Source organism: Agarivorans sp. QJM3NY_33 (genome assembly GCF_050870865.2).
Taxonomy (GTDB): domain Bacteria; phylum Pseudomonadota; class Gammaproteobacteria; order Enterobacterales; family Celerinatantimonadaceae; genus Agarivorans.
In genome coordinates, this window is sequence record NZ_CP194039.2 from 3,835,725 (window position 1) to 3,893,395 (window position 57,671).

At 44.5% G+C, this 57,671-nt stretch carries 47 protein-coding genes and 1 pseudogene (2 of these 48 cut by a window edge); 24 read left to right on the forward strand and 24 right to left on the reverse strand.

The window, feature by feature from the left end; all coding sequences use genetic code 11:
• The 4 genes from ACRRSY_RS17320 to ACRRSY_RS17335 all read right to left on the reverse strand — a co-directional run.
• On the reverse strand, positions 1-52 hold the beginning of the coding sequence (locus tag ACRRSY_RS17320; RefSeq protein ID WP_432452011.1) for a CBU_0592 family membrane protein. It extends 206 nt beyond the left edge of the window; only the first 52 of its 258 coding nucleotides appear in the window; its start codon is at positions 50-52; its stop codon lies beyond the left edge, outside the window.
• Between the two features lie 441 nt (positions 53-493).
• The gene (locus ACRRSY_RS17325) at positions 494-1,108 is read right to left on the reverse strand and encodes a hypothetical protein (RefSeq protein WP_432459968.1); all 615 of its coding nucleotides are present in this window, start codon (positions 1,106-1,108) and stop codon (positions 494-496) included.
• Between the two features lie 851 nt (positions 1,109-1,959).
• Complete coding sequence (locus tag ACRRSY_RS17330; RefSeq protein WP_432459969.1) at positions 1,960-2,616, reverse strand: hypothetical protein; 657 nt, start codon at positions 2,614-2,616, stop codon at positions 1,960-1,962.
• A gap of 213 nt (positions 2,617-2,829) precedes the next feature.
• Positions 2,830-4,059, reverse strand: coding sequence for an ISL3 family transposase (locus ACRRSY_RS17335; RefSeq protein ID WP_432463710.1), 1,230 nt, complete (start codon positions 4,057-4,059; stop codon positions 2,830-2,832).
• A gap of 1,115 nt (positions 4,060-5,174) precedes the next feature.
• On the opposite strand from ACRRSY_RS17335, the pseudogene ACRRSY_RS17340 reads away from it, so the two are divergent.
• A pseudogene (locus ACRRSY_RS17340) lies at positions 5,175-5,314 on the forward strand (transposase); the annotation flags it as partial.
• A gap of 733 nt (positions 5,315-6,047) precedes the next feature.
• Here ACRRSY_RS17340 and ACRRSY_RS17345 read toward each other — a convergent pair.
• A complete protein-coding gene (locus ACRRSY_RS17345; RefSeq protein WP_432452003.1) occupies positions 6,048-6,299 on the reverse strand; it encodes a DUF2960 domain-containing protein in 252 nt (83 codons plus the stop codon).
• A 401-nt stretch (positions 6,300-6,700) separates the two neighbouring features.
• Here ACRRSY_RS17345 and ACRRSY_RS17350 point away from each other — a divergent pair, with 401 nt between their 5' ends.
• From ACRRSY_RS17350 to ACRRSY_RS17365, 4 genes are all read left to right on the forward strand, one after another.
• Entirely contained in the window at positions 6,701-8,389 is a 1,689-nt protein-coding gene (locus ACRRSY_RS17350; RefSeq protein ID WP_432452002.1) for an AMP-binding protein, read from the forward strand.
• 135 nt (positions 8,390-8,524) lie between these two features.
• Complete coding sequence (gene icd, locus ACRRSY_RS17355; protein WP_432459970.1) at positions 8,525-9,778, forward strand: NADP-dependent isocitrate dehydrogenase; 1,254 nt, start codon at positions 8,525-8,527, stop codon at positions 9,776-9,778.
• Positions 9,779-10,112: 334 nt separating this feature from the next.
• Entirely contained in the window at positions 10,113-11,603 is a 1,491-nt protein-coding gene (locus ACRRSY_RS17360; RefSeq protein WP_432459971.1) for an EAL domain-containing protein, read from the forward strand.
• A 199-nt stretch (positions 11,604-11,802) separates the two neighbouring features.
• Positions 11,803-13,317, forward strand: a complete 1,515-nt coding sequence (locus ACRRSY_RS17365; RefSeq protein WP_432459972.1) for an EAL domain-containing protein — start codon at positions 11,803-11,805, stop codon at positions 13,315-13,317.
• Between the two features lie 365 nt (positions 13,318-13,682).
• On the opposite strand, the gene ACRRSY_RS17370 is transcribed toward ACRRSY_RS17365, so the two are convergent.
• On the reverse strand, positions 13,683-14,243 hold the full coding sequence (locus ACRRSY_RS17370) for a hypothetical protein (RefSeq protein ID WP_432451998.1): 561 nt from the start codon (positions 14,241-14,243) through the stop codon (positions 13,683-13,685).
• 146 nt (positions 14,244-14,389) lie between these two features.
• Complete coding sequence (locus ACRRSY_RS17375; RefSeq protein ID WP_432451997.1) at positions 14,390-15,337, reverse strand: LysR family transcriptional regulator; 948 nt, start codon at positions 15,335-15,337, stop codon at positions 14,390-14,392.
• Between the two features lie 411 nt (positions 15,338-15,748).
• Between ACRRSY_RS17375 and ACRRSY_RS17380 the strand changes: the two genes are divergently transcribed.
• Positions 15,749-17,521, forward strand: a complete 1,773-nt coding sequence (locus ACRRSY_RS17380) for a putative bifunctional diguanylate cyclase/phosphodiesterase (protein ID WP_432451996.1) — start codon at positions 15,749-15,751, stop codon at positions 17,519-17,521.
• An 83-nt stretch (positions 17,522-17,604) separates the two neighbouring features.
• Positions 17,605-18,462, forward strand: a complete 858-nt coding sequence (locus ACRRSY_RS17385; protein ID WP_432451995.1) for an alpha/beta hydrolase — start codon at positions 17,605-17,607, stop codon at positions 18,460-18,462.
• On the opposite strand, the gene ACRRSY_RS17390 is transcribed toward ACRRSY_RS17385, so the two are convergent.
• From ACRRSY_RS17390 to ACRRSY_RS17400, 3 genes are all read right to left on the reverse strand, one after another.
• Positions 18,455-20,761 (reverse strand): FdhF/YdeP family oxidoreductase, encoded by a 2,307-nt coding sequence (locus ACRRSY_RS17390; RefSeq protein ID WP_432463712.1) that lies wholly within the window; start codon positions 20,759-20,761, stop codon positions 18,455-18,457. The two genes, ACRRSY_RS17385 and ACRRSY_RS17390, sit on opposite strands and share 8 nt — an antisense overlap.
• Before the next feature lie 10 nt (positions 20,762-20,771).
• A complete protein-coding gene (locus tag ACRRSY_RS17395; RefSeq protein WP_432451993.1) occupies positions 20,772-21,704 on the reverse strand; it encodes a formate dehydrogenase accessory sulfurtransferase FdhD in 933 nt (310 codons plus the stop codon).
• Between the two features lie 297 nt (positions 21,705-22,001).
• Complete coding sequence (locus ACRRSY_RS17400; RefSeq protein ID WP_432463713.1) at positions 22,002-22,886, reverse strand: endonuclease/exonuclease/phosphatase family protein; 885 nt, start codon at positions 22,884-22,886, stop codon at positions 22,002-22,004.
• A 271-nt stretch (positions 22,887-23,157) separates the two neighbouring features.
• Here ACRRSY_RS17400 and ACRRSY_RS17405 point away from each other — a divergent pair, with 271 nt between their 5' ends.
• Positions 23,158-23,436 (forward strand): DUF3634 family protein, encoded by a 279-nt coding sequence (locus ACRRSY_RS17405; RefSeq protein ID WP_432459978.1) that lies wholly within the window; start codon positions 23,158-23,160, stop codon positions 23,434-23,436.
• A gap of 13 nt (positions 23,437-23,449) precedes the next feature.
• On the opposite strand, the gene ACRRSY_RS17410 is transcribed toward ACRRSY_RS17405, so the two are convergent.
• The gene (locus tag ACRRSY_RS17410) at positions 23,450-24,202 is read right to left on the reverse strand and encodes a substrate-binding periplasmic protein (protein ID WP_432451990.1); all 753 of its coding nucleotides are present in this window, start codon (positions 24,200-24,202) and stop codon (positions 23,450-23,452) included.
• A 435-nt stretch (positions 24,203-24,637) separates the two neighbouring features.
• Here ACRRSY_RS17410 and ACRRSY_RS17415 point away from each other — a divergent pair, with 435 nt between their 5' ends.
• Entirely contained in the window at positions 24,638-24,991 is a 354-nt protein-coding gene (locus tag ACRRSY_RS17415) for a DUF2750 domain-containing protein (RefSeq protein ID WP_432451989.1), read from the forward strand.
• A 233-nt stretch (positions 24,992-25,224) separates the two neighbouring features.
• Here ACRRSY_RS17415 and ACRRSY_RS17420 read toward each other — a convergent pair whose 3' ends face one another.
• Entirely contained in the window at positions 25,225-25,398 is a 174-nt protein-coding gene (locus ACRRSY_RS17420; protein ID WP_432451988.1) for a PA3496 family putative envelope integrity protein, read from the reverse strand.
• A 319-nt stretch (positions 25,399-25,717) separates the two neighbouring features.
• Between ACRRSY_RS17420 and ACRRSY_RS17425 the strand changes: the two genes are divergently transcribed.
• Entirely contained in the window at positions 25,718-26,881 is a 1,164-nt protein-coding gene (locus tag ACRRSY_RS17425) for an MFS transporter (RefSeq protein ID WP_432459979.1), read from the forward strand.
• A 38-nt stretch (positions 26,882-26,919) separates the two neighbouring features.
• Here ACRRSY_RS17425 and puuE read toward each other — a convergent pair whose 3' ends face one another.
• Both puuE and ACRRSY_RS17435 read right to left on the reverse strand, forming a co-directional pair.
• Entirely contained in the window at positions 26,920-27,852 is a 933-nt protein-coding gene (puuE, locus tag ACRRSY_RS17430) for an allantoinase PuuE (protein WP_432463714.1), read from the reverse strand.
• Positions 27,853-27,968: 116 nt separating this feature from the next.
• Complete coding sequence (locus ACRRSY_RS17435) at positions 27,969-28,640, reverse strand: GntR family transcriptional regulator (protein ID WP_432451985.1); 672 nt, start codon at positions 28,638-28,640, stop codon at positions 27,969-27,971.
• A gap of 241 nt (positions 28,641-28,881) precedes the next feature.
• On the opposite strand from ACRRSY_RS17435, the gene ACRRSY_RS17440 reads away from it, so the two are divergent.
• Entirely contained in the window at positions 28,882-30,339 is a 1,458-nt protein-coding gene (locus ACRRSY_RS17440) for an NCS1 family nucleobase:cation symporter-1 (RefSeq protein ID WP_432459981.1), read from the forward strand.
• A 218-nt stretch (positions 30,340-30,557) separates the two neighbouring features.
• Positions 30,558-30,866 carry a DUF1330 domain-containing protein gene (locus ACRRSY_RS17445; RefSeq protein ID WP_432459982.1) on the forward strand — a complete coding sequence of 103 codons (309 nt, stop codon included), beginning with the start codon at positions 30,558-30,560 and terminating at the stop codon, positions 30,864-30,866.
• Between the two features lies 1 nt (position 30,867).
• On the opposite strand, the gene ACRRSY_RS17450 is transcribed toward ACRRSY_RS17445, so the two are convergent.
• The 4 genes from ACRRSY_RS17450 to ACRRSY_RS17465 all read right to left on the reverse strand — a co-directional run bounded on the left by ACRRSY_RS17450 (position 30,868) and on the right by ACRRSY_RS17465 (position 36,225).
• Positions 30,868-32,400 (reverse strand): methyl-accepting chemotaxis protein, encoded by a 1,533-nt coding sequence (locus ACRRSY_RS17450; protein ID WP_432459983.1) that lies wholly within the window; start codon positions 32,398-32,400, stop codon positions 30,868-30,870.
• Positions 32,401-32,656: 256 nt separating this feature from the next.
• Entirely contained in the window at positions 32,657-34,225 is a 1,569-nt protein-coding gene (locus tag ACRRSY_RS17455) for a methyl-accepting chemotaxis protein (RefSeq protein ID WP_432463715.1), read from the reverse strand.
• A 24-nt stretch (positions 34,226-34,249) separates the two neighbouring features.
• Positions 34,250-34,810, reverse strand: a complete 561-nt coding sequence (locus ACRRSY_RS17460; RefSeq protein ID WP_432463716.1) for a PDC sensor domain-containing protein — start codon at positions 34,808-34,810, stop codon at positions 34,250-34,252.
• Positions 34,811-35,298: 488 nt separating this feature from the next.
• Positions 35,299-36,225, reverse strand: coding sequence for a LysR family transcriptional regulator (locus ACRRSY_RS17465; RefSeq protein WP_432451981.1), 927 nt, complete (start codon positions 36,223-36,225; stop codon positions 35,299-35,301).
• A 107-nt stretch (positions 36,226-36,332) separates the two neighbouring features.
• Here ACRRSY_RS17465 and ACRRSY_RS17470 point away from each other — a divergent pair, with 107 nt between their 5' ends.
• From ACRRSY_RS17470 to ACRRSY_RS17480, 3 genes are all read left to right on the forward strand, one after another.
• Positions 36,333-36,566, forward strand: coding sequence for a hypothetical protein (locus tag ACRRSY_RS17470; protein WP_432459984.1), 234 nt, complete (start codon positions 36,333-36,335; stop codon positions 36,564-36,566).
• Positions 36,567-36,568: 2 nt separating this feature from the next.
• Positions 36,569-37,498: a sodium-dependent bicarbonate transport family permease gene (locus tag ACRRSY_RS17475; protein WP_432451979.1), complete on the forward strand. Its 930-nt coding sequence runs from the start codon at positions 36,569-36,571 to the stop codon at positions 37,496-37,498.
• A gap of 350 nt (positions 37,499-37,848) precedes the next feature.
• Positions 37,849-39,204 carry a hypothetical protein gene (locus ACRRSY_RS17480; protein ID WP_432459987.1) on the forward strand — a complete coding sequence of 452 codons (1,356 nt, stop codon included), beginning with the start codon at positions 37,849-37,851 and terminating at the stop codon, positions 39,202-39,204.
• Positions 39,205-39,544: 340 nt separating this feature from the next.
• Here ACRRSY_RS17480 and ACRRSY_RS17485 read toward each other — a convergent pair whose 3' ends face one another.
• On the reverse strand, positions 39,545-40,729 hold the full coding sequence (locus tag ACRRSY_RS17485) for an aromatic amino acid transaminase (RefSeq protein WP_432451977.1): 1,185 nt from the start codon (positions 40,727-40,729) through the stop codon (positions 39,545-39,547).
• A 439-nt stretch (positions 40,730-41,168) separates the two neighbouring features.
• On the opposite strand from ACRRSY_RS17485, the gene ACRRSY_RS17490 reads away from it, so the two are divergent.
• Positions 41,169-41,447 (forward strand): peptidylprolyl isomerase, encoded by a 279-nt coding sequence (locus ACRRSY_RS17490; RefSeq protein ID WP_432451976.1) that lies wholly within the window; start codon positions 41,169-41,171, stop codon positions 41,445-41,447.
• 120 nt (positions 41,448-41,567) lie between these two features.
• Here ACRRSY_RS17490 and ACRRSY_RS17495 read toward each other — a convergent pair whose 3' ends face one another.
• Positions 41,568-43,328 (reverse strand): alkaline phosphatase D family protein, encoded by a 1,761-nt coding sequence (locus tag ACRRSY_RS17495; protein ID WP_432451975.1) that lies wholly within the window; start codon positions 43,326-43,328, stop codon positions 41,568-41,570.
• Positions 43,329-43,944: 616 nt separating this feature from the next.
• Here ACRRSY_RS17495 and ACRRSY_RS17500 point away from each other — a divergent pair.
• Both ACRRSY_RS17500 and ACRRSY_RS17505 read left to right on the forward strand, forming a co-directional pair.
• Positions 43,945-44,118, forward strand: coding sequence for an ATPase (locus tag ACRRSY_RS17500; protein ID WP_432451974.1), 174 nt, complete (start codon positions 43,945-43,947; stop codon positions 44,116-44,118).
• Positions 44,119-44,470: 352 nt separating this feature from the next.
• The gene (locus tag ACRRSY_RS17505; protein WP_432463717.1) at positions 44,471-45,805 is read left to right on the forward strand and encodes a ferredoxin reductase family protein; all 1,335 of its coding nucleotides are present in this window, start codon (positions 44,471-44,473) and stop codon (positions 45,803-45,805) included.
• Between the two features lie 192 nt (positions 45,806-45,997).
• Here the strand turns inward: ACRRSY_RS17505 and ACRRSY_RS17510 are convergent, their stop codons facing one another.
• The 3 genes from ACRRSY_RS17510 to ACRRSY_RS17520 all read right to left on the reverse strand — a co-directional run bounded on the left by ACRRSY_RS17510 (position 45,998) and on the right by ACRRSY_RS17520 (position 48,397).
• Positions 45,998-46,675, reverse strand: coding sequence for an autotransporter-associated beta strand repeat-containing protein (locus ACRRSY_RS17510; RefSeq protein WP_432463718.1), 678 nt, complete (start codon positions 46,673-46,675; stop codon positions 45,998-46,000).
• 68 nt (positions 46,676-46,743) lie between these two features.
• A complete protein-coding gene (locus ACRRSY_RS17515; protein ID WP_432463719.1) occupies positions 46,744-48,081 on the reverse strand; it encodes a phosphatase PAP2 family protein in 1,338 nt (445 codons plus the stop codon).
• Positions 48,059-48,397, reverse strand: coding sequence for a hypothetical protein (locus ACRRSY_RS17520; protein ID WP_432463720.1), 339 nt, complete (start codon positions 48,395-48,397; stop codon positions 48,059-48,061). The genes ACRRSY_RS17515 and ACRRSY_RS17520 overlap by 23 nt, the downstream gene beginning before the upstream one ends.
• 139 nt (positions 48,398-48,536) lie before the next feature.
• On the opposite strand from ACRRSY_RS17520, the gene ACRRSY_RS17525 reads away from it, so the two are divergent.
• Positions 48,537-49,766: an aldose 1-epimerase family protein gene (locus ACRRSY_RS17525; RefSeq protein WP_432451971.1), complete on the forward strand. Its 1,230-nt coding sequence runs from the start codon at positions 48,537-48,539 to the stop codon at positions 49,764-49,766.
• A 114-nt stretch (positions 49,767-49,880) separates the two neighbouring features.
• Here the strand turns inward: ACRRSY_RS17525 and ACRRSY_RS17530 are convergent, their stop codons facing one another.
• A complete protein-coding gene (locus tag ACRRSY_RS17530; RefSeq protein ID WP_432459991.1) occupies positions 49,881-52,004 on the reverse strand; it encodes a methyl-accepting chemotaxis protein in 2,124 nt (707 codons plus the stop codon).
• An 899-nt stretch (positions 52,005-52,903) separates the two neighbouring features.
• On the opposite strand from ACRRSY_RS17530, the gene ACRRSY_RS17535 reads away from it, so the two are divergent.
• From ACRRSY_RS17535 to ACRRSY_RS17555, 5 genes are all read left to right on the forward strand, one after another.
• Complete coding sequence (locus tag ACRRSY_RS17535) at positions 52,904-54,151, forward strand: hypothetical protein (protein ID WP_432459992.1); 1,248 nt, start codon at positions 52,904-52,906, stop codon at positions 54,149-54,151.
• 9 nt (positions 54,152-54,160) lie between these two features.
• Positions 54,161-55,114: a methionyl-tRNA formyltransferase gene (locus tag ACRRSY_RS17540; protein WP_432463721.1), complete on the forward strand. Its 954-nt coding sequence runs from the start codon at positions 54,161-54,163 to the stop codon at positions 55,112-55,114.
• Between the two features lie 143 nt (positions 55,115-55,257).
• Positions 55,258-55,746 carry a hypothetical protein gene (locus tag ACRRSY_RS17545; RefSeq protein ID WP_432459994.1) on the forward strand — a complete coding sequence of 163 codons (489 nt, stop codon included), beginning with the start codon at positions 55,258-55,260 and terminating at the stop codon, positions 55,744-55,746.
• A gap of 131 nt (positions 55,747-55,877) precedes the next feature.
• Entirely contained in the window at positions 55,878-56,489 is a 612-nt protein-coding gene (locus ACRRSY_RS17550; protein WP_432463722.1) for a phage tail protein, read from the forward strand.
• Positions 56,490-56,615: 126 nt separating this feature from the next.
• On the forward strand, positions 56,616-57,671 hold the beginning of the coding sequence (locus ACRRSY_RS17555) for an Ig-like domain-containing protein (protein WP_432463723.1). 9,183 nt of this gene lie beyond the right edge of the window; the window shows 1,056 of its 10,239 coding nt (coding positions 1-1,056); the start codon lies at positions 56,616-56,618; its stop codon lies off the right edge, out of view.

Genomic DNA, 57,671 nt, shown 5'->3' on the forward strand with positions numbered 1-57,671 from the left:
CGACTAAAGCGGTCCCCGAAAGGCCGACGATATTGGCAAATAAATGTTGCATAAGATTCTCATTAACAAGCGAACTGGTTCGTCCAAATTGCTGGCCCGCTCCTTGGGGTGGACGCTCTCAACTGCAATGCAGTATTCCCTGAGACAGCTTGTTAGTGGCATATTAAAATGCGAGCGTAATTTACCAGAAATGACAGCTCGATGCAGGTTTATTTTGACAGTTTTTTAGAAAGCGGGCGAATGGTGTCGCTGGAACTATAAAGTGACATAAGGACCAGCGTTACATCTAATGCAAATCCAAAATTTGAACCATAGTTTGACATAAAATAGAACCATAATATGGCATAGTGCATTTCGTATGTTTGCCGCCCCCAAACACACTTTTGGACAGAAGCTTGTTAGAGCATTCACTTGTTCGAAGGCGTTTCGGATTAGAGAAAGTAAGGAAGAATCGGATCAACTACATCTTCCAGTTGAATTTCTTGTTAGGTCTTTATTTAAGTTCAAGTTGATTCATAAACTCACTTATTTGTGAATCGACATTTACAGTTTCAGGATACGTAATTCGATATTTATATAGTGATTCACCAACTTGAAACAGATACAAAGAAGAGCGTAAATCCATAAACTCACCAGCAAACCGTTCAGAATATTTGAACTTTGCAACCATACCTGGAGGCTGTAAGTTGTCTTGTGATATCTCAAATGGACCTTCAGAAGTTAATTCAGCATTACTTTTGTTCTTTAAGATATAGTTTTTTGTACCATTAAACCTGTTCAGAAACAGTTGAAGTCTCATATCCTCTACAACGTCATCTGGTGAGCCAATTGAAATAAAATCTGGTGCTGGATAGCTATAAACAGTTAGTACAATAGGTGTTGTATCTGAGAAGTAATTGTAAGCAACACTGATATCAGTGCCATCTTTATTATATTGAGTCACAGAAACAAGTTTGAAACCAGCCAGAGTTTCAGGGTACTCCGTGGTAGTTACACTATGAACATAGGAACCTTTGGTCTCGAACGTTTGAGGCCTAAAACTTGAGTCTTGGGTACTTGCGCAACTGATTAGCAAAAAACTTATTAAAACTATTATTAATTTATACATACACATCCTTGTTGGTAACACTGAGACCTAACGCCAAGCTAAGCGGCGCCAATGCGGGAGTGTAGCGTTGCGACAAAATGGCGAAGCCATTCGCAAGAGCGAAACGTAGCATTGAGCGTCCGACTTTAGCGCCTTGTGTACGCCCAGCATGGGCATGAACTAATGAGGTGAAAGTCCTCTGTAGGAAGGTCACCGTTTAATAACATTCTGATTATTAAACGCTAACTACTAGCGAATGGCAAGGGCATTGCCGCGAGGGAATGTCTGAAGGAAGCCGGACGCCTTTTTATCTAAAGAGAGGGCGAGCTGATGAACAAGAACATCATATGAGGCGTAGGCTGGAGGCGAGTTGGCACAAGACAACGAAGCCATGTGATCTAACGGCCACCGTAAATGATGCAGCAGTGCAGAGACAGTGCATGTTCTTATCTGGGGAGATCTGCTTAACAGGCGATCGTTAAACTGACTAGCTTGGCCGCTAGTTCAACAGGCCTGGCACTTAATTCTCATCAACTTAAGTGAGCAAATACGATGAACAACGATAGCGCTATTTGGGGTAACTCAAACGGTGATTAAGCAGAAGTCAGCAGACGGCATAGTAGCCCAACGCCCATCGTAATGGTTGGGACACGGTGAAGGCCTGAACCTGAAAATCAATGAGGAGCCTGTGCAGCTCATTGTCTCCGTATCCGACCGGACTGAGGAGTCATGGCGCAAAAAACAGAAGCCATCATTGGAATGCAAAGGAGCTAATCGGCCGTTGTATTTTAACCGTTTTCAGGAAACGCCCTGTGCGGAGCCGCATGCAGGGTGTTGTGGGGGCTGGAGGTTAGACACCTCCGGCTACCCGATTAGATGATGCCACGGATAGCCTCTGCAGTATTTTTGAATATACGCTCTTTTTCAGGGTACTCCAAGACTTCAACTCTGATCGTTCTGGCGTTGTGATAGCACTGCCATAGATGTTGTGAAATTGACCAGAATGCCAATAGAGAACTCTCAATTCTTTCAAGACTAACTTGTTCAAAAAGATGTGAGTATTCATGTTTTTCTGTAAGAATAGCATGAGCAAAAACCTCACTTCGTATTTTCTTACACGCACCCCTAAGAAACTGGTTATGTTCTGAGGAGGTTTTAAAAAGCTTAGCAAGATCTTCCTTAGTTGGCTCTACTTTACCATTCAGAAAACTTTCATTTAGACTAAGGATGTTTGGTTTTCTCTTTAAAAATTCATCTCTGGAAAAATCCGATACATTCATAATGCAATGATTTTTTAAGCCAGAAAATGATTTAGTACCTCTTGAGTCATCCGAAATCCTACCAAGATATAAAAACAACGTATGTTGTACGGAGCCAGTGTGTAACATCCAGAACTCAGGGTTCCTATTAATCAGATTTACATCATTTTCCGAAGCTAGCATTTTCTTAAACTGCATATATGAATATAGCAGTGCAAGTGCTGTTTCCGTCTCCGATATTCCAAAATCTATCCACTGACTTGTATTCATGATTTTCATCTAACGCTAAGTAGGCTGCACGTGCGGCCTATCACAAAAAACATGACCTTCATCACATTCGCTCATCAATTAATGATTTGATATTAACCCATTGTCTACCTTAGTTTTTTACTCGGCATCAATCAATCGCCGATCCATTTCTTTCATTGATTGCTTTGACAAATGACGCAAACAAAACCAGAAACACTGTGCAAATACGGCTCTTCACCGTTCTTGGTGGAAAGTCATATCAAGCCCTCCAAAGTGAAATAAAATAGCTCGTTTAAAGCGTTCTTTATTTCTAAAACCCATCGAACGTATTTTTAGGCGCTGAATGTTTCCATTTATCGCTTCTGCCAAGCCATTTGATACCTTATAACGCATCGCATTGATGATGCCCTTTAAGTGCGCTTTCACGGTTTCTGCTGCTGTCATCATCGGCCTGATTTGACTGACCTTTATGAGTGCCAACCAATCATTCCAAGCTGCTTTGGCGTTATCTGCATGGCCATACCAAATGGCCCTTGCTTGCTCTTTGAATATCCAGCTCAAGCCAGTATTTTGCATCATTTTGGCCAGCGCATTCACTCTTTCTCTCAATGTCCCATGTAGGTGGCTGTTTCGTTTTAACCATCCATACCGTGTTTGATGGCACTCTCTTTTTAAATGCTGGGGCAACGCCATGAGTTCGCTTTTTCTCACTTCATTCACCGCTTTAGTGAGGACCTTTGCGATATGAAAATGGTCTATGGCTATCATTTGCTTAGCCCGCTCACCGAAGTAGTCATATGCTGCGTTTATATATGCTCTGCTCATGTCCATCGATATGGAACGTGTAACCATTGTTGACTCAGGGGGCAATGCCTTAAAGCAAGCTGATAAGCTCAGGCCTGTTCGACCGTCTTCAACCGATATCACCTGACCATCACGATTGGATAATACCGTGACATAGTCATGGCCTTTCTTAAATGCCGTTTCATCGACCAACAGGTCTTGGTAGTTGATGGTGGTTCTGGCTGTCAGACCGCGTTGAACGGCTCGTGCCATAATACGGTCGATGGCTCCCCAGCTAAGCCGATAGGTTTTACTCACCGCGTATAAGGAACTGACTTTAAGCATCTCTATAACGCGAGCCTCAAACAGCTCTGTGTAGCGACTATGACTGGTAGCCCAAGGCACTTGAAGTGTTTGTACTCCATGCTCTGGACAATCAGCCCTAGGAACATTCGCTTCAATGCGCGTTTCAAACTGACAGGTATCTAAATGTCGCCAAGCCCGCCGCCGAGTATCGTGTCGACGAACAGCCTTACCGCAAGAGGGGCAAGCCGTTAATGAACCTCGGTCATAGTCAACGCGTACGGTGATGGTTTGGGTTGACTCATTGAGTTCAACAGATGAAACAGCCCAAGGATGAGTTAATCCAAGAATGGATTGATAAAGCGTCGTGTCTTGCATAGTCGCGAGGTATTAATGAACGTTTACTTATTATCTCGCTCATTAATGTTTGTTGAAAGTGTTTCCACTACATTCGGTGAAGAGCCGCAAATACACAGTTAAAAAGTGCGCAAACCTTGGAAGCTCAACTAATTCAAAATTTTGTAAATAAACTAGACACCCATTCTAAAAACAAAAACCTTTCACACTCTCGATAGCCAAGATTACGCTTTTAAATCCCTTCATCTTCGCCGAGTAGCGCAAATGAACAAGGGTGCAAAGTTGAAGTCTGTTTGAGCGTAGTGTTTACTTCAACGCCCTTGAGAATGAGCAACGCAGGGTTTAAGAAGATGCAGGGCGAGCTTTCTTTTTGCTTAGCTAAGCTTTGCTCGTTGAAGCTTAATGACGTCGCCGTAGGCGAAAGCTTTTACCCCGTTGCTAACACACAATGGGGCGTGCGACGTGAAGTCGTATGAAGCGCTGTTCACCGCTTAATAAATAAACTAGACACCCATTCTAAAAACAAAAATCTTTTACACTCTCGATAGCCAAGATTGTGTTTTTAAATCCCATCATCTTCGCCGAGTAGCGCAAATGAACAAGGGAGCAAAGTTGAAGTCTGTTTGTGAACAAATAAACTCAAATAAACTAGACACCCATTCTAAAAACAAAAACCTTTCACACTCTCGCTAGCCAAAATTACGCTTTTAAGTCCCATCATCTGCGCCGAGTAGCGCAAATGAACAAGGGAGCAAAGAATAAACTAGACACCCATTCTAAAAACAAAAACCTTTCACACTCTCGATAGCCAAGATTACGCTTTTAAATCCCTTCATCTTCGCCGAGTAGCGCAAATGAACAAGGGTGCAAAGTTGAAGTCTGTTTGAGCGTAGTGTTTACTTCAACGCCCTTGAGAATGAGCAACGCAGGGTTTAAGAAGATGCAGGGCGAGCTTTCTTTTTGCTTAGCTAAGCTTTGCTCGTTGAAGCTTAATGACGTCGCCGTAGGCGAAAGCTTTTACCCCGTTGCTAACACAGAACGGGGCAAAAGCACGTTAGTGTTGCGATAACTCGACAAAACTATTGGTTAGTCATCATTCTTCATTCGATGCATGCTTACCCAGCACGACATACATGACCTTGCCGACCTTCACATTCTTAAAGCTTACCTTGCAGCATATATTGCCCAAGGGCTTACAGCGGGCGAGAGATTATGGTTTTTACGGGGTAACGCCAAACACGTATTGCGGCGCATTCAGTTAGCACTATTAACTTTGACGCTAGCAAACTTAAAGATGTTTTTATTCGGTGAGGGTTTTCACAAGCTTCTGATGTACATAAAAATACCCATGTGCAACAAACCTTAAACCAACATACCTTACGTCAAGGTATGGGGCAAATTTGTCACTCTATGGGTAAATTATGTCACAGTATGATTCAATTATGTCACTCTATGGTTCCAGCGACAAATGGTGGTTCGGCCAAATAAACCCTGAGTCAATCAAAGCCAAATCAATAAAAACGGTAAGATCAGCTAGGGCAATATAAAGAATCAGCGAAATAGCTAAAAAACGAATCAGCTGATTCTATTTCACTTAGCGTCGCGCACGGCGAACCCATAACAGAATAGCCAACATCGCCGACCGCACCCCACCAAAGGCTCCCCCACCGGAAGAGGTAGCATCAACGACTGGTTGGGCACACAGAGTTTCATCTTCTAGCTCGCTGTCACTGCTTGCTATAACTTGGTCAAGCCATGGTGGAAATGGGCCAACAGACGGTGCCTGCTAACTTGTAGGTCCCACCCTCATCGATAAATATCGAACAGCCACAGAGAGCCTTGTCTCTCCCCTCAATATAGGGAACAGCATTGTTGTCCGCATATAGATTGCCGACCCTGCTTAATGCCAATAAACCAAACAGCGCTGTGCGCCGTATTTCCACTTAAGGACCTTGCTGGACCCCATCTCTGATTAAACAGCTCCCCTTGCCCAACTAACGACAGCAAGCCTAAGTTTTTTCTTCATCTTTTAAAAAACGAATATGACTAAAGCCCAAACGTTGAAACTCTTTTTCACGATATGCTTTCAGGGTTCCTTTATCGCGAGTTGACATGGCAAGCTGTTTTTCCATTGCCAAAAAAGCATGAAGATCGATCCCTTCCGCGGCCGCCACCGCTTCGTGAATGTCATAATATTTATCGAAAGAAAAATTAATCACCTTGGTGGTGTTTTGATAGGTGTATGTAACCTGACGCGCCATTGTAAACCTCTAAAACTAGCTATGCGGCTCGATCATATCGCAAACGACCACAGGATGTTACGTAAATTACAGCGCCCTTAATCGCAATCACCAGTCATAGGTACAATGAGACAAAACCTCCACTCCAATCTAATTAGTAGCCCAAGATATATAGTTCAAAAAACCAACAAGCTACTGTATTCATAAGATTTCTGCTGAAAATTTGGCTAAAGCTATAAAACCTCCCAATAATCGGACGATTTAGCTCAACCATTTACAAAAATGCGCTAGGGTTTATGCAGCTGATAGGCTAACCTTGCGAGCGTTAACAAGTAGCCCATCGTTAGTGAGATCACTAACCCATTGTTGATGCTGAATTTGATCAAGCTGTCGCAATGCTAAACCGAGGGCGAGGATAGAAAATGAATTCAACAGAACAACCTTGGCTAAAAAGCTACCCAGAAGATGTTCCGGCAAGCATTGACACGGAACGCTTCCAAAATATTTTGGAATTATTTGACCATAGTGCCAAAAAATATGCTGAGCAGACCGCTTTTGTCAACATGGGACACAAACTCAGCTACCAAGAACTCGATCAACAGTCTCTTGCCTTCGCCGCTTACCTGCAATATTTAGGCATGCAGCAGGGGGAGCGGATCGCGCTGATGATGCCTAACTTGCTGCAATATCCTATCGCTTTATTTGGCGCTCTGCGGGCGGGTTTAGTGGTGGTCAATGTAAATCCACTTTATACCCCGCGCGAGCTAAAACATCAGTTACGTGATTCTGGCGCCACAGCAATCGTCGCGGTCACTAACTTTGGCAATAGTCTGCAACAGGTGATTAAGTCGACCCAGCTCAAGCATGTGATCCTCACCAGCATTGGCGATCAATTAGCACCGCATCGGCGAACACTGGTTAACTTTGTCGTGAAGTACGTTAAAAAAATGGTGCCTAAATACAATCTGCCTGGCGCAATTTCGATGCGTAGAGCGCTCACCCAAGGCAAGAGCTTAGTTTACAAAAAACCTCATCTCACTGGCGATGACATCGCCTACTTACAATATACTGGCGGAACCACTGGCGTGGCGAAAGGCGCAATGCTCACCCATCACAATGTCGTCGCGAACGTGCTGCAAGTCTACTATCACTTTGGGCCTCGCACCCTCTATGATAAAGAGCACGCCGTGACGCCGCTGCCGCTATACCATATTTTTGCCAATACTGTGAGCATGATGTTTATTATGCATATTGGCGGAAATAACTTATTGATTACCAATCCCCGCGACCTCGACAGTTTTGTTCGCGACTTGCGTAATTACCCCTTCACCATGATTTTTGGCCTGAATACCCTATTTAATGCCTTGCTCAATCATGCTGGTTTTCGCCAACTGGATTTTTCGAAGGCTCGCTTTACCATCGGTGGCGGGATGGCTACCCAAAAGCATATCGCCGAACAATGGCAAGAACTCACCCAAATGCCGGTAATTGAAGGTTACGGTTTAACCGAATGTTCACCCGTTGTTGCAGCAGGAACCCACCAGCAGCAATCCTTCATTGCATCTATTGGGGTGCCGATGCCCAGCACGCAAATACGCATTGTCGATGAACAAGGACAAGAACTAGAAATGGGCGGTATTGGCGAATTGCAAATCAAGGGGCCGCAGGTGATGAAAGGCTATTGGAACCAACCCGAAGAAACTGCCGAAGTACTTAGTGACGATGGATGGATTAAATCCGGAGATATTGGCCGGATGGACGAAAGAGGGCATTTCTTCATCGAAGATCGTAAGAAAGACATGATTATTGTGTCTGGCTTTAATGTATTTCCGAGCGAAATTGAAGAAGTGGCTACCTTACACCCCTCGATCGTCGAAGCCGCAGCGATTGGCATTGCTGATGATATCACCGGAGAACAGATCAAATTATTTGTGGTCTGTAAGGCGAGAGTCGGTCGCGAAGAGATTAAAAAGCACTGCCGTAAACACCTCACCGGTTACAAGATCCCCAAATTGATCGAGTACCGAACAGAGTTGCCCAAAAGCAATGTTGGTAAAATTTTGCGCCGGCAGCTGCGCCAGACTAAGCAAGCCCAAACAGAGCTGAACTGAGCCAAGGTTTGTCGCTTGCTTATTCAGTCCGTCATAAAAACCGCGACAAGTTCACTTCTCGCGGTGACGACAATTGCCCTTGAGCTTCGCCCCAAGTAGAGTAAACATTTGTTGTTACACTCAAAGGCCACTCGAATGGATTACCAACATATTGTCGTTCCCGCTGGCGGAGAAAAAATAACCCTCGACCCACAGCATGGCTTGCAAGTACCCAATACTCCAATTATTGCCTATATCGAAGGCGACGGAATCGGAGTCGATATCACCCCTGTGATGCTTAAGGTGGTCGATGCCGCAGTGGCCAAGGCCTATGGAAAGCAACGTCAGATCATGTGGATGGAGGTATTCAATGGTGAAAAAGCTGCTGCCATGTACGACGGCGATTGGTTTCCACAAGAAACTCTCGGCGCGATTAGAGAACACCGAGTTGCCATAAAGGGGCCCCTCACAACCCCTATTGGCGGCGGTTTTCGTTCTCTAAACATTTCGCTTCGCCAAGAAATGGACCTATTCGTTAATATTCGCCCAATCCGCTGGTTTAAAGGCGTGCCCTCCCCACTCAAACATCCTGAACTAACCGATATGGTGGTTTTTAGAGAGAACTCCGAAGACATTTATAGCGGCATAGAGTGGAAGGCCGATAGTATTGATGCCGAGCGCATCATCGAATTTTTACAACAACAAATGGGCGTGACTAAGTTACGTTTTAGTGAACACTGCGGCATTGGCATTAAACATATTTCAGAGCAGGGCTCCAAGCGACTGATCCGCCACGCCATCCAATATGCCTTAGACCACCAGCGGCAATCGGTGACCCTGGTGCATAAAGGCAATATTATGAAGTTCACCGAAGGAGCCTTTAAAAACTGGGGATATGAATTAGCCGAACAAGAATTTGCTGCGCAAAGACATCCCAATGGCTATTGGTTAGAAATCCCGCGTGACGATGGACGAGCACCATTGGTACTAAAAGACGTGATTGCCGATAATATGTTTCAACAAGTCACCTTACATCCAGAGCACTATGATGTAATTGCCACCATGAACCAAAATGGCGATCTACTGGCCGATGCGCTAGCCGCCCATGTCGGCGGTATAGGTATCGCCCCTGGCGCTAATTTAAGTAGTGAAGTGGCCTTTTTCGAACCCACCCATGGCACAGTCCCACGTCTAGCGGGGCAAGATAAGGTTAATCCTTGCTCAATTATTCTATGCGCCCAAATGATGCTGAAACACATTGGTTGGACGGAAGCCGCACAACTGATTAGCCAAGGCGTAGAGGGGGCCATTGCGGCCCGCACCGTCACCTACGACTTTGCCCGAATGATTGAGCAAGCCAGCGAAGTCAGTTGTTCTGAATTCGGCGTGGCAGTGATCAAACATATGTAAAATATCAAGGGATAAAGGCATTTACCTTCTGACAGTTTGGGGAGTCGTCCGACTGGAGGTCTTGAATACTGGTACTCTCAACGATGCCTAAAAGTGACCCATCGCACAAAGTATTACTTATTCCAAAACCACCTTTGTTGCCCACGATAGTAAACTGGACTTCGTCCTTTATGACCCAAGATGGTGTTCAAGCGCGAATACTGATACATGAGCAATTGAGCAAGCACTCAAAACTGATAATTAATTAACTTAAGAGTGAATATTTATGTCAACATAGTAAATTTATAATACAAAATTAATAATCTTCACTATGCAATTATCAAGCTATATTCACATGAGAAGCTTTATATGGAGTTCAAACCTAATTGGACTCGCTTTCATCTGTATATTTGCGTATCAAGACATCGAAGACAAAGCGAGCACGCACTCCGCATCGGTCTACCGACAACTCAATTCAATGATGAGTGAGGTAAAAGACTTATATAGCACTTCATTTAAAGATATCCATTTACCCGAAGACTGCCCTCTGTTTACCCAGCAGGCAACCAATACCATACTCAACAGCTCGGTGGTGAGAAGTGTTAGCTGGGTGTATCAGAAAACATTACTCTGCAGTAGCTTACCCAATTATCAAAGCGTGTCACTTTCCCCCAAATACAGTGCGGCCCAACATCAACAGATATTTTTTGTTCCGCAGACCATCTTTAGTGTTAATTCTCAGATTGTAGAAAAAGGGGTGGTACTGATAACGATCCCGGTATCAAACGAGCACTATATTTATTTTGGCATACACCCTCAGCATCTCATGGGGTTGTTAGAAAATGTTGAAGCAAACTTTAATAGTTACTTAAAGCTAGGAGATTACATTTTTAGTCGTTCATCTATCAGCCAAGTCCAAATGTTCAAAAAACTGGCTAAGCCACGTTATAGCAATGACTTGTTTCAGGTCTATTATCAATATTCATTAAAAACTTATCTGCAATACCTCTTCAACAAATTCGGCATACTCATTGCACTATGGCTCATTATCAGCACTGTTGGAGCAAGAGCAGTTTATAACTATATCGACACCTTCAATTGGCTAAGTTTTAGTATTTCACGAGCCATAAAAAATAAGCACTTTACCGCTTATCTACAGCCCGTATTTGATGCCTCAGGCCTGCCAATTGGCGGTGAAGTGCTAGTGCGCTGGCAACATCCAAATAAAGGACTGATTTTGCCGAGTGACTTTGTTGGCGTCGCAGAAAAAACAGGGCAAATCAGTGCCATTAGTGGTCAATTATTTCAACAAGTGAGTATCGCCTTAAACAATATTCCCGAGGTCAATCGTAAGCCCTTACATATCGCCTTCAACATCTGTCCGATCCAATTAACCGAGCCCGTTTTTTTTACCGATTGCCAGCACTTTATCGAAAACTTTGCCAAATATGGCTATGTTTTGATCGTTGAACTCACGGAACGTGAAGAACTCCCCAATGGCGATGAGTATCTTGTCGCGATCGAACGATTGAAATCAATCGGCGTGAAAATGGCCCTCGATGATTTTGGTACTGGCCATTGTTCTCTCAAATATCTACATCAAATCGACACTGATTATTTAAAAATTGACCGGAGTTTTGTGCAAGCGATCCACGATGCCCACAAAATAGAGTTACTAGAAAATATTATCGACCTCGCTCAGCGCCTAAAAGTGCAAACGATTGCCGAAGGTATAGAACAACAGTGTGAGCTCGATTTTCTGCTCAGTCGAGGGGTAAACTATTATCAAGGCCACTACTTTGATGGACCGCTCGCGCTCGCAGCGTTTATCCAAAAATATGGTTAATTGATCAAGGTAAACGGTTTTTTGCTACCTTATGCTACGTAATAATAATTTTGCGAGATCTTACAATTATTTTACAGTGTGACCGATCAGCGATACGAACAGATAAGAACGGCGACATCATCGACAATAAATTAACTTGCATATCATCGTTTATATCAACATAGTATGTAAAAAAGATAAAGCGCCGCACATCGTCACTATGCAATTATCGACCTATATCAGTAGCAGAACCTTTATTTGGATTTCGAACTTTTTTGGACTCGCTTTCATCTGCCTGTTAGCCTACCAAAATGTTGAGAATGAAGGGATGGCCCACTCCGCCGCCATCTACCAACAACTCAATTCAATGACCAAAGATATGAATAACTTTTATGAGTATTCATTTAAAGATATGCAAATGCCCAAGGATTGCCCGCTGTTTAAGGCTCGAGCAGAAAATGCGGTATTAAGTAGCTCCAATATAAGAAGTATCAGTTGGGTAAATCAACGACAAATACAATGCAGCACACTACCCAACTATCAAGATATTAAGCTCTCGAACAATAATCATGCTGCGCAATCAAAACGGATGTTTTTTGTCCCTTCAACTATCTTTGACGTCTATGATCAAGAGCAAGAAAAAGGCGAGGTACTAATTGCCATCCCAGTTTCCGGTAGCAACTTTATCGATTTTGGAATACACCCAAAGCATATCAAAGAAATGCTGGAGAATGTGGAAGGCAACTTCAATAGCTATTTAAGGATCAACGATTACATTTTTAGTCACACCAGCGTCGTCAAGGTAGAGGACTTCAATACGCTACCTCAAGCCAGTTATGGCAATGACTTATTTCAAGTGTACTACCAGTACTCCCTAAAAACTTATGTACACTACGTGTTCAACAAATTTGGTCTTATGATAGCGCTATGGCTGGTCATTTGTAATATAGGTGCAAGGGCGGTTTATAAATATATCGATGCCTTTAATTGGCTTTCTTTTAGTATCGCTAGAGCGATTTGTTATAAACAGTTTACGGCTTATCTTCAACCAGTGATTGATGCCTCTGGAAAGCTGAATGGCGCAGAGGTATTGGTGCGTTGGCAGCATCCTACCAAGGGGCTAATATTGCCCGCAGACTTTGTCTCTATCGCCGAAAAAAGTGGTCAAATTAGTGCCATTAGCTCACTACTATTTGAACAAGTGACTACCGCTCTGAACAACATTCCAGTCGCCAAGCGTAAGCCCTTACATATCGCATTCAACATCTGCCCTGTGCAATTAACAGAACCCGCATTTTTTGTGGAGTGCGAACGTTTCATCAAGAACTTCGCCGAAGATGGACACACGCTCATCATTGAGATCACCGAGCGTGAAGAACTCCCCAATGACATGCTGTATTTCACCGCGATTGATAAGCTAAAGTTAATCGGCGTAAAAATTGCCCTCGATGATTTTGGCACGGGGCACTGTTCATTAAAGTATTTACATCAAATCGACACCGACTACTTAAAAATAGACAGGAGCTTTGTACAAGCAATTCATGATACTCATAAAATCAAATTGCTGGAAAATATTATCGATCTGGCCCAACGTCTGAAAGTACAAACCATCGCCGAAGGTATTGAGCAGCAGAGTGAACTGGATTATCTACTCAGTCGTGGTGTTAATGCTTATCAAGGTTACTATTTTGACAAACCGCTACCACTCGTAGAATTTATGAAAAAATATACTTAGAATATGCTCAATGAAGAATAGCTCATCAAAGGCATGTAGCGCATACATATATATGCACTCACCGCTGTTTTACAGTTGAAGTGCGCTCAATCACCACAAATATGCCCTTCTTATAAGCGCTTCGCTGACACCGCCGGTTAAGCTTGTGTGTTATTTTTCAGCCATTTGGTGAAGATTAGATTGGCACCCGCAACCGTCTTCGCTATATCGTTCTCGGCAAAGAAGATAATAAAGCGGTAAAAATAGTCAATTGCGGTGTCCGAAGAATTCAATTCAAGGCTTTTACGTTTTTATCTGCGTCGCTCACAAGAGGACCTCTCGGCTTACCGCAATAAAAAACGTGCACTCAGCAAAATTCAACAGCCCTATGCATGGCTCACTAAAGACCTTTCCGAAAAAGTAGCTTGCTGACGAGCTTGTGCAATACAGGCCACATTATCTAATGGAGGTAATACCTCAACTTGCACATCACTCAAATTCATTAACTGCTGAGCACGCTTAAACAATGCTTCCATCAGAACAGCCTCTAATGGCTTGCTCGTACTTAAGGACAATACCCATCCACGCTGGTGAGCAATCATCGCGGTCAATAGCGCATCAAAAATACAACTTGGGATCGCACAGCTGTGTTGATCCAGTACCGCCTTACTACTACCGCGACTAATATTAATTGCCGTGGACATCGTTAAACTTTGCTGACACCGAGAGAGGTGTTCATCACAGCTCATCTCCTGACTATTTTGATTTAAGCGTCGATAGCGAGGGCCAAATTCGTCGACCAAAATGGCTAAGGCTTCAAGAAAGTCATCCACGGCCCCCCCCTCATGACTTGAGAGTTGTTGTTCGACAAACACAAGTAACGACCCGTCAATAAAAAGCTCATCTCGATGTTGGTAACCTTGAGTGCTGTGGGGTGATATATTCATGGTTAACTTCCTTATACTAATCATTATTCTGTTGTGTTGAATCAAGCGCCGCTCAACCAAGCTTCACCTTTAAGGTAACGTCCATACACAACTAAATAAAATTTTACTTTTCAATATAAGGTATAGATTTTATGAATAGTAATCGCTCAACGGTCAACCACAGTACTCGCAAAGGTCGATAACGAACGCCGCAACCATTGATGCGCCTTCGAATGTTGCAGCAAAGGACTCCAAATCATCTTAATTTCTATGGGGACAATTTGAAATGGGACTCGAACCAATCGTAACTGAGGATCATCTTTGTATAACATGGCCTGACGGCGAGGCAGTGTCGCAATCAGCTTAGGTTGCCTCAACAGCCAGGATGTGAGGCCATAGTGACGGGTATAAACTCGAATATTGCGCGTTTTATCCAGTTGCGCGAGCGCTTCATCAACCCACGAAAATTGCTGCCCTCCTCTATTGTTCACAAGCGAAGTTTCCGCTCCCCAACCCGTTTGGTTTACCCAGATGTGCTCTGCCGTCAAATAGCTGTCTAGATCGAGCGCCTGCGCATAAGGATGCTCCTGATGTACTAAACAGCAAAAGTTGTCACGCCAAATACTCGATTGATGAAAAGTCTTCGGTAAACTGGTAAAGCGGTTCAAGGCTAAATCAATGTGGCCCTTTTCCATATCGGCCAGTCCAATATCACCCGGTCCATACAAGTCGAAACTAAGATTAGGCGCGCACTCTAACAAACTTTGAATAAATGGTGCTAACAAGGCTGCCTCAATATAATCGTTACACATTACACGAAACGTAAGCCGACTTTGTGCGGGCGAGAAGTCTTTATCTGGTTGAGTTATTTTTTCCGCCAGACTCAATAAACTCACGATCTCAGGTTTCAATTTGGTCGCTTTTTCGGTGGGACTCATCCCTTCTGCAGTACGCACCAGCAAAGGATCATCGAACAGCTCACGCAAACGCTTTAAAGCATTACTCATGGTAGGTTGAGTCAAAGCAAGCTTATTCGCCGCACGAGAGACGTTACGCTCTTCTAATAGCACATTTAAATACACCAAAAGATTCAGATCGACCTTCTTGATATTCATTTTGCATATGCCTTTTAAAAAAACCATTAGTGATTTCTATTATTAACGGCGACAAAGCTTAGAGTAAAGCGATGATTGCTAGCTTTCACACATTAGGTCTATGCTTTGTTTGAACACCAAAAGCGTCATTTAATCATCAGCGAGTAAAGCTTCTAGATTAAAGGCCGATAAGCAACAGCACGCTAAAACTTATCCGTCTACCTGACGATCCGTTTTGATTAAATAACAACCTAAAGGTAAACAACCATCAATCAGGACCAACTCATCGCTCATAGCCAACGAGATGCGGCTAATTTACTCTATGACAACGCTTTTTCGGGAGTATTGATTTCAATAATTGCCTCCTGCATACTCGTGTTCGCCTTTAATATCCCCCAAATTGAATCGTTTAAACATGCTTGGTGGCTACTCATGAGCAGTTTGTTATTGTTGCGTTTAATCGATTTATGGTGGTGGAAACGTCACCAGCAAAGCACCAAACTCGATGAAGTAAAAGCGATTCAACGCTTTATTATCGGTGCCAATCTAACCGCTTTAATGTGGTCGACCTATATTGTGTATGTGATCACCAGTAAATACAGCTCAGATCTCGATCTAAGTACACATATGATTATCGTTGCCGCAATGGCTGGCGGCTCGGCCACGACTCTGGCTGGACATAAATATACCGCCATGTTTTATGCGTCGAGCACGGTTGCGTTTCCAGCCTTAGCGCTGTTGCTCTCAGGTCAGTACGAGCGACAGGTCTTGGGCATGTTAGGTATTATTTGCAGCTTAGCGATGTTAGTCGTTGCCAAACGCAATGCAGCATTCACTCAGCAAGCAATTATGCTAAAAAACCAAAATGTCACCTTAGTCCAACAGATGGAAAAAAAAGTAGAACAACGCACACGGACTATTTACCAGTTGTCAAATCTAGACCCACTCACGGGTCTATTTAATCGCTCCGCATTTTTACAGCATTTAGCACAACAACTTCAACAAAGTGCCCAAGCCAAGCAACACCTTGCGCTGCTATTTATTGACCTAGATGGCTTCAAAAAAATTAACGATGCCATCGGTCACGACACCGGAGATCAGGTGCTGACCAATACCGCGACTCGATTAAAACAACTAGCCACCAACCAACAATTACTTTGTCGTTGGGGCGGCGATGAATTTCTATTGGCACTAGAAAATAGCGACCATCAACCCGCCATTGCATTAGCAAATAAGGTGATACAAACACTCTCAGAGGCCTATAGCTTTGAAAATAATCGTTTATCGGTGGGCGCTACGGTGGGGATCGCGTTTTATCCTGAACATGCCCAAGATGAACACAGTCTTATCCGTTTAGCCGATACAGCGATGTATGCGCAAAAAAAACTAAGTCCTTCTACAGTGGGCCTATTTTCGCAACAATTAGAGCAGAAAATTCACCGAGAATTACGCCTGAAAGATGGACTGAGTCAGGCCATCGATAAACAACAATTCAGTTTAGTGTATCAGCCTATTTTACGCTCTTCCGATAAACAAATAGTATCCTTCGAAGCGCTAATCCGCTGGCAATTTAATGGTGAATGGATTTCACCCGATGAATTCATTAGTATTGCCGAGCAATATGGATTAATTAGAAAAATAGGCGTCTGGGTGTTAAATTCAGCCTGCCAAGAAGCCGCTCTTTGGCCCGCCCAACAGCAATTCGCGGTGTGTGTGAACGTATCAGTCATACAACTTCAAGATCAGGACTTTATTGAGATTGTTGAGCACGCATTAAGTGCGAGTCAACTACACCCTGAACAACTACATATCGAGATGACCGAATCAGTGTTCACCTCCGATATTGTGCTGCTCTCGCAGCAAATTAAAGATCTACAAGATAAGGGAATAAAGGTTTCTATCGATGATTTTGGTACGGGTTATTCTTCATTATCAATAATGCAAGACTTAGCGGTTAATACCGTGAAAATTGACCGCTCATTTGTCAGTCGTATGGAAACCAATGGCTATGCCATCATTAAAGCCGTGATGCATATTGCCAAGTCCCTGAACCACAGCGTGGTTGCCGAAGGCATAGAAACCGAACGGCAAATGAATCAATTAACCGAGTTAGGAGTTGATTACTTGCAAGGCTATTACTTCGCAAAACCCTTGCCTGCCGAACAAGTTAGACAACTGATAGAACCATCCAAGCTAAATCACTGAGCCTGGCACCCAATTAAAGCTCAATAAAACCAACTGATCCTTTAATGATAAGCCTCCGTAAATGTTATAAACGGAGGAATGCGATGCGCCTTATATTTATCAGCTTGTTATTTATAAGTCTTAGCGGCTGCTCAAACAAACTTTTCTTTTCCCCTTCAAAACCGGACACCATCAATCCAGAAGTTCGTTGGATGAAGTCTCGTTCCGGTAACGATATCGCCTATCTGTGGCTTCCTCGCAGTCAACAGCTTGAACCTGCAGGCATCATCGCCCACTTTCATGGCAACAGTGGGCACATGGAACAAACCAAAGAAAAAGTTGATTGGTTAATCGAACACGGCTACGACGTCATGGTTTTTGATTACTCTGGTTTCGGCCACTCTAGTGGTCAAGTCAGTGACCAAGCTGCCTATTTAGACGCGCTTAGTATATTAGATTACTTTGAGCAGCTTGCGCTCCAGTCGCAACAAGCCAGCTTTATTATTGCGACTTCCACCGGCGGTAATATTTTGATGAGAGCCTTAGCTGATAACCCAATTCAAATCGACGGTATGATTATCGATTCATCCTTTAGTAGCTATGTTGAAGAAACCAAATACATCCTAAATAAAGGTAAGTTAAGTCAGCTTTATGCTTGGCTGGCAGGTTGGTTAATGCGGGATGACTACGCCAGTGCTGAGTCACTGTCTCGGCTCCCAGGACTCAACTCGCTGGTGATTCATTGTGCTTCAGATCAAGTGGTCCCTATCGAAGCTGGAGAAACGATTTACCAGCAACTTAAAGGCAACAAGGATTTTTGGCGGCTCGAGTCCTGCGCGCATGCGCGAGCCCTGACCCGTGACCATCCCGAACATCAGCAACGAATCATCCGCTGGCTAGCAACCTCGCGAGAAAGCGACACGGCAACGCTAGACCAACAATTTGCCAACAATCTCAACTAAGCGCAATCGCAATCTCCGAGTCGGCCGACGTAGTCAACACCACTGCCACGGATTTAGAGGTGGGCGTGTCACTCAGGTCACCCTTGCTCATTAGGGGAACAAGCGGATTTGCCTCTGGAAAATAAGCAGCAACATTCCCTTGTGGAATATCATATGCGATCAGTTTAAAACCCTTCACCTTGCGTTCAATATTATCGGCCCAGAGGGTTTCAATATTAACCAAAGCTCCTTCTTTAAAGCCAAGTTCAGCGATATCGAGCGGGTTAATAAATAATACCTCTCGCTCATCGTAGATCCCCCGATAACGGTCTGCAAAACCATAAATAGTGGTATTGTATTGATCATGAGAACGCAAAGTTTGTAACACAAAAATACGATTATCACTCAAGGCTCGCACTTCAGCACTAATAATATTTTCGGGGAGTGAATGACAGGTGATTTGAGCTCGATTAGTCGCGGTGTTCCAAATTCGTCGACGCGCGCTATTACCTAAATAGAAACCACCAGGTTGCTGTAGGTTCTGATTAAAACGTTCAAAACCAGGAATCGTTTGCTCAATGAGATCCCGGATCCGATCATAGTCTTCCACCAGCGACAACCAATCAACTGGCGAAGCCCCAAAGGCCGCATTGGCAATACCAGCAATAATCGCTGGCTCAGAGCGCATATGTTCACGACTTTCATCAATTAATCCAGCAGAAGCATGAACCATTGAAAAGGAGTCTTCAACCGTCACTCGCTGTGGACCTGCGAGTTGCTCATCGACATCTGTGCGACCTAAGCAAGGTAAAATGAGAGACTGTTGACCAGGGGTAACATGAGTACGATTGAGTTTGGTGGCGATGCTCACCGTGAGCTCACAGTTGGCCAAGGCTTGAGTACTTAATGCCGTATCAGGCGCGGCAGCAACAAGGTTTCCACCGAGTCCAATAAAGACCTTACTTTTCCCTTTGAGCATCGCCGTTAAAGCCTGCACTACATTGTGCCCCGGTTTCTTTGGTGGCGTAAAGCCAAACACCTGCTCAATGCTTTCAAGAAAGGCGCTGCTGGGACGTTCATTAATGCCCATCGTTCGATCGCCTTGCACATTCGAGTGACCACGTACTGGACACAGACCTGCACCATCTTTACCAATCTGACCAAATAAGAGTTGCAGGTTGGTTAATTCATGGATGGTGGCTACTGAATGTTTGTGTTGAGTAATTCCCATGGCCCATGCAATGATCACTCGGTCTGACTGATGATAAATATCTGCAGCCGATTCAATTTGGGCTTGGCTGAGCCCCGATTGCTCAACAATCTTCTGCCAAGAAGTCTGTTCGACTTCAATCAAGTAACTTTCTAAACCTTGAGTATGTTGCTTAATAAAATTCAAATCGAATACGCGATCGCCGTGCAGCAGGGCCTGCTGATGACGCGCCAACAACACCTTAACTATCCCCCGAACCGCTGCCATATCACCACCTAACTTAGGAGTGAAATAATGACTGGTAGTTGGACTTGAGCCGCCGCTAAGCATTTCTGCTGGTTTTTGAGGATTGGCAAAACGCTCCAATCCACGCTCTTTTAAATTATTAAAGGCTACCACCTTGGCACCACGATGCGTTGCGTGAGCCAGTGTTTCGAGCATTCGCGGGTGATTGGTTCCAGGATTCTGACCAAACAAAAAAATGGCATCAGCCATCTCAAAATCTTCAATGGTCACAGTGCCCTTACCAGTGCCAATACTGCTACTAAGCGCATAACCACTAGCTTCGTGACACATATTTGAACAATCAGGGAAATTATTTGTGCCCAAACGACGGCCGAACAGCTGATATAAAAATGCCGCTTCATTACTCGCTCGTCCAGAGGTATATAGCTCGGCTTGATTAGGGGTTTCCAAGCGATGCAAATGCTTTGCAATCAATTGAAAAGCCTCATCCCAAGCAATCGCTTGGTAGTGACCACTCTGCGAGTTATAAACCACGGGTTCCGCTAAACGACCTTGATATTCCAAAAAGTAATCACTCTGCTTGGCAAGCCAAGCCACCGAATGCTCAGCAAAAAATTGGGCATTCACGCGACGCGACGAAGCCTCCCAATTCACCGCTTTAGCACCATTCTCACAGAAACGAAAAGTGGCCCGGTTGCCCTTTTCTCCCCAAGCACAACCGGGACAATCAAAGCCATGGTCTTGATTGGTCTTTAACAAGGTTTTTAAATTTTTGGCTACATTTTCACTTTTAACAAGATGTTTTGCCGTACTCGCTAAGGCAGCCCAGCCTCCCGCCGCCCCCGTATAAGGTTTATGACTCATCAATATTCACCTACTTATATTTAATCCGCCAAGGCGCGTGATACACGTTAAACTGCTTTGTTTTGGTAAAACCAATTAAACTAATATTAAACTGCCGTGCCACCGCTAAGGCTAGACTCGATGGTGCCCCTACCGCGACCACCACTGGAATATTAGCGCGTACTACTTTTTGCATTAACTCAAAACTCACCCGACCACTTAACACTAAAACCGAGCGCTCGGAATAACAGTCCTGTAATAACAACTGCCCCAACACTTTATCGACGGCATTATGTCGACCGATATCTTCTTCTACAATTAACCACTGCTGATCCGCGAAATACCCCGCACCATGCACAGCTCCTGTTTGAGGATAAAGCGTTTGTAAACCTTGTAGCTGACTAGGCAGTTGATAAAGCAACTGCTCATCGAGCCATTCAGCGCGACAATCGATGCTCGCTTGATGACTTAATGCCAGAGCTTGAACACTACTTTTACCACATAAGCCACAACTGGAATAGCTGGCAAAGTTACGCTGCAAAATAGACCAATCAGGCACCAAGCCTTTAACTAGCTGCACTTCTATATGATTGGTTTGGTTTAGCGTGGCGTCCGCTTCGCTCACAAACTGTAGCGCCTCGATCTCGTCAAGACGACTAATAATGTTTTGACTAAACAATAAACCGATGACAAGCGCTAAATCATCACCGGGCGTGCGCATCGTTAAGCTCAGTTGTCTTGTTTGATAACATTGTTGCTTCGGGCAATAAGATGTCAAATTCAGCAGCAGAGGCTCTTCGATAGCGATTAAATCGGGACATAAAATCGGCTCAGCTTCGCGAGTATCATTAAAGCGCATCAGCGAAACATCACCAAGCCCGTGCTCTAAAATAGTGCTGTGGGATAATTGCTCGGGCATTGCAGAAAGGCAAGCCCACTGAGAACGGCGTTTAGGCTTTAACATAGATTACCTGCTGTAAGATACGAGTCCGAGCGAACACTCTCGACTGCTACACTAGGGCCTGTTGAATTTGAGTATCGATCTTCTCTTCCAGATAAAAACAAGCGCCAAAGCTCGACGACCACTAATCTACAGGTTAATCAAAAGCCTAGGCCAAGGCTAGTGCTTTTATCAACATTACATCAAGTTATGAACTAGTTAACAACTTATGAATCAGTAAGATAACCAAGTCCTTACTCACAGCTTTAAACAAACACCATAACCGCGGCTCTGCTTGCGCTTCACAAGCTTATTGGTTCACTATTTTCTTGGCCTAAGTTCAAGCATCACCGCTGCATGATCACTGGCTTGACTGTCGATGGAAAAATCGGCGTGAGTGAGATGACGATCAAAGCATTGATAGCGCACAACTTCGGCCATTTGTTGCTGATAATCTGGGGCAAACTCTGCCGACAACAAAATATAATCAAGTACACTGCCTTGCCCTCCCCAGTAATGAGTGGCAGGCCGCAAGTCGGTCTGCAGACTTAAAGCAAAACCATCATGCAAACGCCAAGTATTTTCCACTCCTACATTATGAGGCTGGGGACAATCAAAAATATGCGCTAGCGCTCCCGCCGACAAGTCATCATTAAAGTCTCCCATGATGATCACAGGCTCAACTTTATGGCGACGACAAGCAACAATATCTTGTAGCAATAAACGAACTTCTTTTGCCCGCAAATTATCTGCCTTCCAGCGCCCAAGATACTCATCAATATCACTAATCGGCTCAGGTAAGTCATCTAGCATCGGTCGTTTAGATTTTAGATGCAGCACGTAACATTTAACCCAGGCAATCCCTGGCAGCTTTATTCTCGCCACTAGCGGCTGTCGGCTAAATTGCTCAGATCTTGCACTTTGATACAAACTCACTTGCCGCAAAGGATACTTACTGGCCAAAGCTAAGCCGGGTTTACGATAAACATAACTTGACTCATCTAAAACGCTAGCAGTCGCCAGGAAATAGGGATAGCCTAATTGCTGACACTGCACCGCGAGCGCCTCTGCGCTAAATACCTCTTGAAAAGCCATCACATCGGGCTGAGCTTGATGAATCAAGCCCATTAACCACGCTTGCTTTTGCTGCCACTGCTGGCTATCGAGGATATTATCAAACTCGTAGGCAGCATAAGGCGGCGCCACATAGTTCAATAAATTGAGACTTAAAATTTTGATACAGATTCCTTAGTGCTTGGTGTTGCCTATTGCCACCGAGCCTGCTGAGCGCCCCTTCATCACGAACGTCCTATAAGCTTAAATAGCTTTGAGACTAAAAGTAAGTACAAACTTCAAATCAAAATAAAAGGTTCCCCTCACAACCGCCATGGATAGACTACAGATACCTAAGTGGCCACTGGCAATATAGTTTTGTTATGATAAGAAGCAATATCGGTAAATCAGAAAGTGGGGATAGATGTTAAAAGCAATCAGTGCAGCATTTGTCATAAAAATCGATGGGATCCGAGTTGAGGTGACAAAAGGCCGAGTGCCGGAGTACTTTATTCGTGAAATAAAACTACTTCAAGGCAATAGCGGCGCCATCAACGGTAAACTCTATGGCATGCGCCGAGGACGACAAATAAATTTAGAGTGTTCATCTTCGATCCCGGACAACATCTTACAACGCCTGCGTAATGTATGGCGTCCCAATCCGGACCCAGGCAATAATAATCAAGGTCGGCTGCGCCACTAATCAATCCGCTAAATCACTCCAGACTTGGCTCATCATCAATCGGCGTGGCGATATTACGAGATTGATAAAAATCATCGATCACCTGTCTGATTTCACCGGAATCGGTTAAACCTTGCAATAACGCGTCTAATTGCTCCCTTTCGACATACAAACTTGAGCGCTTAGAAATAGCAATATACACCGGCGTATCATTCCCCCCCTGAAAGCTGGCAAGTTTAAAGCGCCCCTTCCAAACCTTGCCATTAAGAGCAAAATGTCGACCGACTTCACCAACAATACAAGCATCCAGCCGCTTACGATATAACAGTTCTAAGCAAGCACTATTGTCATTTAAACTCACCTTAGTCATTTTGCTATCATGATCAAAAGGTTCGAAATAACGGGCACCTAACTTAACCCCAACTCTCAAGGCATACAGGTCCTTATAGCGAGCTAAAGGTAGTAATTCCTGCTTTCGCAAGACAAAGAAATGGCGAGAAGAATCTAGATAAGGGGGCTTCAAAAAATAAAGTGATTTCTCACGGTCCTTGGTTTTATGCAGACCAGCACTAATATCAATACTTCCCAACTCTAAGCTTCGCAAACGGCGAGCGAAGGGAAGGTAATGATTCACACTAGTCACACCCGATGCTTTTATAAACATGTCCATAATCGCTTGGCTTAAAATATATTGCTTATTTGAACGGCCAACCTGCCAACTTGACTGAGCAGCATGAGTCTTATTTGCCACCGTTAGCAATAAAACGACCCAGATTACCTTCCGCATGACTGAATGATGTTCCTTTGCATATAAAGAAAGCCAGTGAGTCACTACTATTAGTGACAAGCCCGCACGAAGTCAATCCTGTAATATATAAATTCGCTATATCGAGCTAACAAAATGGATTTTGCTACTCGAATTTCGATAACCTAATCTCGCTAGATTATATTTCAGCCAGCAGTAAACCCCTCCTATCCAGCTAAACACACAAAATCTCCACCCCTTAAACGAGTCCAAATTAGGCAGAATATTTAATAAGCATCAGAAATATCCCTTACAGTAAAAGTATTCCGCTCAAAACATCGGCCAAAACGCCCACCAGCTAGCTTGCTTGTTAACTGGGATGGTATTGCGACTTCGACAGCAAAATATATATAGATAATGGTTGCCTAAAATCGCGCAATCGACGACGATCTACAATCAATAATTTGGGAGCAATAAATGTCTACTTCAGAAAACAACCTATCAGACTTTAGCAAGGCCGTGATTAAAGCTGGCGAGCTTTGGGTACTTAGTGCCGACGACGAGTTTGTAGTCGTTGATTCCATTAATTATGAAAATACCGACGTGATGCCATTGTTTTCAACGGCGGCCAAGGCTCAAGCCCTATGCCTTGATGATTGGAGTGAATACCAGGTTGTTTCCATCAATTTAGAAGAGTTTTTTGAACAATGGTTGCCAAACTTAGACGAAGACAAAGTCTTAGTGGCCATCGATCTCGATGAAAATTTAGTTGGCGAAGAAATCGAAGCCTTTCATTTAGCCAAACAGTTAGCAGCAGATGATGCAAAATGACCGCCAAATAAAGGCGCCCCAGAGATGACTAAAACGCCACTTAACAGTGGCGTTTTTTATGCTGTGGCATAGGCCTTTCAAGCCAACTGGCAATCTAAAGTCAATGATTGCCAGAGACGTACACAGCTAACGCTCACTCAGCAGCCCAAGCGACGCTATCTTAAAGCATCCTCTTGAGTTTAATTGGATGCACTTTCGCCGCCCACAAGCCAAGCTAAGCTGATCATGCAACTTTACGAAAAGTCGACAAAATCTGCGATATAGTTATCTAGCTGCTTTTTCTCGTTATATTCATCGATACGTCGGCGAACCCGAACATCACTTTTGGCTTTCTTGTTCTGCTTTGAATACTGAGCCTTATCTTCTAAGTCCCATTCATCTATATCATCAAACTGTGAGTATTTCATGACTCTTCAACCCAATTAAACATCTAATAATATCGGCACCTAACTTTACTAAGCGCCAGCGACTCGCCACGACGAGTACTAAAAATGTGCAATAAAACCGGCCATCGGTCAATACAAATTAAAATTGAAACAAAGCGACAAAAACGCACATAAAGATAATAAAAACAATCGGTTATTGATTTACCAAGAAAATAAGGCCCATCAATTTATCTTAATCGTGACGACAAATAAGCTTTGTTTTACCTACTAAGTGATCGCTGGCATCATCGCGCCAATTTCCAACAAACCGACTGATCTTTAACCCTTCTGGTATACGCTGATGCTACATTCAAATTCCCTCAACTCGCACGCTTCCGGACTGCTTTCCCCCTTAGCTGGCCTCGGTTTATTTGCAATAGCGACTGGCTACCTAATGAGCCTTTTACCGCTGGCTTTAAGTTATTTCGAGCTCGACAAATCATTAAGTCCTTGGCTTGCCAGTGCGTTTTACTCCGGGCTGCTACTCGGCGCGCTAAAAATACAAGTAGTGATTAATACACTGGGGCATCGACGGGCACTTATCCTATTCTTCAGCGGGATTCTGGTAACGGTTTTATTAATGCCACTCCTTTCGTACTCAAGCGTATGGTTAATCCTTAGAGGTATCGCTGGCGCAGCCACCGCAGGCGTATTTGTGGTGATAGAGTCTTGGTTATTGCTGGTCGATGATGACAAACAGCGCGCGAAGCGTCTTGGCTTATATATGGTGACACTCTATGCAGGCAACGCCTTCGGTCAACTACTTATTGAACACTTAGGCAGCCAAGGTCATCTCCCTTTTGTTTGTATTATCAGCCTACTCAGCTTGGCGATATTGGCGCCGATATTGAGCCGCAGCACAACACCACAAGTGACTCGACACCAGTCCTTGTCACTCAAAGCCATTGGCCAGTTAAGTACACCGGCAGTAATCGGCTGCCTAGTCTCAGGCTTAATTTTGGGCCCCATCTATGGGCTGATGCCAGGCTTTCTTAACGATAATGATTTATGGCAAAACCAACTCGGTCAACTGATGGCGACGCTGATTTTAGGTGGTATGTTAATCCAGCCTTTAGCTAGCTATTTATCGGCTCGATTCAGCAAGACTCTGCTTCAGGCTTTATTTTGTTTGATGGGGTTTGCAGCCGCCATTGCAATAACCTTGGCTAACTCTTTGCTGAGCCTTGGCCTCAGTCTATTTGCTTTGGGAGCAGCTGCATTTTCGCTTTACCCCGTGGCTATTTGTCAGGCGAGTCTTCAGGCTAAAGCCGAACATATTGTCGCCATTACCGAACTCATGTTACTCAGTTATAGCATTGGTTCGATCATTGGGCCGCTCATCGCTGGACTCGGAGAAACAACTATTACTCGCTTACCGCTCTATTTAGCCGCAACTTTTGCCAGCACCTGCATCTATATGCTAATCGTGGCCGCTAAAAATACAGCTATCGCGAGGGCCATTTAGCGAGCAGCTGATTAAACTTAGCTTCAAAAACTTAAGCGCTAAGCTAACTCAGGAGGATGGTTGGCAATCCAATGTTCGGCGATTTGCTGACGAGTTGCCACCCAAACCTGCTGATGTCCTTGCACATAATCCAAAAATTTCTTAAGCGCTTGTAAACGTCCAGGTTTACCAATAATTCGACAATGTAAGCCTATCGACATCATTTTTGGGGCGCTATCACCTTCCGCATACAGACAATCGAAACTATCTTTTAAGTATTGGAAAAACTCTTCACCATGACTAAACCCATAAGGTGAAGCAAACCGCATATCGTTGGTATCTAGCGTATAAGGCACGATAAGATGAGGCTTGCAGCCTTGCTCACAGGGCTGCGATACCCAAAATGGCAAATCATCACCATAATAATCCGAGTCGTAAATGATATCTTGATGCTCGGCTAACAGCGCCCGAGTATTGGGAGAGTCTCGCCCTGTATACCAACCATTGACCGGCTTACCGGTTAATTGTTGCATCAAACTTAAGGCTTGTTGCATTTGCTCGCGCTCTTGCTCAAGGGGCATATGCTGGTAGTGGATCCATTTTAAGCCATGGCAAACAATGTCATGTTCCGCAGCAACAAGCGCCTTGGTCACATCGGGATTGCGCTGTAATGCTGTCGCAATAGCAAAAATAGTTAAGGGTAAATCACGCTGTTTAAATTCATTCAAGACTCGCCATACACCTGCTCTAGAACCATATTCGTACATCGATTCCATACTCATATGCCGAGCATTATAAGCTTCCGCACCAGCTATCTCGGATAAAAATGTTTCCGAATGAGGATCTCCATGCAATACACAGTTCTCGCCCCCCTCTTCAAAATTTAATACAAATTGCACTGCGATTCTTGCGCCTTTAGGCCAATTGGCGTGAGGCGGCTGACCAGCATAACCGCGCATATCCCTTACCGGAAATCCTTGCTGTTGACTCATGTTGATTCCTTTTTAATCCAACCATTATTGAAATAACCTCGGGCATATTCACTCAAGGCTAAGCCATACTTAAGTACTCAAACCCAACGGCCCATCCGAAGCACCATTAGCCAAACTTAAACCTCTGGAGAAAACAAGCGGTCAAAGTCTATCGACTGTTGGGGACGGGGCTCCAAACAAAGACTTTGCCGAATCATCTCCAGATGTTGAGTCATCCACGCCATCGCTTGCGCACTATCCTGCTGTTCCAATAAGCGGAGCAATTCAGAATGATTCCCACAATTGCAGCCAACGCTATGCTTTGATCCATAAACCGCAATAATTAACGAAGAACGATAGACCAGTTGTTGCACAAATTGACTCAAACTACGATTGTGAGTAATTCGGGAAAGTTCAATATGAAAATAAGCCGTTTGCAACACCAATTGGGCAAAATCACCTTTTTGTTTGGCCTGCCCTTCTTTGATGATAATGGCGCTTAAATTCTGTTGATGTAAGCGATTAAAATTAGCCATCACCATCGGTAACAACTGAGGTTCAATGAGACCTCGACTGTCAAAAATCTCTTGCGCTTCAGCAATACTCGGGCGCTTAACTTGCGCCCCTTTATTTGGCTCCAGACTCACCAAATGCTCCACCGCTAACTGCTGTAATACCTTACGGATCGCAGTACGACTCACCTTAAACGAGTCGGCTAACTTATCTTCGGGAAGGCGAGCACCAGGTTCAAGCTTTTGGGCGACAATCGCCGACACAATTTGATTATGTATTTTTTCGTATGGGATCATCGAAGCCACTATTACCAATCGTATACAATCAGACTAATCCAATTTTTTATTGGATAGCAATCACTATTTGCGCTTAATAATAAATTCGATGATGACTGCACTAGTCCAGCTCAAGCTTGCACCAAAACAGCTCGCTAAAATGATAAGCAAGGTTTAATTTTTAGTAATTATTGAATTTAACGACTGCTATAAGTTGGCATACAACTTGTACCTTCAATTGTATACAAAATGGAGGACCATTATGCCTACAGTGACAACTAAGTTTAAAGAAAGCGCCCGGCTCATTAACCCCGACCTAGCCCCTACCCAACAAAAACAATGGGGTTGGTATAGTATCTTTGCGTTTTGGATGTCCGATGTTCACTCAGTTGGCGGCTACGTTTTTGCGGCTAGCCTGTTCGCCTTGGGGCTCGCCAGTTGGCAGGTATTCTGCTGTTTGATTGCCGGGATCATGATTGTGTTATATTTTGCAAACTTAATGGGCAAACCAGGACAAAAGGCTGGCGTACCATTTCCAGTGGTTTGTCGCATGTCTTTTGGGGTGTTGGGAGCCAATATACCTGCCGTAATCCGCGGATTGATTGCAGTGGTTTGGTACGGCATACAAACCTTTCTCGCCTCCAGTGTATTTATCGTTTTAGTATTGTACTTTAAGCCTGAATACCAAGTTTATACCCAGGGGGGGATTTTGGGCTTATCCCCGCTGGGCTGGTTTGGCTTCCTGTTTATGTGGGTGGTTCAAGCTTTAGTCTTCATGTTTGGCATGGGCGCAATTAAAAAGCTCATTGACTGGTCGGGACCCGCCATTTATCTTGCAATGGCATTATTGACCGCCTTTATGGTCTACAAGGCTGGTTGGTCAAACATCGATTTAAATCTAAGCGAGCAACGCCTTAACGGCTGGCAAGCCCTCAACCAGATGCTGGTTGCCACAGCTCTCGTGGCCGGCTATTTCGCAGGACCAAGCTTAAATTTCAGTGATTTTTCCCGTTACTGCAAATCTTACAAAGAGTTGAAAATAGGTAATATTTTAGGTTTACCCCTCAACTTTATTCTGTTCTCATTTTTCAGTGTAATTATCGTGGCAACTTCAATTCCGGTGTTTGGAGAAATGATTACCGATCCAATCGAAACCGTGAGCCGTCTCAATTCAGGACTGGTGATTATCTTAGGCGCTCTCACCTTTATTCTCGCCACTGTTGGCATCAATATTGTGGCTAACTTCGTCGCGCCCGCGTTTGATTTTTCAAATGTAGCCCCCAATAAAATTAGTTTTAAAACGGGGGGATTTTTGGCCGCTTTTGGCTCTGTACTGATCACGCCTTGGAATTTATTCAACAACCCCGAGATGATCCACTATACGGTGGATATCTTAGCGGCCATGATCGGTCCGATCTACGGGATTGTCATCGTTGACTATTTTAAAGTAAAACAGCAACAAATCGACCTAGCGTCTCTCTATACCTTAGATCCTAAAGGTCGCTACTGGTATCAAAGTGGTATCAATCCAAAGGCGCTATATGCCTTGATTCCGGCAACATTCGCCGCTTTAATCTCTTCCTTTATTATTATCGAAATGGCGAACTTCGCACTATTCATTGGTGGTATTTCCGCCTCGGTTATCTATTACGGTCTAATGAAACCAGAATGGCAAAGCAGCAGCCATAAACCACAATATGCATCGCTTGATGAAGTCTAAGCACAAACCAAGCGTTATTCGTCAGTCCCCAGCCAATCCTTGGCTGGGTCTTACATTTTCCTCAAATGAAGAGCGAACACTAAGCCCAAATTTGGGTTCAGCCATAGTGAACCCAGTTCACACAAATAAAAGCTTTAGGCAGCCTATTCAACTGGCTTAGCATAAGTTGTCAATACAGACTACAGTTAAGCACTTACCCTGCTGGCTCGGATGAAACCATGGCTGCTTATTTAATTGGTCAAATAAAAGTTAAAGATCCTCAACGATGGAAGCGCTATGTAGCGGGCGTGGATATCAGCCTAGAACCATTTAAAGCCAAGCTACTCATGCGTGGAGAACAACATCAAGTGCTCGCCGGCAACAACAGTTTCGAGTTCGCTGTGGTGATTAAGTTTGAACAAGTCACAGAGCTAGAGCGCTGGTTTCAATCAGAAGCTTATCAGGCTCTCATCCCCCTACGAGAACAGGCTGCCGATGTCTCAATTATTAGCTATAAAAGCAACGATACCGAACCACAAGCGGAGTAATTTAAGCAAACATATCCGATAGAGATGCAATATCGTCTGACTTTTTCGCTAGATCATTGCTACTCGCCTTTAGCTCTTTTGCATGCTGTTTGGTTTCTTGGCTTAATTGGCTGATTTTTGAAACATTTTCAGAAATATTAGCGCTAACAACAGACTGCTGTTCAGCGGCCACCGAAATTGATGTAGAAATATCACACACTTCGTTCATCATGTTTGAGATATCAGCGACTAACTGTGAGCTTAAGTTAGCCGTATTTAAACACTGCTCCGCTTGCTCTCGGCTCGACTTCATTCGAGCCCCCCAACTTGCCAAACTCAGCTGCATTTTTTCCACCGATGTTTCGATTAACCCCGTCGCTTCGTGAGTTCGCGTTGACAACGCTCTAACCTCATCGGCCACCACCGAAAATCCTCGCCCCATCTCACCCGCCCTTGCCGCTTCAATCGCTGCATTTAAGGCGAGTAGATTCGTTTGATCCGCAATACCTTGAATTTCGCCCATCACCCGAGCAATCTCCTCAGCATCATGTGTAAGCTCATTGGCTAAGTTTTCCGCCTGAGTGACATCCTGTGAAAGAGCTTGTACTTGTTCAGTGGTTTGACTCATATTGGATTGCGTTTGCAGACAATGATTCTGTGTTTCAGCGATTTTATCATTGGCGGTCACAGTAGAATGACTAATCTCAGCGGCGGTCATCGACATTTGATGAATGGCTGCTGATAACTGTTCCAACTCCTGTGTTTCAACATCCACACTATGACTGGTCGTTAAAGAGATAGAAGCTAACTCTTTAGATAATAACTGCAAACGTTTGGTCGAATCAGCGGTTCTACCCAAAATCGTTTTAATTCTCGCTTCCAATAACCCGATATGAAAACGAGCGATATCGAAGGGTTTCGCGCCTTCATAAATGTAACGGCTAGGACTGTCAAAAGATGCTTTAAGCTCGTTTATCTGATTCGGGAGCTTCACCAAAACATCAAAGTTAATGGCAACTAACAATATCAATAGTAATGCTAAAAAACCAGCGGCAGCCATTCCCCGTTCACTTACCACACCGATGAAAGCAAGCAGTAATACCAGCATTGTGGCTCCAAGACGCATATTGGAACCACGCCATACAGACTCAATGGCTTTCCCCTGATTTAACTTGTTATAGATCAGCTGGGCACGCTGTTTCAACTCTGGTTTAGCCGAAACCCGAACGGATTGGTAGCCAACATGACGCCCCCCTTCATAAAGTGGAGTCACATAAGCATCGACCCAATAATAACGACCATCCTTACAACGATTTTTCACCATTCCGCGCCACGCCTGACCTGCCTTCAGCTTAAGCCACAAATCAGCAAAAGCGGCTTTAGGCATATCGGGATGGCGTACAATATTATGATGTTGTCCCATCAGCTCATCTAAGGAATAACCTGCCACTTCACAAAAATCATCATTAGCGTAAGTAATATCCCCTTGTAAATCAGTCGTTGAAACGAGCTGCTGGCTGGTACTAAACAAGACTTCTTCATCAGTAATTTTCATTATTGAATTGCCAATAATCTTCATGGATGATTTAAATATAAGTCAACTATCGATTATGTTAGGGAATTAAGAGTATATTTGTCATTAATTAGCGACTCCCAACACAGTTTTCTAAATCAGCATCGATCTTTAACATATGAAGGCCTATGAAATAATCCACGTTTACCACAGCCAGTCACGCAACCCCCTCAGCATGCCTCGCGCCTATTCATTTTTCATAGTCCATGTTTATTCAGATCGACAGGGCTTAATAAACTCACTTCGAAATACAAAAATCTCGCAAAGAATTTGACGTGGCTTCGGTGCGTTGAAATAACTCGTTGCTGCACTGACTCATCTCACGACTATCGGCCAGTAACTCAGAGGCTTGCTCATCGATACGGGCCAATTGCGATAATAAATGATCCACATTTTCTAGTTGTTGATTTGCCGAGCTCACCGCTAAATCATTGGCTTGCCCCGCTTGTATAACATCGTTAATCGAACCACTCACAAACTGTGCACTACTATCAATCGCTTCCACACAGACCCTAGATGCCTGTAGGCTCTCGTTCATATAAGTGATTAAATTGGAAGAATGATGACTCAATTCAGTCAAAATATCTTCAACTTGATTGGTCGAAGTTGCCGTTTTTTCAGCTAAATGCCTCACTTCATCCGCCACCACCGCAAAACCTCGACCTTGCTCGCCAGCTCGCGCCGCTTCTATCGCCGCGTTCAGTGCCAACAGATTGGTTTGCTCTGCGATATTACGAATAATCTGCAGAATATCGGTCACCCGCTCAACTTGTTGGTTAAGGCTTTCTGCAGTGGCTGCGGTCACCTCCGATTTTTCTGCTAGGTTTTTATTTTCACCCAAGGCCTGTCTGAGTTGTTTTTGACTTTGTTCACCAGACGATACTGATTGCTGGAGGGAGCTAGATGCGTCACCAATATGCTGAGTGACCGAAGCAATACTGGTTTTAGTATCTTCACCAATCGACACTGAATGAGAAATTTTAAGCTTTTGTTCTTGAATATTTTTCTCTAACAATTCAATCTGTTGCTCTACACGCATTGACACCGCCGCAACCGACTCAACATTTTTCTCTATCGGGAGAAATGTTTGCTCAACTTTTTGAATAAAACGATTAATTGCCTTCGCTAAATCTCCCAACTCATTGTCATTATCAAAACTGATCCGCTGAGTGAGATCGCATTGGCCCGCAGCAAGAGTTTCACAGAGTGACTTTAACTGTTGCAACGGTTTAAATAGAATGCTTCGCAAAATTAACAGTAAACCGATGCAAGTGAGTGCCACAAACACCCCACCAATCATTAAGGCAGTTTGTCCTAACTGGTTTTTCACTTGATGAATTTTAGCAAACTGCCATTGGCTAACCAGATAGCCGACTAAGGTTTGTTTTTTTCCCGATTTAAGTGAACTGATCATGGTCACAAAGTCAGCGTTACTTTCTACAATATATAATTGGTCATTAGCGGAGCTAAAATATTGAGTCACATCACTAGAGCGCAAGGGAGAATTTTCCAAACCATAAAAGTGTGAACCGTCAGATAAAAATACCTCTACATGCTTCAGCTCCCCCTCACTGCTATCCAAAGCAACCTGTACTCGCTCTTGTAGGCTACTTTTCTTGTTAAAACGCACCGAAGTTGCAATATTCTCAGCTAACGACGAAGCCATTTGCTGGTAATTACTGGTACTCATCGAGTACATCACGGTGGTGCTTTGGAGCCAAGAAACATAAGAAATAGCAATCAGCGAAACCACGCTTAACAAGGAAGCACTCACAACCACTAGTTTACTAATATTAAGCCTCATCATGACCCCCCTCTGTACCCAATTACATTAAATCGCTTCGACATTTACACCGATGGTAATCGCCCCAATGACCTCTCCATTTGCAGGGTCAATAATGCTGTGACTGATTTGTGACTGAAACATTTGAGTTGATTCATCTTCTTCAATGTCTCCTATCACAAAGGCCCCTGGCCCTTGCTGATAAGTAGCCAGCCATTTTTCCTCATCGCCCTGCCAGTAATCTGAAGTAATTGCACTTTGAGCGACATTGAGCCCTTTGTTATCCATAATAAAAATTTCTGTAATTACACCTTCACTGTTTTCTTGAGTGGCCTTCAATTTAGCCGATGTTGCCGAATTAAGGACCCGATCGATCAATGGCGAGTTAGCTTGGCCAACCTGGCTACGCCAATCTTTATCCAATTGCTCTATCTGCGCTTGACTTAAATCCATATTTTTTTGATTTTGTTGCTTAATTGCGTCAATGATCTCCGGATCTTTAATCATCATTTTTACTTCACTATCGATAAAATTTTTCAGGGGTATCTCAAATTCATTGGCATAAGCAAACCAAGCAAGGCAGGCTAATAAACTGACGATAATTTTCATATTTCACTCCCATAAGGCTTTATAATCAACTCAATACTGACTAAATAAACAATATGAGTTTATTCATTATTTAGGCTAGTTTATGAACAGCGTTCTGTAAAAAAGTAAAAATGAAAAACGCTGCCGCTCTTAACAAATACGGCAACCAGAGTGGCAAACAATCGATTTAAGGTCTAAGAAGTAATCACAATCAATGGATTTCTCTCAAGGGTTTTTCAAGTCGCACACAAAGCAGTGTGTACCTAAAGTCCATTGATCTATTTAGATAATTCTTATTGATTTTGGTGATTCTAAAGACAAGGCAAATTCTATCACTGACTTCACTCAATTGAAGCAAACCATAAATCCATACCAAATGATGGCAAGCAACAGTCCGAAGGGTTTGGCTAAATCACAATAGAATCGATAACAACAAAACCAACAAAGTAAACAGCTTAGTTTGTATCGGGATATATAAAACCTGTGTCAGATAAGCCGGTGCTCGAGACTCACTTATCGAGTAATAATGAACCATGCTGTTTCACATATTGCAGAAACGTTTCTGCAATAGGCGACATCGGACGAGAGCGTCGTCGAACTAGATACCATTGAGTGACTATTGGTAAATTTTCAACATTGACAATACTCAAGCCTTCTAAGCCGCCATAACTCAAGGTGTGTTCCGATAATATGGACACCCCAAGTTCCGACATCACCGCATATTTTATAGCTTCATTACTCTCAATCGTCATTCGTACATTCAATTGGCAGTTCTGCTGCCTTAAAAAACCATGAATCGCATGGGCGGTGCCAGAACCGGGTTCGCGCATTAAAAAAGGGTAGCTGACAAATTGCTCCAGAGAGACTTGTGCTTGTTCTGTTAAAGGGTGATGTTCTGGGGCAATCGCCAATAAGCGATTCGGTAGAAAATCGATCAACTCTAAATCGGGATCTTCAGGAGGGTGACTAAATACATAAAAGTCATCTTCGTCAGCAAAACTTCGCGTGATAGTTTCAGCGCGATTTCCCACCTTAAATTTGATGTTGATATTGGGGTATTGCTCTGAAAAATCGCCGACTAAACGGGGGATAAAGTATTGTGCAGTGGTCACCACCGACAACGAAAGCACCCCACTATCTAAGCCTTTAAACTTATCGAGTTTAATCTCAAGATACTTAAACTGTTTAAGGATCTCGCGCGCAGATTCTACAAGCATATTGCCTACTTCAGTAAAATGTAGCCTTTTCCCCGAAGTGTAATAAAGCGACATGCCGATAGTCGTTGCTAATTTATTCAGCTGCATCGACACCGTCGGTTGAGTGAGATGTAAAATTTCCGCAGCACGAGTGATACTGCCTTGCTCATGCACCACAACCAACAACTCTAGTTGGCGTACAGTTCCCACTTGAGAATGCGAACGATAAGGATTGTTCATATAACAACTCATAGACTTTTATCTATGTATATTATAGTTAATATCTAATTTTATCTATTATGATTGAAGTAGATAATCCTTGTTCCTATATCAACAGGGCTTATTCAATGACTAAAACTCAACTCTTGTTTGGCTTAAGTATCGGCTTAATATTAAGCGCCATTGGGATCACAACTTGGCAACAACAACTCACCAGTGCCGCATTACTCATGGTGGGACTAGGCCTTTGTGCCCTCAACTTAATATCTTGGTCAATTGAGCTGATCAAACAAACCAAGCAAAATATTCACCGACAAGCGCCACATGCCCTGACTAGCTCAAACTACAACGGGAATCCCTAAGCATGCAAATCGATGTTGTTGTCGGCTTCTTCGTTTTAGGGGCATTCGCCAAACTGATAAAAAGCGATTTAAAATTACCCTCGGGCTTGTATCAAAGCTGCTTGATTTTTTTACTACTTGCCATTGGCCTTAAAGGCGGGATGGCATTACATTCCAACAGTAGTTTAGAGATCCTGCCACAATCACTCGCGGTGATGATCTTTGGTGCGCTATTACCCTTACTCGCTTTTCCAATATTGTATTTTATTGCAGGTTGGTCACGCTTAGATGCTGCCGCCACAGCGGCTCATTATGGCTCAATTAGTGTTGGCACCTATGCCGTCGCAGTTGCCTATGCTCAATCATTGGGGCTCGCTTATGAAGCCTATTTACCCCTATTTGTGGCGCTACTCGAAGTGCCAGCGATTGTAGTTGGAATTTTACTCGCGCAAAACCAATTCAAGTGGAAAGAAATGCTGCCAGTGCTACGTGAAGCACTATTGAATAAGGGGGTCATACTGCTGTTAGGTGGGCTTGCAATCGGCGCTTGGGCGGGGCCTAGAACGGCATCTATCATGCCATTTTTTGGCGAACTGTTTCATGGGATGCTGGCCTTGTTCCTTCTGGAAATGGGTCGTGTGGCAGCCGAACGGATCCGTGATATTCGTAAACAAAGTGCCTTTCTAATTAGTTTTGGTATCGCGATGCCGGTGATCGGTGGCTTTTTAGGCGCCATGCTTGGTGCTGCGATAGGCCTTTCGGTAGGCGGTACATGTTTGCTAGCGGTGTTAGGTAGCAGTGCCTCTTATATCGCAGTGCCAGCAGCCCTCGCAGTGGCGCTACCCAAAGCGAAGGTGAGTGTCGCCCTTACTGCCTCACTGGCGATTACTTTTCCCTTCAATGTATTGGTAGGGATCCCTGTTTACTTCGCATTAATTCAGCATTGGTTTTAACTGAAGAATAAAAAGAGATAACCACAACAGAGTCATTTGAAGCGAAAAGTTTTAATCGGCGCAGCGCCTTACAGAGCCTGCGCCTGACTCCGCACCGCGTGATTTATCCCTATCCACATAAACCAAATGGTTCCGCGTCCGATAGCCGGCACCTCTTCCTAAAATGACGACAAGCAACAAACTCTTTAACTCACCACGTATCGGCTCAGTTACGCCAAGCGGTAACAAAAATAAACCCAGCGCTTAGCCAAGCCAACTAGTTGTATTATAATCAATATTACTAAGCCGCTTCATTTTCTCATTAAAAATGAAGCGGTTCCCTCTACTCGTATTTCTCTAAGGTTAGCTTATTGCCAAATATTCAGTTAAAACAAGAAGACAAGATGGTGGTGAAAATTAACCACCAAATGGAAATGCACACCCATCGACGGGTTGATGTGTACCTGTCCCTTCCCAAAGAAATGGGGATTAGTGCCAAAACATTAAAAGAAAGCAATTATTTTACCAGCAACGTCATCAGCAAACACAGTTATTACAGCCCTGGCTTACATTTGCCTTTATTGCAAAGCCGTTTTGCCAGCATGAATAATTTGGCCATCGAAGAGTACCGCGTCAACTTAAATCTGTTTGCTTATCAATATGCAGTTGCACTCGACGTCGATTTAAAGCTGTTGTTAAAAGAGCAAGACATCGAAAATTTCTACAATCTTGCGAATAGTCTGATGGAGCAGAGTAGTTCTCTGCTGAAAAAGTTTCGCCGTAGCACCCCCACCGGAGCAGCCCAACTGGCTCACTTCGAAAATGCCGACAATTACTTATCTTGGCATACCGAACAAGTATTTATGAAACTCATCGCAACTCGCCCTCGCAATGGTGAATTCTCAGAGCAACTGAAGCTTATCTTAGATTATACGCGAAGCGAGAAAAACTATCGTACCGAGCGAGCCTATAACTCGACAGCAACGATTAAAGACCCCAACCGAATTGCCAATAAGATGCGTTTAATTCGCCGCCTAATTGAGTACGGCGTTGTGTTTAAAGAAAAGACCTATGCCCTTGGCAATACCAGCCGAAAATTTGTCACTGGATTGGCAACAGCCTTAATCATGGTGGTGGTATTAAGTTTAATCATCAAGACTCAGGGAGCCTTAAGTGGTTTAACGGCTTTAATGGTAGTTGTACTTGCCACCATTTATGGGGTGAGGGAGGTCTTTAAAGAAGACTTAAAAAATGCCCTGTGGCGATGGATTAGCAAAGGACGAGCAAAATGGTCTAGAGAACTACACGATAGCGCAAACAATACCTTGATTGCCAAGCAAAAAATTTGGCTCGATTATATTAGAACCAAACATTTACCAGTGCCAGTGGCCGATATACTCGCCCACCGCCATCGCCGTAATCGCCAAGCTGAAGAATTACTCCACTACCGGATAGAAAGCCGGGTGTTTGGCCGTAACTTTAGGGCTGGTTATAGCGCGATTAACGAATCCTTGTACTTCAATTTAAGACCCTTCGCTCGTTATTTGGAAGGAGGGCGAGGCGTCGTTTATCAAGAAGACAAGGGGAAAATATCCAAAGAATCCATCGAACGTCGTTATCAAATTAATCTGATATTGGCCATCGCCGATGGTGATCAAGAACCAATTTACCAACGCTATAAAATCACCTTAAATCGTAGCAAAATCGCTGATATTGAAGCGGCATGAAGGCTTTTCTTGCTCAGCCCGGTCGCGAACTAAATCAAATACCAATCTGACGAATGATATAATCGGCTTATTGCACAGAATAAATCTGCCGATAACGAGGAGTGAAGCGCAATAATTCATGGTTCTACTCCCACGATTCAGAATGCAACTAGCGGTGATATTTAGGCCAGCAAGAGTAAACAGATAATTAGTGGGATTGATATAAGCCCAGATAGATCGACATTGATCGCAAACAATATCCAAGAGCAACGCTGCGGCTATCCATTCGAGGAAAGCCGCTCAAAATGTTCACAATAGGGCCTGCAAAGCTTACAGTTACCAGCTTAGCCCGCGGTAGTCGCTAAGCACCAACCGCCAAACAAGCACTCACTAATTGCGGAATCGACTGCTGCGCTAGCCCTGCAATATTGATCCGGCCACCACCCACAATGTAAATGCCATACTGTTCACGCAACTGTTCGGTTTGCTCAAAACTAAAACCAGTGAGCGAAAACATTCCTTGATGAGCACTTAAATAATCAAAGCGCTCACTGTTAGATTGTGTTCTAAACTCTTCGGCTAAGGCTTGGCGAAGGCCGCGCATTCGAACACTCATAACATTCAGTTCTTGTTGCCACAAATCTCGCAATTGCTCATCCCCTAAAATTTCGCTCACAATTGCAGCCCCCCAATTTGGTGGCATAGTGTAACTACGTCGAGCCAATTCAAATAATTTACCTCGCGCATTCATCGCTTGCTGTAAACTTTTCCCAACCACAATGGCTGCGCCAGTCCGCTCACGGTAAAGGCCAAAGTTTTTTGAATTAGAACAAGTCATGACTAATTCAGGTAAACTGTCAGCTAACAGTCGAAGCCCTGCGATATCTTCGTCGACCCCTTGACCAAAGCCCTGATAAGCCAAATCGATAAAAGGCAAAAATCCATGATTTAACGCCAACTGATTAATCTGCTGCCAAGCCGCATAAGAAATATCAGCACCAGTAGGATTATGACAGCACCCGTGGAGCAACAATACATCCTTAGGGCCTAGCTTCGCCACCTGTTCTAACATTGCGGCTTCATCAACCTGCTTAGTCTGCGGGTTAAAGTAAGGATAATAGGCGACCTTCAAACCTGCCGCTTCCATGATCGGTTGGTGATTCACATAACTAGGCGTTGATACCCACACCGTCGCATCAGGGCGAATACTGGCGATTAAATCGGCTAACAAACGCAAGCCACCACTGGCGCCCGGCGTTTGCATAGCAATAGAGCGAGCATGCGCAGCCGTATCGCCTAACAAGAGATCTAATATGGCTTGGTTATAACTTTGGTTTCCAGCTAAGCCCAGATAGGCTTGAGTGGTTTGCGCCGCTAACAAACGCTCCGAAGCCAAAGTGACCGCCTGCATCACAGGAGTAATGCCCTGCTCGTTACGGTAAACGCCAATACCTAAGTCGAGTTTATTAGGACGAGGATCCTGCTGGTAGGCAACGCCTAAAGATAAAATAGGATCGTCTTTGGCTTGGTCGATGGCTTCAAACATGGGGCTTCCTTTTAGTAAATGCCTTGAATAACAGCAAAAATGCTTCATCTATATATCAGACATCTGCACAACTGGCTAGAACGAATATACACCTTAGCTAAACTCACCTCATGATATGCTCAAAATAGCCCTTGATAAGACCAGCATCGAAGCCAAAACAAGCTTGGCCTATGCACTAAATCTGCATTCAATTGGTGATTCATATAGACCTGCTAGTTAAAATCATTTTCCTAGTACCGATATGGCTCCTCTGTAACCAGTCAATCATCCAGAGATAGCCATCAAACTCAATCGCCGAAAGTCAGACCGATAATGGTAAAAGCCTCCGCGAATTTGACAGCTCAGTAAGTTTGCAACTAAAGTTGCACACTCTCACTGCAGATCATCGTACTCGCTTGGTGTGTAGTGCTCATCATTTCAATAGATTTAAGGAACGTTCATGGCTAGAGCAAGTGCTCGTCACATTTTGGTTGATAGCGAACAACAGTGTTTAGAACTGAAACAGCAAATCGAGAATGGCGCAGCCTTCACCGAAATTGCAAAGCAACATTCGAGTTGCCCATCAGGCGCCAATGGCGGTGAACTCGGCGAGTTTGGCCAAGGCGACATGGTGCCAGAATTTGATCAGGTGGTATTTAACGAAGCGCTCAACACCGTTCATGGCCCAATCAAAACCCAATTTGGTTATCATTTGCTAGAAATAACCAGCCGCAGTTAAGTTCAAACGGTTCCATAAAGCCTTGGTGATTGCCAAGGCTTTTTTTAACCGCCGGAGTTGGTGCAGATTTACAGTGTTTAATGCTGTCTATACCACTCAACCATATATCACAGCTTATATTTAAGACATCGTGAGGCCAGCTTGACCCGCTGTCGTTGTTGCTCTCATTTGGCGTGCAGTTAATGGCTGATAATGAGTGGATAAAATCGTATCCACAAAATACCAATCTGCACTGGCGCTGGTTTGACTAAAAGTCACCGTTAAGAAACCACGATTATTAACATTCATATATTTTAAACCGTCAATTAAAGAAACCAGGCCCGCCTCAACATTCGGCACCGCAGCTTCATCAATGGCTAAATACTCTTCTAAGCCGGGAGAGCTCACCGATGAAGTGGCAAACTCGACTCCAACAACCGCTGAACTTGCGTCACTTAAATCGTTAGCCCAAGCATTATGTGTATCCCCGGCTAACACCACTAAATTTTTTGATTGCTGCTTAAAGAGTTGTAATATTGCTTCACGCTCATCAGCGTAGCCATCCCAAGCATCCAAGTTATAGGGAATATTCGGCAACTGTAACTGAGCGAGCACTTCAGTGGTCAATTTGTCAGCGTTAGCGGCTAAGTAAGACAATTCGTCGGCAGTTAAACTAGGATCGCCAGCGTTTGCACGTGCGGCCAGCTGAGCCAAAGCGCCCAATGAGGCATAGCTTTCAACCGACATTAAACCCAGTACGATCGCTGCCGGTAGGTGCATTTTCCCCATTAAGACTTGCTGACCTAATACCTGCCAGCGGGCACCACTAGCCGAGACGTTATCTTGCAACCATTGAAGCTGTTCACTACCAATCATGGTACGTGTTGGATCACTCAGGTCACTGGTCAGCGTGGTTTGATCCAAACTCCCGGTCGCAGCATCGAAGTAATCCGCGTAATCGAGTTGCTTGTCTCTTGCTAAGACCCGGGTATCTAACATATGTAAATCGACTAAATCACCAAAGCTAAAGCTTCGGTATATTTCCTGATAATTCCCTTCAGTCCACGGCCGGATCGGAAGCCATTCGAAATACGCTTGTAAGGCCCCCAGTTTACGCTCTTCAAAATCACCTTCGCCATCATTGTGATTTTCGGCCCCCTCACGCCAGGTATCATTCGCGACCTCATGATCATCCCAAACGCATATAAAAGGCACTTGTGCATGTAGTTTTTGTAGGCTTAAATCCGTGTGATATTGAGCATAGCGAGTACGGTAATCACTCAGTGTAAATAACTCTCCAACCGGCAATACTTGGCGATCGATTTGCTCTGCATTAGCACTGGCATAGCCGCCTCTCGGATATTCATAAATATAGTCCCCAAGGTGCAATACGGCATCTAAGTCTTGATGCTGCGCGGCCAAATCATAAACATTAAAATACCCCGCAGGATAGTTAGAGCAAGACATTACCGCCAGTTTAACCGAGCTTGGAGAACCTTGTACTAAGGTGCGGGTTTTCCCCACCGGCGATTGACGCCCTGCGCTAATAAAACGATAAAAATAGCGACTCCCAGCTTCTAAACCAATCACATCCACCTTGACCGTATAATCGCGAGATGCATTGGTTACCATTTGCCCATTGCTCACCAATTGAGTAAACGCCTCATCGCTGGCCACTTCCCAGGAAACGGTAATATCTCCCGCATACGCGGGCGTAACTCGAGTCCATAGGATCACCGCATCGGCCAGTGGATCACCACTTGCCACACCATGGGTAAACTCAACCGGTATTGCCGACTCTTGACTGCTACCACAGCCCATTAAACCATAAGAAATTACTGCTGCGCCTGCGCCTTTGGCAGACATGATTAAAAAATCACGACGAGAAAGTGAAGCTGTCATTACTACTCCATTAGCATTAAATAAATAGTGGTCAGATGACTAACAGCGCTTAGTGTGGGAGGTGAATATGACAACTTAATTAAGTACTATAAATAAATCTAAGTAATTATTTTTATCATTTAGAGTCCATGAATGAGCGATAATGGCCTATCGGTGCATGTTGCTTCGAAACCAAATCTGTAATCGCAGCGAAAACTCTAAAATAGAGCTTTCTAAGCAACGACTTTGCAACTTTCCCATCCAACATAAAGAGAATAAATTCAGCCGCAGCTTTCTTACTAGAGCGATCCTTGATGGATTTGGCACTGATCCCGCTGCACAACTGAATGCTGCTCAAGCAAGCGCCGAAATCATCATTAAGGGTCAAATGCACTTCGATAACAAGCGGCTCGAAGTTCGATGTCGCGCCTCCAATATTTGCTTTTTCAAAACCACAAAACGGTCTGCTTACCTTGCCAGGGATCGTGTTTTCTAATCAATTTAAGATCGATCAAGGACTTATTCGATAACGCTAATACAGCTAAGCCTGCCCTGAGGGTTTGGAATAAAAGCAGTGCAATGATCAAACAAATTACTGGTATACTTATGCGATTAGTTTTAGCAACGAGACCAGTACATGTTAGACAATCTTAAAATCCCCGAAAACATAGAGCAGGAACCTGAACTCCCCATTCCTAGTATCGAAGAGCAGAAAAAAATTGTCGCAGAGTTAAAACGCTTAGAAGAAGCTGGTGAACTCACGCCGGAAATTCTCGAGGCCTACATGACCGGCAAACGTAAGCCTGAGTAATCTTCTTCGCTTCATAGGGATAAACAAATGCCATCCAATCGTTTATCCCTAAGCGTCAATCATTAAACAATGTACTCAGCCTGAATATATATCTTCCACATCCCCCCTTCATTGATTCTCTGTATCGATAATTGCACCAAGTAAACTCAGGCTAAAATCAACATTCAGTTCATATCATTCAACATGTCGCGACTCATGATTGCCGTTGAGCATTACCAAACAACTATTCCCTGTGAACATCAATCTATCCGCCGCAAAAATAGCTGACGTTTTACATTTCTTTACATAGCTTGACGTTTTACAAGATTGTATTCAGTAAACTTAAAGTGACGATATGTATTTGGGAACCACCATGAAAAAGCTTTATTATGCTGTAGCGCTATTGTTAATCGTTTTGTCAGCATTTTGGTTACAAGCCGAGCCTCAGCTCTGGTCCTATGACAACTTCTTTCAATATCGCTCGGCGCTGGTGCAATATAGTGGCATGCTCGCATTGGCGTTAATGACTCTAACGATGATCCTGGCTTTAAGGTTAGCCTTTGTAGAAAGGCTCACTCAGGGTTTAGATAAATCGTATCGCCTGCATAAATGGTTGGGCATAGCGGCCTTGGTGACCGGGATCTGCCACTGGTTATTGTCGATTATTCCACGATACCTAGTGAGCTGGGAAATTCTCAGTCGGCCAAGTCGCTCACATGGTCCACGCAACCCCGATTCCTTCTATGCCGTCATTCAACCGCTACGCCATACCGCCGAAGATATTGGTGAATGGGCTTTCTATGCCTTCGTTATTCTGGCGGCGATTGCCTTAATTAGCGCGATCCGTTACAACAAATTTAAACTATCCCACCGTTTGATGTCGCTCTGTTATTTGGCGATTGCGATGCATTCGCTCATATTAATTAAACACAGTTATTGGCCTTACCCAATCACCTATATTTGTATCGGTCTTGCTGTCTTAGGCTCTTTGGCCGCACTTTGGAGTTTATTGGGCTTGATCGGTAAGTCCCGTCAACATCAGGCGCGTATTACCAAACTTGATTTTGCTCCCGATAATCGAGTACTGGCGCTGCAACTTGCAGTCCCGTCCTGGCAAGGCCATCAGAGCGGACAGTTTGCCTTTTTACGTTTTGCCGGTGAGCCACCTCACCCCTTTACCATTGCATCCACCAGTAATAACAGTGGGCAACTGCGGTTCTTAATCAAAGAACTCGGCGATTTTACCTGCCGCCTGAAAGAGCGCTTAACAGTGGGCGATGAGCTTCGAGTCGAGGGTCCCTATGGCTATTTGGCATTTAAAGATCCGGCGCCTCAGCTTTGGATCGCCGGCGGCATTGGCATTGCCGCATTTGAAGCCATCTTGGAGGAACGTCAGTCCTGTAAAGATAGTCCAGATGCGATCCTTTATTATTGTACCAGCGCCCCCAATCAGGCCTTGATTGAGAACTTAATTGAACAAGCGCAACGCGCTCGGGTCGACCTGCGGATCATCAACCGCTGTAAACAGCAAGCAATATTGCCTGCGCGGCTCAGTGTCGCCCAACTTCAGGCAGAGGTGGGGGATCTATTCGCTCGTAAAACCTGGTTCTGCGGCCCCAGTGCTTTTTCCGGCGATCTGCGACGTGACTTCGCCGCCATCCACTATCCACTCAAACACTTCCACGAAGAACTTTTTGAAATGCGCTAAACCACGTCGCTCCCCACGTCGATGCCAAAGGGACCCGCCAGGGTCCCTTATGTCAACGCGCCAGATCTCTGGTCTGCAACGGCTTTATCCAAGTACCGAGGGCCAACGCTTCGAGCCAACCCTCACATCGTGAGCCCAGCCTGCCACAACATTCCAGCCTCTGGCGAGCCAGCTGACGGCTGCTCAAGCGACTTAGAGAATATGAGCGATCACCGCCTGATTACGGTACTCAAGCAGCAGCTCAATGTCTCCGGCATCCACTCGAGTAAACTCACCATAGCGCTGACCGGCCTCAATGAGAGGAATTGCATCACCGGCGTTTAAGTCCAGCGCGCTTAAATCCAAGTGGAGTTCTCCCCCCTCAATAAACAACTGCTTCACAACATTGACCGGCGTAAAATCAGCCCCTGGCACCAGCTTTAAAATCCCGCCTTCCTGAGTAAAGTGACCAGCAATATTTAAAGGCTCGCTCAGAGCCACGCTTAGACCGCCATCTAACAGATAAACATCACCTGAACCTAGCGCATGAGCACTCTCGGCAACAATCCTGCCCTGCTCAATTAAGCTGCCGCCGCGGTAAGAATTATTACCGGCAAGATGCAAGCTGCCCGAGCCCTGCTTGGTGAGTTTGCCGGCCCCGCTGATATCGTTATACCACCAATCCCGAGCATGAAAACCGCCCTTACGTGCATCCATATTAACCGTTACATCGCCGATAAATGCCCCATAACCATCGGCAGCGCTCACTAAATCAAGTCGGCCCCAACCTTTGCTGTCATCTAAAATAGGGTAACCGGAATCAAGCGCCGTGGTATATAACACCGCACGACGTTGCATATCACTCAGATAGGGCTGGCGAGTCTCTAACAAACGTTCCGCACCTTCCGGGATCTCTGGCGCTTGACCCGCAAGTTGAGGGTTTTGGCTAAACCCGTAGGTTAAACGTTCACGATAAACCCGTCTATTCGCCTGACGATCTGCATAGCGATTATTATTCCCAACCTCGACAATAATGTTATCGCCATCAATAAACCTAACTCATGTTCGGCCCAGCGATGTGCGTAATCATACAGCTCTAATCCTTCAGCTTGCGCTTGCCCAGCAAAATACGCTTGCGCTTGCTGATAGGCAGCTTGTGCATTCTGATAGATGTGGTCCTGACCTAAGGCATAGGCCGCAATCGTTTGAAAATGTATCCGCGCGCCCATAACATCTAAGGGAGAATGCATTCCGGTAATGATTCGGTTCTCACCCAATTGTGAGCCACGAGTCAACAGCTCTGCATAACGCTGCGGGAAGGCGTAGGCGTAGGCCATGGCTGCCAAATAACCCGCATTGGTATGGCCACTGGGGTAACCACCGTCCTTGCGACGATTTTCCCCTTCATCAGTTAAGGGATCATTTCCATGATGCCGAGCGGCGCAGCGCAGACCCGGCAATACCTTCACCGGACTCTGATACCGGTCGTAAATTCTTTGCTCGGTGCTGCCATCCTGTTGTTCACAGTGATGAAGATAGGTCCCCAGATAGTCAACTTCTCCAGATGCCGTCATCCGCCAGGGCCGAGGACTAGAGAAAATATATTTAGAACCATTCGCCGAAGCTGGCGAATTTTGGCGAAAATCGTTCACCAACTGCACCACTGCGCCTAGGTCGGAGTGAATATCACCAGAATAATCGCCACCATCATTATGAACCGCAAAGAAGTTCTCATTTTCAAGCACATCGCTCACCCGTGGAACATCCAGATCGACATAGGCACCACTCCCCGCAAGGTAGGCATGAGTCAGGGGACCAAAGCCATCGATGACGCTGTAGTTTTTACTACGCCGATCATCGGAATAACTCTCGATGGCTTGTTCCGGGGTTCGCTGCTCGGTCACTTGCAACACGTAGTTCATATTATGTCGCCAGGCATCGGCATCGATGATCTTTTGCTCCTTGAAGCTTTCCGGCCCATCACCATTTGCATCGTTTTGCCAGCCTGCTAAGCCCAGGTGCCAGATACGATTAAATCCATTTAAGATGGTGGCTACAGGGTTGTGCTCAATCATAAACCGTTCGGGATCTTGAGCATTATGCTCGGCATGCTCGACGACTGGCAAAGGATAAACGCGAGACGGAATCGCCACATCGAGTTCATGGCCCACTCCGTCAGGCTTATTTGGCTTCGTCGGCGAAGGGGATGAAGAGCTAGAAAAATTACAGCCCAGCAGACTAAGCATCAGCAGTGAAGCCAGGCTCAATTGTATTTTATGGTTTGCAAATGTTGTCATATTTTTTGTCAGCAATAAGTAAGTGATAAATTTGAAGAGCCAAAACCTTATATGCCGAATATGACTCGACCATTGCAAAAAAGTAAAAACCAATCCAGCAAAAGTAAAATCCAGAAAAAATAATATAAACAATTGATATAAATAGGAATATTTTATTTTTTGGTGGCTTATTAATGCCTAAAAAGCAACGAAAGCTGAATAACCAGGCCCGACCAAGCGGTGCCTTTACAACACCCGGATAAATAACTGAGCCAAGCGCTCTGTCGCCCTTTCGACCAGCCAAGTGAAATGCTGCTGAAAGTGATTCAGCAATCAATTATCACACTGTGTTGCTTGCTGAACCTTGCTGAAATCACGTTCACTCATTCTCTTATTGAATAAATCATCGGTAAGCGTATGGTCTTGCTGAATCGATTCAGTTATGTGTACTTAGATAATTAATGAAGGAATATTCAATGAACATTAAATACTCGTTAGCTGCTGTTGCTCTAGGTTTATGCTCTGCAAATGCTTACTCAGCCGAATTCCTACTCACCGACTCCAGCTCATCTTTAGATGTAGGGGACTGGAAAGTAAGCAGTGCCTCTCTTGGCTATCAAAGTGATACCCCATTCTCGATTGAAAAACGCAGCCTAAAGGGTGGCAAACAAACCGGTGTCGATGTATTGGTCATCAATAATGGGGAAATGTCGATTACCCTTGTGCCGACTCGCGGCATGGGGATCTACAATGTACAAATGGATGGTAAACGCATTCTAGGTTGGACTTCACCAGTCAAAGAAATTGTAAACCCCGCCTTCATTGACTTAGAGAGTCGCGGCGGTTTGGGTTGGTTAGATGGTTTTAATGAAATGTTAGTCCGCTGCGGCTATGAATGGACCGGCCACCCGGGCGTTGACGATAATGGTCAATTGCTCAGCCTGCATGGCCGCTTACAGAACACCCCAGCTTCCACAGTAAAAGTGATTATTGACGATACCCCCCCTCACAAAATTACCATTCAGGGTGAAGTGAGCGAACGGACCTTTAAAAAAGCAGAGCTGGTCACCATGACTGAGTTTCAGGTGACGCCAGGTGCAAACAGCTTCTCCTTGCACGACAGTCTCACCAATAAAGCCGATTATGATGATGAATACCAAATCATTTATCACTCCAACTTTGGTCGTCCTATTTTGGAAAAAGGCGCCAAAGTCACTGCTGCCGCCAAGGAAATATCGCCATTTAATAGTTATGCCAAAGCTGGACTCAAAGATTGGCAAACTTATTTAGGCCCCACCAAAGACTATGACGAAATGGTCTTCAATTTGAAACCCATCGGCGATAAACAAGGCAACAGCTTAGTGGTGCTGCACAATAAACAGGGTAATCAGGGAGTTGCGGTTGGCTATAACGTAAAACAATTGCCCGTATTAACACTGTGGAAAAATACCGATACCGACCAACAGGGTTACGTCACTGGTATTGAGCCCGGCACTAGTTATGCCTATAACACCAAATTTCAACGTCCGCTTGGTTTAGTTCCCACCATCAAAGCAGGAGAAACTAAACACTTTGATGTGAGCTATACGGTTTTACGGAATAAACAAGAAGTGAAGTCTTCTTTAGCTCAAATTAAAAATATTCAAAAAGGCACAGAGCTGAAGCAAAGCATGGACTTAATCGTCGACTTGGATAAAGTTCAATAAGCGACGCTTATCATTCATAGCACATAGCAGCCTCTCAACGAAAATAATAAGATAGGCTTTACAAGCCCTGAACAACATTCATGTTGCTCAGGGCTTCACTCAAAAACACACAAGCTAATGTATACGAGACACGTCAAAACGTCCCACTAATAGCTCTAAACGCTGAATCGCATTCTCCATTAAGGTGGTACGACGCGACATTTGTTGGGCCGAGGTTTGCAGACGAACGGTAATATCCTGCGCACCACAGGCAGTTTGCTTATGTTTCTCACTATTCGCTGATAAATCGTTGATAATATCAAACAGAGACGATACGGATTTTTGCAGTTGCTCGTTGCGGTTAGAAGATTCATTATTCACGCTGCTACTGTCAACGTTCTCGATGCCTTGCTGCATAAATTTAACCGCAGTTTCAGACTCTCGGTGTAGTTTATTCATTAACTCGCCAATATGATTGGCCGCCTGAGAAGTTTTATCAGCTAGATTTCTCACTTCATCAGCCACCACCGAAAATCCGCGCCCATGCTCGCCAGCTCTCGCCGCTTCAATCGCCGCATTTAAGGCCAGCAAGTTAGTTTGGTCGGTAATCTCGGTAATCAACTTAACAATACCACCGATCTCTTGCATTTCTTTATTAATATCGTTGACACTTTTAGCTGAAGACTCAACAATTTCACGAATGGTGTTCGCTCCTTCTAACGCTTTAAAATACTCTTGCTGAGCACTATCAACCACCTGTTGCATCACCGCCTGCATGGTATGCGCAGAGTCACTGGCAAGCGCAATTTCATCTTGCTGGCTAGTTGCCAAGTTCAACATTGAGTCGATAGACTCAGCAGTTTCCACTGTGGCACCATCCATTTTTTGACAACGCCGTAACATCGAAGCCGAGACCTGTTGCACTTCATTGGAGGCCTGAACCAGTCGGCCCATTAATTCTTCCAGATTATCGATGAAACTATTCACCCAGCGCCCCATATCACCAGTCTCATCGGCCTTAAACTGACTGGCATCCAAACGTTGATTTAGGTTGCCATCCCCTTCGGCGATGGTTTGAATCACTCGAGTCATCCCCTTCAGGCCCTGAGTCACCGGAGATGCGCAAAAATGCTTAAAAGCCAAGGCGCTAAATAAGGCCATTGAAAGGCTCAGTCCCCACTGGCCCACTAGGCCCATCTCCAGCCAGTGATTCGCCAACAAAGGAGCAAATAACACCATCAACATACACAGTACATATTGTCGGGTTAAGCTATAGGTCAGCGAGCGATGACGATACACCTCCTCCAGATCGGCCTCACACATCATTCCCCATCGATCAGCAGAGCCCTGCATCTGAAAGGTGACCCCTTTGCCAATAACCGGGATATGCCGATAGTCTGAATAACCAGGATAGTCGACGTAAAGGTTGCTGCCATTGGCGATGGTTTCCCTGACCCCGGGATGTAACTGTCCGGTGGCAGGATCGGTAAAACGGATCTCAAACTCGGTATGTTGCTGAACTTTTACCGTTCCCCACTCAGTTTTCACCCCTGACTTTAAATTTTCGCCATGGGAAAAGGTATTATCTTCAAAACGAGAGCGGGACAGAGCGGTTCCGGGCAAAATACTCGAATCAAAGTTCGATTCCACCATAAAGATATAATTATCGCCAGATTCGCTATAAATATGACCCGCTTCGCGTTGGATCAAATCGCCTAGCACATCATTCGGCACCCGACCACATAAGCAGCCACTCACCTGCTTATCTGAATCAAACAGAGGTAGGTAAAACATCAAAGTCACGGCGTCATGAAAAGACGAGCTGGAAGCCCCTAAGCTTAAGGTCCGCGGATCCACATAAGGGCCATGTAAAAACTTGTCCTGCAAACCTTGTTGTAAGGCTTTACTATCGCATTGGGTTTCGGCCAGTATCGCAGCCGATGAATGACTTACCTTCCCCTTATGATCGACTAAAAATAGCTCGGAGAAATCTGCACCACGAGAAATTAAATGCTGCAGGGTATCAACTTTATCTTGCGTCTTCTTGGTCTGTAAATAAAGCGCAGCATTTTCTAAGAAAGCCCACTGACTATTCACCCAGGCTTGCAATATTTGCACTCTGGTTTGCGCAACACTCTCAAAGGTCTCCGCCAACAACTCGCTTCTCCCTCGATTTAGCCAAGTTGCCTTCTTCATAGCCAATTTACCGGTACTTCCCATCCAGGGGAGCCAACGCCGCTCTGCATTAGTCAAATTCATCCGTCTATCTCGCATAATTATTTTTATTGAGTCACGCCAATGCAATCAATAAGCCAGCCAAGCAAAATAAGCACCAAGCTAGTGCGGCAAATAATAAATCATACAATTTTAAAAAACCAAGCACTAAAAATGGAACCAATTTAGTGCAAACGCACCAAAAATAAGCCCATATATAGTGCCTTTCGGTTGGGTGCGTAGACGAGCGCACAAAAACAGAAATATTTTTTTATAAAATAAACAGCAACATAAAATTAAATCAGCGTCTTTTCAGCACAATAACAAATAACAAAATAATGAAGAGGGAGGGCTAGTAATAAACATAGTGAAATTTAAAAATCTCACTATTGTCTGCTACTTTTTTATGATTAAATTACTTAATAAAACCGTGATACTTCTCCAAAGCAGCACAAGCAACTGAACAAAAATGAATATTTATTTAAATTTTACGCAAACATCAAAATTGAGTATTAACTTCAGTATTCAGCGTTGTGACAAGTAAGTTCAAACGTCAAAGTCCTACAGGGCCCTAAAGCTGATTGCGCTTCAGCGAGGTTTTACATCCAATCAACAGCCGAACCATTGAAGATGGCGCACAATAATTTGAACACCAACACTGTCGAACAAATGCAGCGACAAATTTTATCTGAAACGAAAATATCTGACCAAAACTCAGTAAACCTAGCCCATGCACCGTCATCGAGACGACTGAACAAAAACAAACTCAGCTAAGCATCAGACTAGTTTGTGATCCCAATAACAAATTAATAACCGCAAAGTTAATATGGCCAACTATAGTTAATTCTGACATTTATGTTATTTAGGGATGAAATTGCATACTTGTGCTGCAACCATTTAGCTAAATACTTAATGAGATTTTCAAGGCTTAATAGGCGACAGAAATGGAAAACCCTCAAGCTGATAACGATCCAAATGTCCGTCCACTCACCTTTGCGGATCCTTTAACCGACGAGCTGTTAAAATACTCACTCAGAACGCAACTTGAGTCTCTTTTCAAGACTGAAATGACGATTCAGCAGCGACAACATCAACTTCAACAAAGCTTTGTTGAGGCAATAACCTTAGTACTCGCAGACAAATCAGCAAAACATCAGCAGTTAGTTGCAGCCTTTGAGCAAATGTATGAGTCGGCGACGCAATCAATGGCTTTAGCTGAATTAAGTCAAGAATTACTGACCCGTCAGTACGTATCGAGCAGCGGACTGATTATGTCGCCTCTCAATTGTCGTCACACCATTAAAGATGTTTATCGTATTCAAGGTTATGTGCGTGGTATCGATCTCGCAATTAAACAACAGCTACGTCAAAAATCAGTAGTAAATGTTCTCTACCCTGCCTGCGGCCCATTCGCCCCGCTATTACTCCCCTTACTTAAATATTATCAGCAACAAGGTCAGATCAAAGCGGGCCAACTTAAAGTTACTCTGCTCGATATACAAGCTGGTGCGATCCTCTCGCTTCGCCAGTTAGTGAGTGATCTGGAGATTACTGACTATATCTGCGACATCGTCGAGCAAGACGCCACCGAATATATTCCTGAACAAAGCATCGATTTATTGATCTTGGAAGCAATGCAACATGGTTTCACTCAAGAAGGCCAGCTGAGTATTGCCAAACACCTGGTGCACTACCTAGACCTAGAAGGTAGCCTGATCCCGCAACAAGTGTCGGTACGCGGCATCATGGTGATTGGAGAGACCGAGTTTAGCCAACAATGGCGAACTGCAGCATTTACTCACTCACTCAATGTGGACCCAACGGCACAAGCCGACCGTATTGAACTTGGTGAGATTTTCAAGGTCAACAAATCCAGCTTATTAAAGGCACAGCCAATTGCTCTAGATGGCGGGATAAAGGTTCTCACAGCCAACCAATTGACCATTCCAAAAGGCATTGAAGATATGTCTCAGCGGATACTGGCCATTTATGCGCATGTTCATACCTACGGCCAAGAAACTGTTCAGCAGTATGACTCTGGTATCACTCATCCTCGACCGGATATGAGCTTTTACATCGATGCCCAGCCAAATCAAATTGATCACCCTTATTTTGTCGCAAACAGTGGCGATACAGTGCAGTTTTTTTATCAACTCACAGGACTACCTGGTTTTATAGCAAGCAAGTTATAGGGAATGATGATGAAACAACAATATGCAATTTTTACTGGTAGCTGTTTTGCATTTCCCACGATTCAGCGATTGCAGCAGCTGGATATGTTGGCTTGTGTCGTCCTGGTGAATAGCCCAGCGAATCCAGATCTGACCCAGTTACAAGCGCTTCTCGCGCAACATCAGATAAAAACTTTGCAATATTCCCTCCAAAGTGAAATTCAATTATTGGCAGAGCTTGATGCATTGCAAGTCAGTGCTGGTCTTGTGTATTGGTTCAGGCATAAGATCAGCCCTCAAGTCATCCAATTTTTCAACGGTTGGCTATTCAATATTCACCCAGGAAAGTTGCCCGATTACCGAGGACCAATGCCGCTGTATTGGCAGTTGCGTCATGGAGAAAAGCAACTTTGTTTAACCCTACATCGAGTCGCAGCCGAATTTGACAGTGGGGATATTGGCATGGAACAGCTCGTGCCGATCCACCCCTTCGATAGCTTGCAATGTTTATATCAAAAGGCCGCACAATATGCACCGCAACTCATTGAACGCTTATTGAACGCTATCCAATCTGATGATATCTGTTGGCAAGCTCAAGCGCAGAAAGATGTTACTGGTGCGCCGAAGATCAGCGAACAAGACCTAATAGTAGATTGGCATCGTCATTCCAGTGAAGACATTGTCAATATGGCTCGGGCAGGAAATAGTGATTGCGGGGGCGTAATACTGCCTTTTCCCCAAGGTAACTTTCATCTATATCAAGCAAGCAAGGTCAACTGTGAACTATCAGGGATAACTGTTGGAACGGTTTTAGAGGTGAGCATTCAAGCGGGAATGCTCATAAAAACCAAAGATAGCGCGCTAAGGCTAGACATCATTTCCTGCCCACAGGGCTTTTTTGATGGTTACCGTTTTGCTTTGTTATTTGGTTTAGACGCTGGCACCTGCATCGACATGGCGCTTCATCGAAAAAATAATGTTTAGAGATGGAGAGCACTGACTAAAGCGTTCCCTCTGACAATAAGTGAATAGAGAGATAAACAGCAAATTTAGACAGATACGATAATAGCCTTAGCGATATATTTATCATATCTCGACTGAAACCCTAACCTAGAAGCGAGAGAGCGATGAAGATCAAAGTCAATGTTACCAATCACTACCTCTATCAATTGGCCATTTTACCTTACAACCATGGGCTGCTCCCTGATTCAATACAGCTTTCAGAGACAGAGCGTATCGCCAAATCAAAAGGAACGGGGTCATTTAAGGTGCTCAGTGGAGAAGCCACCATTGTTTTCGTGCCGGGGATGGGCGAGTTACTCATCCATTTTTTAGGTCAGCAAAAAATTGAAAACTGCCATGACAAATTTACCGAGACCTTTAGTGATTTTGATCACTATCAACAGATGGTATTGCTCCGTTATAAAACAACAGAATTATATTGGCGATTTCCAAGTGCAGAAAGCGATGCCGAGCTGGATATCAGTGTCAATGAATTAGGCACTCTGTGCCTGGATAAAGTCCATCATGGCGAAGCCAGAAAAATATCGCTACCTGAATTTTTTATTCCGCCGGTGTTTCTGGTCGACTTACCAGAAAAATGTGAACCGATTTAAGCCTATGAACATTCACCCTATGCTTTCCAACAACGGCAACACATGTATCGTTATCGGCAAAAATACGCCTTTTAACATGCATGAAGCTGAGCAAAGTAAACCACGTTTAATCAATATGATGAGGATTAATTATGTCTGCTGAACCCTATCTAGGCACCATGACACCATTTGCTGGCACCTTCACGATCGAAAAATTTGCGATGTGTCTTGGACAACAGGTCGCTATTTCGCAAAACCCGTCACTTTTCTCAATACTCGGAGCGACGTACGGCGGGGATGCTCGAACCACCTTTGGGATCCCCGATATGCGTGGCCGCTCCCCTGTCGGTGTTGGCACAAGGCCTGGCGGGAAAACCTATTATCAAGGACACATGATGGGTAACGAGTACGCTGTTCTTGCGCTATCACAAATGCCGGAACATACGCACGCAGCAACATTCGCGCCGAGCGGGAATATATCAGTCTCAAGTAGTTTGCAGGCTGCCACTGACACTGCAACAACGACCACCCCAGCATCGAACACCCACCTCGCTGCTGGAGCCTCAAGTATGTACGTTGCACCCGGCTTTCAACCCCCCACCCTAACCGAGATAGAGGGCTTGACGGTAGAGTTGCAAGGGAGCACTGGTGGCAACGTGACTGTAGGCAACACTGGAGGTGGTAATGCCATTGATATTACTAATCCGGTGCAGGTGGTGAACTGGCAAATATCGTTGGATGGACTGTACCCACCCAGGGCTTAGCTCGTCCCTGGAATCTAAATGGCGCAGTGAACAACAACTTCGCCATTGATTTGCAAGCAGCGAAAGGTATCGCATCGAAGTGAGTTAAGGCAATTAAGATAATTGTATTTGATAGGGAAGACTCGAATGAAAAGGAATAAAAAGATGATTGATCTCACCTCCGCGTTCGCTGGATTGCTTATCACTGTCTCGGTCAGCGCTTTTGGTGCAGATAGCTGGGAAACATCCTCATCATCGGACAGGGAACCGTCTATTACCACGCGGTCAATTGAAGAGGCCAAGCATCACTTAAGCCCTCAGGGTGGCGAAGATCAACACATTTTCCAGTCGGTTCCATTTGATCGGCTCGTGATCATCGATGCAGACGTCCCACACAGTGCTGTATTACAGAGAGCTTTTGGCATGGATATGGATAACCAGATCATTCAGCTCTCTGCACTAGATACCTTAGCCACGCTTAGCGAAAAACTGGCAAGTTTTGTAGATCTAGACGCGATTCATCTCATCTCACATGGTGCACCCGGACAACTATTCTTGCTGGGTGAAACTCTCTCCTCAAACACCCTTCGGTCCTCTAATCAATTACTCGCAGCATTGAAACACGCACTCAAACCAAGCGGTGACCTGCTTATTTATGGCTGCCAAGTTGGCCAAGGTGCGCAAGGTGCCGAGTTTGTGAGCGCATTAGCCCAACTGACTCAAACCGATGTCGCTGCATCTATTGATAATACTGGGGGTGTTCAGCAAGGGGGAAACTGGATTCTTGAGCGTCAGTTCGGCAAGATAAATACGGCGCACCTCTTTAATTCAAACGCTCTATTATTGGCAGATTATCCAACCGTGCTTGGCCAACAAGTCGTGAAATATGGAAACATCGGTTCTGCGATTGTTGATGATGTGACAATGACCGTTAATATTTCTCCCACCGTCGATTTAACCATCGACTGGGGAACGGGAACCCAAGGCAGCAATGTATACACGAATAGTCGGGTACAGCAGTTAACAGCGCTTGGCGGAGCGGTTGGTCCCGTTGATGTGGATGACACTTTTTATAATAATCGAAGCGGAGGATTGCAACTCACCGCTACAGGCAACTTCTCGCTGGATGCGTTTGAACTATTTCGAAGAGGTGCAGCGAATGGGAATACCGAAGACTTTACGCTGATTGGTTTTGATAATGGC

Coding starts and splice junctions, on each gene's coding strand:
- ACRRSY_RS17380 (WP_432451996.1), top strand. CDS start 15,749: ATGAGCAGTTTGTTATTGTTGCGTTTAATCGATTTATGGTGGTGGAAA.
- ACRRSY_RS17415 (WP_432451989.1), top strand. CDS start 24,638: ATGTCTACTTCAGAAAACAACCTATCAGACTTTAGCAAGGCCGTGATT.
- ACRRSY_RS17435 (WP_432451985.1), bottom strand. CDS start 28,640: ATGATCCCATACGAAAAAATACATAATCAAATTGTGTCGGCGATTGTC.
- ACRRSY_RS17535 (WP_432459992.1), top strand. CDS start 52,904: ATGGAAAACCCTCAAGCTGATAACGATCCAAATGTCCGTCCACTCACC.
- ACRRSY_RS17495 (WP_432451975.1), bottom strand. CDS start 43,328: ATGACAGCTTCACTTTCTCGTCGTGATTTTTTAATCATGTCTGCCAAA.
- ACRRSY_RS17540 (WP_432463721.1), top strand. CDS start 54,161: ATGAAACAACAATATGCAATTTTTACTGGTAGCTGTTTTGCATTTCCC.
- ACRRSY_RS17525 (WP_432451971.1), top strand. CDS start 48,537: ATGAACATTAAATACTCGTTAGCTGCTGTTGCTCTAGGTTTATGCTCT.
- puuE (WP_432463714.1), bottom strand. CDS start 27,852: ATGAGTCAACAGCAAGGATTTCCGGTAAGGGATATGCGCGGTTATGCT.
- ACRRSY_RS17450 (WP_432459983.1), bottom strand. CDS start 32,400: ATGAAAATTACTGATGAAGAAGTCTTGTTTAGTACCAGCCAGCAGCTC.
- ACRRSY_RS17455 (WP_432463715.1), bottom strand. CDS start 34,225: ATGATGAGGCTTAATATTAGTAAACTAGTGGTTGTGAGTGCTTCCTTG.
- ACRRSY_RS17530 (WP_432459991.1), bottom strand. CDS start 52,004: ATGAATTTGACTAATGCAGAGCGGCGTTGGCTCCCCTGGATGGGAAGT.
- ACRRSY_RS17465 (WP_432451981.1), bottom strand. CDS start 36,225: ATGAACAATCCTTATCGTTCGCATTCTCAAGTGGGAACTGTACGCCAA.
- ACRRSY_RS17385 (WP_432451995.1), top strand. CDS start 17,605: ATGCGCCTTATATTTATCAGCTTGTTATTTATAAGTCTTAGCGGCTGC.
- ACRRSY_RS17420 (WP_432451988.1), bottom strand. CDS start 25,398: ATGAAATACTCACAGTTTGATGATATAGATGAATGGGACTTAGAAGAT.
- icd (WP_432459970.1), top strand. CDS start 8,525: ATGGATTACCAACATATTGTCGTTCCCGCTGGCGGAGAAAAAATAACC.
- ACRRSY_RS17335 (WP_432463710.1), bottom strand. CDS start 4,059: ATGCAAGACACGACGCTTTATCAATCCATTCTTGGATTAACTCATCCT.
- ACRRSY_RS17370 (WP_432451998.1), bottom strand. CDS start 14,243: ATGAATATATCACCCCACAGCACTCAAGGTTACCAACATCGAGATGAG.
- ACRRSY_RS17345 (WP_432452003.1), bottom strand. CDS start 6,299: ATGGCGCGTCAGGTTACATACACCTATCAAAACACCACCAAGGTGATT.
- ACRRSY_RS17490 (WP_432451976.1), top strand. CDS start 41,169: ATGGCTAGAGCAAGTGCTCGTCACATTTTGGTTGATAGCGAACAACAG.
- ACRRSY_RS17500 (WP_432451974.1), top strand. CDS start 43,945: ATGTTAGACAATCTTAAAATCCCCGAAAACATAGAGCAGGAACCTGAA.
- ACRRSY_RS17375 (WP_432451997.1), bottom strand. CDS start 15,337: ATGAATATCAAGAAGGTCGATCTGAATCTTTTGGTGTATTTAAATGTG.
- ACRRSY_RS17410 (WP_432451990.1), bottom strand. CDS start 24,202: ATGCGGAAGGTAATCTGGGTCGTTTTATTGCTAACGGTGGCAAATAAG.
- ACRRSY_RS17445 (WP_432459982.1), top strand. CDS start 30,558: ATGGCTGCTTATTTAATTGGTCAAATAAAAGTTAAAGATCCTCAACGA.
- ACRRSY_RS17470 (WP_432459984.1), top strand. CDS start 36,333: ATGACTAAAACTCAACTCTTGTTTGGCTTAAGTATCGGCTTAATATTA.
- ACRRSY_RS17325 (WP_432459968.1), bottom strand. CDS start 1,108: ATGTATAAATTAATAATAGTTTTAATAAGTTTTTTGCTAATCAGTTGC.
- ACRRSY_RS17425 (WP_432459979.1), top strand. CDS start 25,718: ATGCTACATTCAAATTCCCTCAACTCGCACGCTTCCGGACTGCTTTCC.
- ACRRSY_RS17330 (WP_432459969.1), bottom strand. CDS start 2,616: ATGAATACAAGTCAGTGGATAGATTTTGGAATATCGGAGACGGAAACA.
- ACRRSY_RS17350 (WP_432452002.1), top strand. CDS start 6,701: ATGAATTCAACAGAACAACCTTGGCTAAAAAGCTACCCAGAAGATGTT.
- ACRRSY_RS17440 (WP_432459981.1), top strand. CDS start 28,882: ATGCCTACAGTGACAACTAAGTTTAAAGAAAGCGCCCGGCTCATTAAC.
- ACRRSY_RS17365 (WP_432459972.1), top strand. CDS start 11,803: ATGCAATTATCGACCTATATCAGTAGCAGAACCTTTATTTGGATTTCG.
- ACRRSY_RS17460 (WP_432463716.1), bottom strand. CDS start 34,810: ATGAAAATTATCGTCAGTTTATTAGCCTGCCTTGCTTGGTTTGCTTAT.
- ACRRSY_RS17515 (WP_432463719.1), bottom strand. CDS start 48,081: ATGACAACATTTGCAAACCATAAAATACAATTGAGCCTGGCTTCACTG.
- ACRRSY_RS17395 (WP_432451993.1), bottom strand. CDS start 21,704: ATGTTAAAGCCTAAACGCCGTTCTCAGTGGGCTTGCCTTTCTGCAATG.
- ACRRSY_RS17405 (WP_432459978.1), top strand. CDS start 23,158: ATGTTAAAAGCAATCAGTGCAGCATTTGTCATAAAAATCGATGGGATC.
- ACRRSY_RS17485 (WP_432451977.1), bottom strand. CDS start 40,729: ATGTTTGAAGCCATCGACCAAGCCAAAGACGATCCTATTTTATCTTTA.
- ACRRSY_RS17550 (WP_432463722.1), top strand. CDS start 55,878: ATGTCTGCTGAACCCTATCTAGGCACCATGACACCATTTGCTGGCACC.
- ACRRSY_RS17390 (WP_432463712.1), bottom strand. CDS start 20,761: ATGAGTCATAAACCTTATACGGGGGCGGCGGGAGGCTGGGCTGCCTTA.
- ACRRSY_RS17545 (WP_432459994.1), top strand. CDS start 55,258: ATGAAGATCAAAGTCAATGTTACCAATCACTACCTCTATCAATTGGCC.
- ACRRSY_RS17475 (WP_432451979.1), top strand. CDS start 36,569: ATGCAAATCGATGTTGTTGTCGGCTTCTTCGTTTTAGGGGCATTCGCC.
- ACRRSY_RS17360 (WP_432459971.1), top strand. CDS start 10,113: ATGAGAAGCTTTATATGGAGTTCAAACCTAATTGGACTCGCTTTCATC.
- ACRRSY_RS17505 (WP_432463717.1), top strand. CDS start 44,471: ATGAAAAAGCTTTATTATGCTGTAGCGCTATTGTTAATCGTTTTGTCA.